This window comes from Brevundimonas phoenicis (assembly GCF_047237745.1).
Lineage (GTDB): Bacteria > Pseudomonadota > Alphaproteobacteria > Caulobacterales > Caulobacteraceae > Brevundimonas.
On sequence record NZ_JBDFLN010000001.1, the window covers coordinates 2,022,338 to 2,079,044 of the forward strand.

54 protein-coding genes (2 of these 54 cut by a window edge) are annotated in these 56,707 nt (G+C 65.9%); 26 read left to right on the forward strand and 28 right to left on the reverse strand.

The genetic code is table 11. The features are described from left to right. A protein-coding gene (locus tag ABC419_RS10010) for a cold-shock protein (protein ID WP_200165182.1) crosses the window boundary here: on the reverse strand, positions 1-21 show its 5' portion. The gene continues 189 nt to the left of window position 1, outside the view; only the first 21 of its 210 coding nucleotides appear in the window; the start codon lies at positions 19-21; the stop codon falls past the left edge of the window. 576 nt (positions 22-597) lie between these two features. Further along, the gene (locus tag ABC419_RS10015) at positions 598-861 is read right to left on the reverse strand and encodes a hypothetical protein (RefSeq protein ID WP_412877585.1); all 264 of its coding nucleotides are present in this window, start codon (positions 859-861) and stop codon (positions 598-600) included. Between the two features lie 336 nt (positions 862-1,197). Between ABC419_RS10015 and ABC419_RS10020 the strand changes: the two genes are divergently transcribed. Beyond that, the gene (locus ABC419_RS10020; RefSeq protein ID WP_412877584.1) at positions 1,198-1,839 is read left to right on the forward strand and encodes a DUF421 domain-containing protein; all 642 of its coding nucleotides are present in this window, start codon (positions 1,198-1,200) and stop codon (positions 1,837-1,839) included. An 89-nt stretch (positions 1,840-1,928) separates the two neighbouring features. Further along, on the forward strand, positions 1,929-2,156 hold the full coding sequence (locus ABC419_RS10025) for a hypothetical protein (RefSeq protein WP_200165184.1): 228 nt from the start codon (positions 1,929-1,931) through the stop codon (positions 2,154-2,156). Positions 2,157-2,207: 51 nt separating this feature from the next. Here the strand turns inward: ABC419_RS10025 and ABC419_RS10030 are convergent, their stop codons facing one another. The 6 genes from ABC419_RS10030 to ABC419_RS10055 form a co-directional block, all read right to left on the reverse strand. Continuing rightward, positions 2,208-2,531, reverse strand: a complete 324-nt coding sequence (locus tag ABC419_RS10030; protein WP_200165185.1) for a hypothetical protein — start codon at positions 2,529-2,531, stop codon at positions 2,208-2,210. Positions 2,532-2,661: 130 nt separating this feature from the next. Then, positions 2,662-2,838: a hypothetical protein gene (locus ABC419_RS10035; RefSeq protein ID WP_200165186.1), complete on the reverse strand. Its 177-nt coding sequence runs from the start codon at positions 2,836-2,838 to the stop codon at positions 2,662-2,664. Between the two features lie 238 nt (positions 2,839-3,076). Next, positions 3,077-3,418 carry a nuclear transport factor 2 family protein gene (locus tag ABC419_RS10040; RefSeq protein ID WP_200165187.1) on the reverse strand — a complete coding sequence of 114 codons (342 nt, stop codon included), beginning with the start codon at positions 3,416-3,418 and terminating at the stop codon, positions 3,077-3,079. Between the two features lie 63 nt (positions 3,419-3,481). Further along, entirely contained in the window at positions 3,482-6,697 is a 3,216-nt protein-coding gene (locus ABC419_RS10045; RefSeq protein WP_200165188.1) for an error-prone DNA polymerase, read from the reverse strand. Beyond that, positions 6,694-8,154 (reverse strand): DUF6504 family protein, encoded by a 1,461-nt coding sequence (locus tag ABC419_RS10050; RefSeq protein ID WP_234288686.1) that lies wholly within the window; start codon positions 8,152-8,154, stop codon positions 6,694-6,696. The genes ABC419_RS10045 and ABC419_RS10050 overlap by 4 nt, the downstream gene beginning before the upstream one ends. Next, the gene (locus ABC419_RS10055; RefSeq protein ID WP_459562592.1) at positions 8,129-8,947 is read right to left on the reverse strand and encodes an ImuA family protein; all 819 of its coding nucleotides are present in this window, start codon (positions 8,945-8,947) and stop codon (positions 8,129-8,131) included. Before ABC419_RS10055 ends, ABC419_RS10050 begins: the two co-directional genes overlap by 26 nt. 85 nt (positions 8,948-9,032) lie before the next feature. Between ABC419_RS10055 and ABC419_RS10060 the strand changes: the two genes are divergently transcribed. From ABC419_RS10060 to ABC419_RS10095, 8 genes are all read left to right on the forward strand, one after another. After that, positions 9,033-9,242 carry a hypervirulence associated TUDOR domain-containing protein gene (locus tag ABC419_RS10060; protein WP_200165190.1) on the forward strand — a complete coding sequence of 70 codons (210 nt, stop codon included), beginning with the start codon at positions 9,033-9,035 and terminating at the stop codon, positions 9,240-9,242. 8 nt (positions 9,243-9,250) lie between these two features. Further along, positions 9,251-9,796 carry a DUF488 domain-containing protein gene (locus ABC419_RS10065; protein ID WP_200165191.1) on the forward strand — a complete coding sequence of 182 codons (546 nt, stop codon included), beginning with the start codon at positions 9,251-9,253 and terminating at the stop codon, positions 9,794-9,796. Between the two features lie 68 nt (positions 9,797-9,864). Continuing rightward, positions 9,865-10,041, forward strand: a complete 177-nt coding sequence (locus ABC419_RS10070) for a hypothetical protein (protein ID WP_145915895.1) — start codon at positions 9,865-9,867, stop codon at positions 10,039-10,041. A gap of 2 nt (positions 10,042-10,043) precedes the next feature. Beyond that, positions 10,044-11,894: a DNA ligase D gene (gene ligD, locus ABC419_RS10075; protein WP_200165192.1), complete on the forward strand. Its 1,851-nt coding sequence runs from the start codon at positions 10,044-10,046 to the stop codon at positions 11,892-11,894. Then, a complete protein-coding gene (xth, locus tag ABC419_RS10080; RefSeq protein ID WP_200165193.1) occupies positions 11,891-12,694 on the forward strand; it encodes an exodeoxyribonuclease III in 804 nt (267 codons plus the stop codon). Before ligD ends, xth begins: the two co-directional genes overlap by 4 nt. Positions 12,695-12,702: 8 nt before the next feature. Continuing rightward, a complete protein-coding gene (locus ABC419_RS10085) occupies positions 12,703-13,212 on the forward strand; it encodes a hypothetical protein (protein WP_200165194.1) in 510 nt (169 codons plus the stop codon). Positions 13,213-13,332: 120 nt separating this feature from the next. Beyond that, positions 13,333-13,707: a four-helix bundle copper-binding protein gene (locus tag ABC419_RS16800; protein ID WP_487247047.1), complete on the forward strand. Its 375-nt coding sequence runs from the start codon at positions 13,333-13,335 to the stop codon at positions 13,705-13,707. Between the two features lie 65 nt (positions 13,708-13,772). Next, positions 13,773-14,384: an SOS response-associated peptidase family protein gene (locus ABC419_RS10095; protein ID WP_412877583.1), complete on the forward strand. Its 612-nt coding sequence runs from the start codon at positions 13,773-13,775 to the stop codon at positions 14,382-14,384. A gap of 274 nt (positions 14,385-14,658) precedes the next feature. Here ABC419_RS10095 and ABC419_RS10100 read toward each other — a convergent pair whose 3' ends face one another. Further along, a complete protein-coding gene (locus ABC419_RS10100) occupies positions 14,659-15,408 on the reverse strand; it encodes a class I SAM-dependent methyltransferase (RefSeq protein WP_200165197.1) in 750 nt (249 codons plus the stop codon). After that, complete coding sequence (locus ABC419_RS10105; RefSeq protein ID WP_200165198.1) at positions 15,405-15,686, reverse strand: helix-turn-helix domain-containing protein; 282 nt, start codon at positions 15,684-15,686, stop codon at positions 15,405-15,407. The genes ABC419_RS10100 and ABC419_RS10105 overlap by 4 nt, the downstream gene beginning before the upstream one ends. A gap of 77 nt (positions 15,687-15,763) precedes the next feature. Here ABC419_RS10105 and ABC419_RS10110 point away from each other — a divergent pair, with 77 nt between their 5' ends. From ABC419_RS10110 to ABC419_RS10135, 6 genes are all read left to right on the forward strand, one after another. Continuing rightward, positions 15,764-17,815 carry a TonB-dependent receptor domain-containing protein gene (locus tag ABC419_RS10110; RefSeq protein WP_200165199.1) on the forward strand — a complete coding sequence of 684 codons (2,052 nt, stop codon included), beginning with the start codon at positions 15,764-15,766 and terminating at the stop codon, positions 17,813-17,815. A 74-nt stretch (positions 17,816-17,889) separates the two neighbouring features. Then, positions 17,890-18,267, forward strand: a complete 378-nt coding sequence (locus tag ABC419_RS10115) for a MerC domain-containing protein (RefSeq protein WP_200216570.1) — start codon at positions 17,890-17,892, stop codon at positions 18,265-18,267. A gap of 20 nt (positions 18,268-18,287) precedes the next feature. Then, positions 18,288-20,240, forward strand: a complete 1,953-nt coding sequence (locus tag ABC419_RS10120) for a TonB-dependent receptor domain-containing protein (protein ID WP_200165201.1) — start codon at positions 18,288-18,290, stop codon at positions 20,238-20,240. Positions 20,241-20,243: 3 nt separating this feature from the next. Continuing rightward, a complete protein-coding gene (cobN, locus tag ABC419_RS10125; RefSeq protein ID WP_412877582.1) occupies positions 20,244-24,077 on the forward strand; it encodes a cobaltochelatase subunit CobN in 3,834 nt (1,277 codons plus the stop codon). After that, on the forward strand, positions 24,064-24,540 hold the full coding sequence (locus ABC419_RS10130; protein WP_200165203.1) for a MotA/TolQ/ExbB proton channel family protein: 477 nt from the start codon (positions 24,064-24,066) through the stop codon (positions 24,538-24,540). Before cobN ends, ABC419_RS10130 begins: the two co-directional genes overlap by 14 nt. Further along, positions 24,540-24,842 carry a DUF2149 domain-containing protein gene (locus tag ABC419_RS10135; protein WP_200165204.1) on the forward strand — a complete coding sequence of 101 codons (303 nt, stop codon included), beginning with the start codon at positions 24,540-24,542 and terminating at the stop codon, positions 24,840-24,842. Before ABC419_RS10130 ends, ABC419_RS10135 begins: the two co-directional genes overlap by 1 nt. A gap of 144 nt (positions 24,843-24,986) precedes the next feature. Here ABC419_RS10135 and ABC419_RS10140 read toward each other — a convergent pair whose 3' ends face one another. After that, entirely contained in the window at positions 24,987-26,168 is a 1,182-nt protein-coding gene (locus tag ABC419_RS10140; RefSeq protein WP_200165205.1) for an acetyltransferase domain-containing protein, read from the reverse strand. Positions 26,169-26,384: 216 nt separating this feature from the next. Here ABC419_RS10140 and ABC419_RS10145 point away from each other — a divergent pair, with 216 nt between their 5' ends. After that, positions 26,385-27,581 carry a DUF6880 family protein gene (locus tag ABC419_RS10145; protein WP_200165206.1) on the forward strand — a complete coding sequence of 399 codons (1,197 nt, stop codon included), beginning with the start codon at positions 26,385-26,387 and terminating at the stop codon, positions 27,579-27,581. Between the two features lie 9 nt (positions 27,582-27,590). Here the strand turns inward: ABC419_RS10145 and ABC419_RS10150 are convergent, their stop codons facing one another. Together ABC419_RS10150 and dinB are read right to left on the reverse strand one after the other, a co-directional pair. After that, on the reverse strand, positions 27,591-28,160 hold the full coding sequence (locus tag ABC419_RS10150) for an alpha-ketoglutarate-dependent dioxygenase AlkB (RefSeq protein WP_200165207.1): 570 nt from the start codon (positions 28,158-28,160) through the stop codon (positions 27,591-27,593). Positions 28,161-28,165: 5 nt separating this feature from the next. After that, the gene (gene dinB / locus ABC419_RS10155) at positions 28,166-29,254 is read right to left on the reverse strand and encodes a DNA polymerase IV (RefSeq protein WP_412877581.1); all 1,089 of its coding nucleotides are present in this window, start codon (positions 29,252-29,254) and stop codon (positions 28,166-28,168) included. Between the two features lie 174 nt (positions 29,255-29,428). Here dinB and ABC419_RS10160 point away from each other — a divergent pair, with 174 nt between their 5' ends. The 5 genes from ABC419_RS10160 (at position 29,429) to ABC419_RS10180 (ending at position 38,489) form a co-directional block, all read left to right on the forward strand. Continuing rightward, positions 29,429-30,130, forward strand: coding sequence for a glutathione transferase, Atu5508 family (locus tag ABC419_RS10160; RefSeq protein ID WP_200165209.1), 702 nt, complete (start codon positions 29,429-29,431; stop codon positions 30,128-30,130). A 117-nt stretch (positions 30,131-30,247) separates the two neighbouring features. Beyond that, entirely contained in the window at positions 30,248-32,308 is a 2,061-nt protein-coding gene (locus ABC419_RS10165; RefSeq protein WP_234288688.1) for an AsmA family protein, read from the forward strand. 735 nt (positions 32,309-33,043) lie between these two features. Continuing rightward, the gene (locus ABC419_RS10170; protein WP_200165210.1) at positions 33,044-35,986 is read left to right on the forward strand and encodes a TonB-dependent receptor domain-containing protein; all 2,943 of its coding nucleotides are present in this window, start codon (positions 33,044-33,046) and stop codon (positions 35,984-35,986) included. A gap of 91 nt (positions 35,987-36,077) precedes the next feature. After that, entirely contained in the window at positions 36,078-37,883 is a 1,806-nt protein-coding gene (locus tag ABC419_RS10175; protein ID WP_200165211.1) for a DUF885 domain-containing protein, read from the forward strand. Between the two features lie 132 nt (positions 37,884-38,015). Then, positions 38,016-38,489 carry an Lrp/AsnC ligand binding domain-containing protein gene (locus ABC419_RS10180; protein ID WP_200165212.1) on the forward strand — a complete coding sequence of 158 codons (474 nt, stop codon included), beginning with the start codon at positions 38,016-38,018 and terminating at the stop codon, positions 38,487-38,489. A gap of 171 nt (positions 38,490-38,660) precedes the next feature. Here ABC419_RS10180 and ABC419_RS10185 read toward each other — a convergent pair whose 3' ends face one another. The 6 genes from ABC419_RS10185 to ABC419_RS10210 all read right to left on the reverse strand — a co-directional run bounded on the left by ABC419_RS10185 (position 38,661) and on the right by ABC419_RS10210 (position 45,505). Beyond that, positions 38,661-39,980 (reverse strand): PQQ-dependent sugar dehydrogenase, encoded by a 1,320-nt coding sequence (locus tag ABC419_RS10185; RefSeq protein ID WP_412877580.1) that lies wholly within the window; start codon positions 39,978-39,980, stop codon positions 38,661-38,663. Next, entirely contained in the window at positions 39,977-40,393 is a 417-nt protein-coding gene (locus ABC419_RS10190; protein WP_412877579.1) for a DUF2231 domain-containing protein, read from the reverse strand. The genes ABC419_RS10185 and ABC419_RS10190 overlap by 4 nt, the downstream gene beginning before the upstream one ends. Continuing rightward, the gene (locus tag ABC419_RS10195) at positions 40,390-40,614 is read right to left on the reverse strand and encodes a hypothetical protein (protein ID WP_291783613.1); all 225 of its coding nucleotides are present in this window, start codon (positions 40,612-40,614) and stop codon (positions 40,390-40,392) included. The genes ABC419_RS10190 and ABC419_RS10195 overlap by 4 nt, the downstream gene beginning before the upstream one ends. 239 nt (positions 40,615-40,853) lie before the next feature. After that, positions 40,854-41,975 (reverse strand): osmoprotectant NAGGN system M42 family peptidase, encoded by a 1,122-nt coding sequence (locus ABC419_RS10200; protein ID WP_412877578.1) that lies wholly within the window; start codon positions 41,973-41,975, stop codon positions 40,854-40,856. A 19-nt stretch (positions 41,976-41,994) separates the two neighbouring features. Continuing rightward, on the reverse strand, positions 41,995-43,641 hold the full coding sequence (gene ngg / locus ABC419_RS10205; RefSeq protein ID WP_338575419.1) for an N-acetylglutaminylglutamine synthetase: 1,647 nt from the start codon (positions 43,639-43,641) through the stop codon (positions 41,995-41,997). An 88-nt stretch (positions 43,642-43,729) separates the two neighbouring features. After that, entirely contained in the window at positions 43,730-45,505 is a 1,776-nt protein-coding gene (locus ABC419_RS10210) for an N-acetylglutaminylglutamine amidotransferase (protein WP_338575421.1), read from the reverse strand. Positions 45,506-45,569: 64 nt separating this feature from the next. Between ABC419_RS10210 and ABC419_RS10215 the strand changes: the two genes are divergently transcribed. Next, the gene (locus tag ABC419_RS10215; protein ID WP_200165218.1) at positions 45,570-46,052 is read left to right on the forward strand and encodes a MarR family winged helix-turn-helix transcriptional regulator; all 483 of its coding nucleotides are present in this window, start codon (positions 45,570-45,572) and stop codon (positions 46,050-46,052) included. Positions 46,053-46,302: 250 nt separating this feature from the next. On the opposite strand, the gene ABC419_RS10220 is transcribed toward ABC419_RS10215, so the two are convergent. Both ABC419_RS10220 and ABC419_RS10225 read right to left on the reverse strand, forming a co-directional pair. Continuing rightward, positions 46,303-46,467: a hypothetical protein gene (locus tag ABC419_RS10220; RefSeq protein ID WP_200165219.1), complete on the reverse strand. Its 165-nt coding sequence runs from the start codon at positions 46,465-46,467 to the stop codon at positions 46,303-46,305. A gap of 14 nt (positions 46,468-46,481) precedes the next feature. Then, positions 46,482-46,661: a hypothetical protein gene (locus tag ABC419_RS10225; RefSeq protein ID WP_346522538.1), complete on the reverse strand. Its 180-nt coding sequence runs from the start codon at positions 46,659-46,661 to the stop codon at positions 46,482-46,484. Positions 46,662-46,935: 274 nt separating this feature from the next. Between ABC419_RS10225 and ABC419_RS10230 the strand changes: the two genes are divergently transcribed. Together ABC419_RS10230 and ABC419_RS10235 are read left to right on the forward strand one after the other, a co-directional pair. Then, complete coding sequence (locus tag ABC419_RS10230; RefSeq protein WP_412877577.1) at positions 46,936-47,724, forward strand: Crp/Fnr family transcriptional regulator; 789 nt, start codon at positions 46,936-46,938, stop codon at positions 47,722-47,724. 78 nt (positions 47,725-47,802) lie between these two features. Continuing rightward, a complete protein-coding gene (locus ABC419_RS10235) occupies positions 47,803-48,537 on the forward strand; it encodes a Crp/Fnr family transcriptional regulator (protein ID WP_200165222.1) in 735 nt (244 codons plus the stop codon). Between the two features lie 234 nt (positions 48,538-48,771). On the opposite strand, the gene ABC419_RS10240 is transcribed toward ABC419_RS10235, so the two are convergent. Continuing rightward, on the reverse strand, positions 48,772-49,578 hold the full coding sequence (locus ABC419_RS10240; RefSeq protein WP_412877576.1) for a cyanophycinase: 807 nt from the start codon (positions 49,576-49,578) through the stop codon (positions 48,772-48,774). After that, positions 49,571-52,000, reverse strand: coding sequence for a cyanophycin synthetase (gene cphA / locus ABC419_RS10245; protein ID WP_412877575.1), 2,430 nt, complete (start codon positions 51,998-52,000; stop codon positions 49,571-49,573). The genes ABC419_RS10240 and cphA overlap by 8 nt, the downstream gene beginning before the upstream one ends. Positions 52,001-52,350: 350 nt before the next feature. On the opposite strand from cphA, the gene ABC419_RS10250 reads away from it, so the two are divergent. Next, the gene (locus ABC419_RS10250) at positions 52,351-53,271 is read left to right on the forward strand and encodes an iron-containing redox enzyme family protein (RefSeq protein ID WP_412877574.1); all 921 of its coding nucleotides are present in this window, start codon (positions 52,351-52,353) and stop codon (positions 53,269-53,271) included. Positions 53,272-53,712: 441 nt separating this feature from the next. Here ABC419_RS10250 and ABC419_RS10255 read toward each other — a convergent pair whose 3' ends face one another. From ABC419_RS10255 to ABC419_RS10275, 5 genes are all read right to left on the reverse strand, one after another. Then, positions 53,713-54,108 (reverse strand): hypothetical protein, encoded by a 396-nt coding sequence (locus ABC419_RS10255; protein WP_412877573.1) that lies wholly within the window; start codon positions 54,106-54,108, stop codon positions 53,713-53,715. Positions 54,109-54,182: 74 nt separating this feature from the next. Continuing rightward, positions 54,183-55,631, reverse strand: coding sequence for a L,D-transpeptidase family protein (locus ABC419_RS10260; protein ID WP_412877572.1), 1,449 nt, complete (start codon positions 55,629-55,631; stop codon positions 54,183-54,185). Positions 55,632-55,693: 62 nt separating this feature from the next. Continuing rightward, positions 55,694-55,927, reverse strand: a complete 234-nt coding sequence (locus ABC419_RS10265; protein ID WP_200165228.1) for a hypothetical protein — start codon at positions 55,925-55,927, stop codon at positions 55,694-55,696. Between the two features lie 94 nt (positions 55,928-56,021). Beyond that, positions 56,022-56,408, reverse strand: a complete 387-nt coding sequence (locus tag ABC419_RS10270; RefSeq protein ID WP_412877571.1) for a hypothetical protein — start codon at positions 56,406-56,408, stop codon at positions 56,022-56,024. A 2-nt stretch (positions 56,409-56,410) separates the two neighbouring features. Further along, on the reverse strand, positions 56,411-56,707 hold the 3' end of the coding sequence (locus ABC419_RS10275) for a TIGR02587 family membrane protein (protein WP_412877570.1). It continues 516 nt past the right edge of the window; 297 of the gene's 813 nt are visible here — the last part of the coding sequence; its start codon lies off the right edge, out of view; it ends in the stop codon at positions 56,411-56,413.

A 56,707-nucleotide genomic window follows, 5' to 3' on the forward strand; every position in this document is an offset into this window, starting at 1 on the left:
TTTGATAATGCCAGTAGCCATTTCCATGACCTCCGAGAAAGATTGCCCTGAGGAAAAGGTCCTGAGAGCTGTCGGGTCTAAGGAAACGGAAATCTCGATGCGTCGCAAAGAAATAGGGCGTTACGCAGAGATATCGACATCCAGACGGTGAGCCATAAAGACGGAACAAGCAAGGATAAATATTATTTAGTTCGAGTTGAGCGCTCCACCAGATTTAATATCGAGCAATTACAGGGCGCTTCTGGAGCGCAGACAAGTTTATCACCTGCGGTTTCACAATGGTGCTACGCGTACTGTTCGCCGGCTGCCGTCCACGGAGATCACGGAACAATGGATCATCGGAGGCTGACTGCGGCTGAAAAGCGCCTCGTAATCGCCGCCGCGTTTGGGGGTGTGATCGCACTGGCCGTAATCATCTGGGCCGTTCTGACGATCATTGCAGGCGGTGCTGATTAATTTCTTGTGGGCCTTGCGCTTTTAATACTGGCTCCCATTTAGGCTACGAGCCTCGGCTCATTAGGCCCGTCTGAGTCCCAATGTGGCAGACGGGTTTTCTTATGCCCGTCAGCCAGGCTTGGGCGGCAACTCGGCGGCGCGTTAATTAGGGCGGGCCTTCCGGCCTCCCTTCAATGCGCGAGTGATAAACTCGAGTTCTTTCTCGCCCCGCGCTTCCGCCTCAAGCCTCATGCGAGCCTTATAAGCCTTGATTTCCTTTGCTGCGTGATTTCGAGCCCGCTCCACAGTTATCGTACACGCGCCTAGAGGTTTCACCGGTCGACCGTCCAGCTTTATCAACTCCCGCAGCTTCATCTGAAACTGCCCGAGAGTTATTTCGCGACCCTGGATGGGCGTGTCGGTCATTCGATATCCTCCGAGCGGCGCAGCGACACGATCACCTGTTGGAGTTGGCGGATCTCGCCTTCCTTCTGCTCCGCCTTCTCCAGAGCGGCGTCTCGTTCCTGTCGTACAGATCAGCTGTGAGCTTCCTGACCTGGGCGTCGAGCGCCACCGCTCGGTCATGCGCAGCGGCGAGGTCGGCCTGCCTATCCGGCGACGCCCCTCAAGGACTGCATGGTTACGGTTGAATCTCCCAAATCTACACCGCCCCTTTGCTGAGGGTGCGATTAGGCACACAGCCAACCCTAAACCGCGCGCTGCGTTGTGAAGCTATCGGCTTAACTGCAAGGACGCGGAAAGATGAAAGCAAGCCCCCATCTTGCGGACCTAAGTGCTCTGCCCAAGCTGGCGACTGTCCCGCCCAAAATACGCTTACGAAAGGTAGAAGCTCTCGGCGTCACGCTTATCGCAGCCGTGGTTTTCCTCGGAGCTGTCGGCGTCATCGAGCCGGAGGAAAGCAACGGTCTGGATTTGATCGTGCGGGTCACGATCATATTCGTCGCTCTAACAGCGGGGTTTCGGTTCCTTGGCAAGCGTGAGCTTAGCCAGATGTCGCCGTTCGAGATCGTCACCCTTCTGATGATAGCCGAGATCGTATCGCCGTCCCTGACGGCTGGCGACGAGTCTATCCCAGGAGCCTTGGTCGGGGCCGCTACCCTTCTGTTCCTGACCTTTATCGACTCGGTGATGACCTACCGGCTGAAATGGTTTCAAACCGTCAGCGAGGCGCTGCCTGCGATCGTGATCAATAGGGGCAGGCTCGTCGAAGATGCTTTGCACAAGGATCGCATCAGAACGGACGAAATCCTGTCGGAAATACGCAAGGCCGGGATCGAACGGCTGGATATGATCAAATGGGGCGTGCTGGAGCCCGATGGCCGGCTATCGTTCGTTCGATACGACGGGGAAGACACAGGTGCAGAAGAGCCATTGGTTAGCTAGGCTAGAGTTTGGAACCCCAAGGGGCAGCCTGCTGGAACGGGATCGGCGCCCACCGCTTGGTTAAGGGCAACCCTAGAGAGGATATGACCATGACCGACGTCCCGCCAAACGACCCGAACTCTCGCGGCCCCGCCGATAAAGACAGCCTCCAGGAGCAAGCCAGACGCGAGACCGACGAAGCTGAGCGCCGGGAACGGGAGCCCGATCCCAGCGTCACTACGCCTCAACCGGATGAGAACCCCGACCAGCGCCGAAAGCTGGAGGAGGAAGCGGTGAAAGCTCCACCGGCGACGCCGCCGATCGCTAACCCAGACTGATCAACCGAGGTTCAGTCGGACGGCGGCCCGGGCAGAGCCGCCGTCCAAGCTTCAGTTCCTGCCCTGCACGATGTCGCGGTTTGCGGCCCTGGTCTTGGGGCCCTGCGTATCCATGGCCTCGGTACGGTCGGGCCGGTTCGCGTGATTGGCGCCCTGCTGAACGGCTTCTCCGTCCAAGGCCTCCCCTTCGTCCATATAGTCGGACACCTCGCCCGCGGCGGGCGGGGCTAGCGAACTGTCGGAAGCATCCGGCGCCGCGTAGGAGCGAGGTTCTTCCTTGCGGTCCTGATCTGTCGCCTGGTCGCGCGGAGCCGCCGGATCGGTCGCGGCATTCTGAGCGGTCGCGCTGGGCGATGACGTGTTCTGATGTGGCATGGCTTGCTCCTTCGTTGCCTCTATCGAAGGAAGCGCGCCGCTCTCCGTTCCATACCGCTCAGGCTAGGTGACCTCTTCATTCAATTGGAAACGGCGGCCCCGGATGAGCCGCCGTTCTTCTGTCGAACTCCTACTCCGGACGACTGGTCGCTGGCGCGCGCTCTTGGCTGAAATCCACGTGCGCTGGGTTCGGCGTCAGATCGAGCATCGCGCCGGTCCCCGCACCGATTCCGGCGCCAATGATGCCCCCGGCGAGGACGTTTCCAACCATGGCGACGCCGCCACCGGTGGAAACCTTGTTGGCCACGGTCACAGTCGCCGGCTGATACCCTCTCCAGCGTTGAGGTCGCCACGAACTCCGACTTGCGCGGCATCTTGATCGCGATACCGTCACTCTTCGCGGGACAACCCAAAGCGGACCTTTCGACCCACCGCAATGAGTCGCAGGCCGCAGTGAAAGAGACTCCCGGGTCCGATCCAGGCCCGCACTCGCGATTTGCGGCAAAACGCCTGGGCTTGGTCGCGACAGCGCGCTAAGAGAAACATCAAGCCTCGACGGTTTGCTGATGCTGGATGATAAGCCAACGACCTTCGGAGAGGAGGTAAGTGGACGTGCAGACGCAGCGGTAGGTAGGAGCTTCTGGTCGATCAGCCGCCGCGCGATAGCCAATAACAATAAGGTCGGCGCTCGCTTGGGCGATTGTGTAGTCGCTGGGTGTGACCTCGCGCCAACGCGGTCCGGTGATGCTATCGATGACAGTCTCAGCGTCCAGGATTCCAACCTCGGCGAAGGCCATCAGGCAGCGCGGATGCAGGAGCGCTGCGTAGGCTTCGCGACCGCCGAGCCAGAGGCTTTTCTCAAGCGTCCAGATTTCGTCAAACGTCATGCCGTGCTCTCTTATTCTGAGGAACGCCTCGGATCCGTTGTCGATCCTGCTAACGTCGCGGGACTAGCGAAAATCCCGCGGCTTGATACGAAGACCCCTGCCCTCGCGCGCATCGGAGCCGCTCGATCCGTGATGGAACTCGTCGCCACGTCCGTGCGGCAACGGGAAAGCGTCATCCTTCTCGCCGATCCGGCCCAGCCGGTCCGACAGGTCGAAGAGTTTCGCGGCAACGAGGTGAACGACGTCGCCTTCGCGTTGGACGCACCCCTGCACAGCGATCATGCTCGAGCCGAGTATCACGCGGCGGTGCTTCTCGTAGATGTCGGGCCAGACGACCAGATTGGCCACTCCAGTCTCATCCTCGATGGTGATGAACATGACGCCCTTCGCGGACCCCGGCTTCTGGCGCACCAGCACCAGACCCGCGATCTTGGTGAGGCGGCCGTCGCGCGTCCCCTGAGCCTGGGCGCAGGTGACGATGGCTTCGCCGGCCAGTTCGTCGCGCAGGAAGGCGACCGGATGGCGACGAAGCGAAAGACCGACATGCTGATAGTCCTCGACGACCTCCCTGCCCGCGGTCATCGCTTTCAGCGCCACCGCCTCCTCGTTGATCTCGGGCGGCGGCCGTCCATCGTCGCCGGCCGCCGCCGCGAACAAGGGCAAGGGCTCGTCGCGCAGCGCCTGGATCGCCCATAGCGCCTCGCGCCGCGCCAGACCGAAGGCCGCGCGGAAACCATCCGCCTCCGCCAGCCGCACCAACGCGGACACCTCGGCGTCCGAGCGCCGCCATACATCGTCGATGTCGGCGTAAGGGCGATCCCTGCCCGCCACGAGCGCCGCCCCGTCCGAATTGGCCAGCCCTGTGACCATGCGCAGGCCGAGCCGGACAGCGAAGGCGCCCGGGCGGTCCGTGGACTCAAGCGTGCAGTCCCAGCGCGAAGCGTTGATGCAGACGGGTCGCACCTCGACGCCATGCTCACGCGCGTCGCGAACGACCTGGGCCGGGGCGTAGAAGCCCATCGGCTGCGCGTTGAGAAGCGCCGCGCAAAAGACATCGGGGTGCCAGCATTTAAGCCATGACGAGGCGTAGGCGATGAGTGCGAACGATGCGGCATGGCTTTCCGGAAATCCGTAGGAGCCGAAGCCTTCGAGCTGGCTGAACGTCCTGGTGGCGAACTCCTCGGTATAGCCGCGCGCCACCATGCCCTGGATCAACTTGCCTCCGAAGGCCGATACGCCGCCGGTGTGCTTGAACGTCGCCATTGCGCGGCGCAGTTGGTCCGCCTCGCCGGGGGTGAAGCCGGCGCATTCGATGGCGACGCGCATCGCCTGTTCCTGAAACAGGGGCACGCCCAGCGTCTTGCCCAGCACCCGCTCCAGTTCGGGCGTCGGATAGTCGACGGGTTCGCGTCCCTCGCGCCGCCGCAGGTAGGGATGGACCATGTCGCCCTGGATCGGACCGGGCCGGACGATCGCCACCTCGATGACGAGGTCATAGAAGGTGCGCGGCTTCATGCGGGGCAGCATCGCCATCTGCGCCCGGCTCTCAATCTGGAAGACCCCGAGAGTATCGGCCTTCCGGATCATAGCATAGGTGCGCGGGTCCTCCGCCGGGATGATCGCGAGATCGAGGTCGACGCCCTTGTGCTCGCGAAGGAGATCGAACCCCCGGCGCATGCACGAGAGCATCCCCAGCGCCAGCACGTCGACCTTCATGAACTTCAGCGCGTCGATATCGTCCTTGTCCCATTCGATCACCTGTCGGTCTTCCATCGCGGCGGGTTCAATCGGGACCAGTTCGTCCAGGCGGTCCTCTGTCAGGACGAAGCCGCCGGGATGCTGCGACAGGTGGCGCGGCGCGCCGATCAGTTCGCGCGCGAGTTCGAGCGTCAGCCGCAATCGGCGGTCGGCCATATTGAGATTGAGTTCGCTCGCAAGCTTCTCGTCCGCCCCCTCGGTCGCCCAATGGCCGAGTTGCTTCGACAGGAGGCCGATCATGTCCTCGGGCAGGCCTAGCGCCTTGCCGACGTCGCGTAGCGCGCCCTTAGCGCGATAACGGATCACGGTCGAACAGAGGGCGGCGCGGTGACGGCCGTAAGTTTCATAAACCCACTGGATCACCTCCTCGCGCCGCTCATGCTCGAAGTCGACGTCGATGTCCGGGGGCTCCTTGCGTTCCTGGCTGACGAAGCGCTCGAACAGCAGGTCGTTACGGCCCGGATCGATCGAGGTGACGCCCAACACGAAGCAGACGGCGGAGTTGGCCGCCGATCCGCGCCCCTGGCAGAGGATGCCGAGCTTGCGCGCCTGCCGGACGATGGCGTCCACCGTCAGGAAATAGGGTGCATAGTCGAGGCTGGCGATCAGGGTCAGCTCATGACGAAGGGTCGCGGCGACCTCGTCCGGGAGGCCCTCGGGATAGCGCTCGGCTGCGCCTTCCCAGGTCCGTTTCTCCAAGGTCGCCTGCGCCGACAGACCGTGCTCGACCACCTCATGCGGATATTGATAGGCCAGTTCATCCAGGCTGAAGCGGCACCGCTCCGCGACCTCAACGCTGCGGGCGACGGCTTCCGGCCACAGGCGGAACAGCCGGGCCATTTCCTCGGGCGGTTTCAGATAGCGGTCGGCGTGGCGATTGCGGACGAAACCGGCGTCGTCGATCATCACGCCCTCGCGGATGCAGGTCACGACGTCCTGCAGGACGCGGCGATAGGGATGGTGAAACAGGACATCGTTGGTCGCCACGGTCGGCACGCGGGCCGCCGACGCCAGATTGGAGAGGCCGTGCAGGCGAAGATGGTCTCGCGGCCGCCGACGCAAGGTCAGGGCGCAATAGGCGCGGTCGCCGAAGAGATCGGCGAGCCTTCGCAGCCGCCGCGCCGTCAGGTCGTCGGCCTCGTCTGGAACCAGGACGGCGATCAGACCCTCGTTCCATGCGGCGACGTCGTCCCAATGGAGTTCGCATTTCGCCTTGCCCGCACGGCCCTTGCCGAGGCTGAGCAAGCGACACAGCCGAGCGTATGCGGGCCGGTCGGTGGGATAGACCAGAAGCTCGGTCCCGTCGGCGAGTACTAGCCGGGAACCGACGATCAGGCGGACGCCGGTCGCCTTGGCCGCTTCGTGGGCGCGCACAATTCCCGCAAGCGAGTTGCGGTCGGTGATCGCCAGCGCCTCGATCCCCAGCACGGCGGCCTGGCTGAAAAGCTCATCGGCCGAGGAGGCCCCGCGCAGAAAGGAGAAATGCGAGGCGCATTGCAGTTCGGCATAGCGCGCGCTCATCCGAACAGCCCGTGCAAAAACCAGCGGTGCGAGCCCGTATGCGGGTCCTCGCCGTCGCCGGCCCGGTAGAGCCAGAAGCGCTCGCCCGCTTCATCCTCGACCTGGAAATAATCACGCACCGCCTCCAGTTCGGCGTCGCGCGTCCACCATTCGCCGAAGATTCGTTCCGGACCGTCCGCGCGCATCACCCGTCGCCGCTGGCCGCGCCAGGTGAATGCGGCGGGCGGATGGTCGGGCAGCAGCGCCATCGCTTCGACCAGCTCGGGCGGGTCGAGCAGCCGCGAGGGCCGCGGCCAGTCGACAGGCCAGGTGCGCCCATCCGCCGGAGCCAGAGGGGCAAGGCGGCTCAGGCAGCGCTCGGGCACATCGCTCTCGCGCGGGGCGAGGCGATAAAGGCGGTTCGCACCGATGCGGTTGGCGAGGGTGTCTATTAGCTCGGAAACATCGGCGGGCGCGGTTTCGACCAGGCTCGATGCGCCGGCCCGATAGTGCAGCGGTTCGGCGACGGCGGCCGTCAGCGTCATGCGCTCGATCCCGAACCCCGGCGCTACGGTTTCGATCTTGTCGCAGAGGAGCCGGGTCAGGCGCCGGACGTCGCGCACCGGCTTGGCGGTCCCTACGCGGACCGCCTCAATGCGATTGTCGACGCGGTGAAACAGCAGGTCGAGCTTGCGCGCCCCGAGCCGCTTTTCCTCCAGCGCCTCGCAAAGCTGAGCGACCAGCTTGCCGGTGTAGCGCGCCAGCGTCTCCGGCGCGCCGATCGGCTCTGCGAAATCACGCACGACCCTCACCAGCTCCGCAGCCGTCATCATTTCGAACGGCTCTTCGACGCGGCCATAGGCCTGATCGAGCCGCCGCCCGAGCTCGGGTCCGAACCGAAGGGTGAGCGGTGCGCGCGGCGCGGCCGCAAGTTCGCCGATACGGTCGAAGCCGAGCCGGCGCAGGCCCTCAACCGTGACGGGCGTCAGGCGCAGCGCGGCGACCGGCAAAGGGCTCAGGCGGTCTGCGATCTCGTCTTCGGCGACGATCCTGTCCTCGCCGCCGAACCGCGCGAGCGCATGGGCTGCGCCATAGGACGGTGCAACGGCGGTCCGCGCGTGGATGCCCGCCGAGGCGAGCCGCTCGGTCAAGTCGTCGAGCAAGGCCGCCTCACCGCCTTTCAGGTGAGAGGCTCCAGCAATGTCGATCATCAGGCCGTCGGGCGGATCGGGCGCGACGATCGGCGCATAGCGTCGCAGCGCCCATAGCGCGAGCCGGTCCAGCGCGAGGTCGTCGGCCTCCCGGTCGGCGTCCATCACGGTCAACTCTGCGACCAGGGCCTGGGCCTTTGCTACCGCCATGCCAGGATGGAGTCCGAGTCCCTGAGCGGCCGCATCGGCCGCCAGCACCATGCGTTTGCGGCCGTCGCGACCGACGAGCACGAGCGGCGCGTCAGGCGGCGGCGCGGATGCGCCCATCGACCGGCGCAACCGATCGGTCGGCCAAGTCGGCAGGGAGAGCGAGACGACCCTTCTCATCACAGGCTTCCAGGACAAAATCCGCGCATTCGCCGGCGCGGGACCGGATCAACTCGACCAGCCAGCGGGGGCGGCCGACACCCGGTACAGGCAGGGGTTTCGAAGGCAGGGCTGAGACTCGCCAGCGCGTGACGGCCGCGGTCGGCTGACCGAAATCGCTGGCGTCTGACTGTCTGCGCCAGCGGCGCACCGCCAAACCCGGCACGCCCGACGCTTCCGCCGCAAGCTGCAAACGCCGCGAGGCGGTCATCGGCAGTTTGGACAGCTCAGCGACGACGCCGGCGACGCCGCCGTGACGCAGGCCTTCTTCGAAACAGGCGAGCATGGCCTTGTCGTCGCCGATCTCGGCGTAGATCACCCTGTCAGGATGAAGCCCTGCTTGGGCCAGCGCCGGCGCGAAGAGGTCGCGCTGGCTTACGCACCACAGAACCGGCCCATCCAGACGCGCCATGATCCCCGCGGCGAACAGCGCCGCCGCCGCGCCGTTAAGCGCGCCTGCCCCGCCGCCAGCGACCTCGTGCAGCGCGCCCAGCGAGAGCCCGCCGCCAGGCAGCCGGCGATCCACCGCCTCGATCCCGAACGGCAACACCCCGCGGTCCCGCTTCTCGCTCGTCTCGATCCGACGAATGCGAGTGCGTAGCGCATCGAGAAGGGGTTTCGAGGGCGATGACATAGACTCCAAATTCTGCCGCGAGCTAAAATGTTCCCCTTCTGTTCTACTCGCGAGCGTCAAGAGTCAACACGGATCGCAAGGGGGGCCGCCGAAAATGGGGGGAACGAAATCGGCAAAGCCTGATTGTCCTTTTAGGAGATCAGGAATGGCCAAGACTTTCGACGTTGGCGATCACGTCAGCTGGAACTCCGAGGCGGGGCGCGTGTCGGGCCGGATTATCAAAATTCATACCCGCGACTTTGATTACAAAGGCCACACGCATCGCGCGTCGGAAGCCGACCCCCAATACGAGATCAGGAGCGACAAGACGGATCACATCGCCGCCCATAAGGGCAGCGCTCTGGATCATGTGTGACACGACGCGTGACGCTGCCGTTCTACACGATCGGACACTCCAACCGGAGTTCTGAGGATTTCGTCGCCCTGCTGCAGGAGGCGCACGTCGAACGGGTGGTGGACGTCAGGAAGATTCCGATGTCCCGAACCCATCCCCAGTTCAACAAGACAACGCTTCCGGACGTCTTGGCGGATTTTCAGATTTCTTACGAACATAGCGCCGCCCTGGGCGGTCGACGCGGGCAGGTGAAAGACGTGCCCGCGGACGTGAACGCCTACTGGGCAAACAAGAGCTTCCACAACTATGCCGACTACGCCCTCTCACACGAGTTTCGTGACGGGCTCGAACGACTGATCGAGGCCGGCCGCCAGTGGCGCTGCGCAATCATGTGCTCCGAAGCGGTCTGGTGGCGATGTCACCGCAGGCTCATCGCCGACAATCTACTCGCGCGCGGCGAGCCGGTTCTACACATCATGGGACGCGGTCGTCTGGAACCGGCTCGGCTGACAGGCGGGGCCGTAATTGGTTTGGACGAGACCGTCACCTATCCCGCTCCGATGAGCATGGACTAGGCCTGCCAATCAGCAGACGGCACCTTTCGCTCCGATGGCGCGTTGCGACTCCCGAGAGGAGACTTTCTATGTCCAAACGCGAGTTAATCGATACGGGCTCTGACAAGCGCTACGTCCGGCGCGATGAGAAGGGTCAGTTCAAGGAGTCCGACGACGTGGGCCGCTCGCTCGCCGCTGACCGTCGGCAGAAGGCGAAGCACGAGAGCAAGCCCGGCCAAGGCGACCGCGGCGATCGTCGGTCCTGACCGTGGCCCGCGCCGCCCGGCGCGCCGCCCCGGCGTCCACTACCTCCCTCCCCGCCTTCCGTCCGGTCCAGCTCGCGACGCTGGTTGACGCCGTGCCAAGCGGCAACCGCTGGCTGCACGAGATGAAGTATGACGGTTATCGGCTGGAGATCGCGATCGGGGGCGGACGCGCCCGGGCCTTCACCCGCTCCGGCCTGGACTGGTCGGAGAAGTTCGCCGGGATCGTAGAGGCGGCCGCTGGCCTAAAGGTCGAGTCCGCGTTGCTCGATGGCGAGGCTGTCGTGTTCGACGCCGAAGGCCGCTCCGACTTCCAGACGCTTCAGGGCGCATTGAAAGGCGATCCCGCCAGGATCGACTATGTCGCCTTCGACCTCCTCGAATTAAACGGTGAGGATCTGACGGGACTGCCACTGCTCGAGCGCAAGGCTCTTCTGCGCGACCTAATGCCCAAGAAGCCGAAGCGACTCCGCTACTCCGACCATATTCGTGGGAGCGGTGAAAAGCTGTTGAACAGCTTCTGCACAGCCGGTCTGGAGGGCGTGGTGTCGAAGCTGGCCGACGGCCGCTATGTCGGCGCGCGATCGTCCGGGTGGGTTAAGACCAAATGCATCCAGCGCCAGGAGTTCGCCGTGGTCGGATGGACGCCTTCGGACAAATCCCGCGCTTTCCGTTCCCTGATCCTCGCCGTCAACGAGGACGGCGCTCTGCGCTATGCCGGCAAGGTCGGGACAGGCTTCGATACGAAGGAGCTCCAGCGGCTCATCTCCATCATGGGTCCGCTCGAACAAGACACGCCGACGGTCAAGGCGCCGCGCGCCGAGGTCCGCGGCGCCCATTGGCTACGCCCCAAGCTCGTCGCAGAGATCGCCTTCACCGAAATGACGAACGAAGGCACCCTGCGCCATCCAAGCTATCTCGGCCTGCGAGACGACAAGAGGCCTGAGGCCGTGGTGATCGAGAAGGCGGCGCCGGTCAGGCTGGCGGAAGCGCCGGTGGCCATACAGATCAGCAACGCCGAGCGGATCATCTATCCCGAGAGCCAGATCACCAAGGGCCAACTCGCAGACTATTACACAGCCGTCTCGCCGATCATGCTGCCCTGGATCGCGTCCCGTCCGATCAGCCTCGTCCGATGCCCGCAAGGCCGGGCCAAGAAATGCTTCTTCCAAAAGCATGACGCCGGCAGCTTCGGGGAGGCGGTCCGTCATGTGGCGATCGAGGAGAAGGACGGCGAGGAGGAACCTTATCTGTATATCGACACGGCCGAAGGGCTGATGACCTGCGTGCAGATGGGCACGATCGAATTCCACGGCTGGGGCGCGCGCATCGAGGACGTCGAGAAGGCGGACCGCCTGGTCTTCGACCTTGACCCGGACGTGGGTCTTGATTTCGAGGCCGTGCGCTCCGCCGCCTTCCGTTTCAGAGACATTCTGAAGGCGATCGGGCTGGAGACCTTCCCCATGGTGACGGGCGGCAAGGGCGTTCACGTCATCGCGCCGCTGACGCCGCGGGCCGAATGGCCCGAAGTGAAGGATTTTGCTCGACGGCTTGCCATCGCAGTCGCTCAGACTGAGCCGACCAAGTTCACAGCCGCCCTGCCGAAGGCCCAGCGGAAAGGACGCATCTTCGTCGACTATCTGCGCAATCAGCGCGGCGCGACCGCCGTCATGCCCTACAGCGCCCGCGCTCGCGAAGGTGCGCCTGTGGCCGCGCCGATCACCTGGAAGGAGATGGAGACGATCGAAGGTCCGGCTCGCTTCCATGTCGGCGACCAGGTCGAACTGCTTAAGCGCGCCGGTCTGAAGACGCTGTCGTCCTGGGGACGCGCTGATCAGGCGCTGCCCGACCTGTGAAGATCGCAACCTACAACGTGAATGGGGTCAACGGCCGCCTCCCTGTCCTTGTTCGGTGGCTGGAATTGGCTCAACCGGACATCGTCTGCTTGCAGGAACTGAAAGCCCCCCAGGAAAAATTCCCCGAAAGCGCCATCCGCGATCTTGGTTATGACGTGATTTGGCACGGTCAGAGCCGATGGAACGGCGTCGCGCTGTTGAGCCGGGTTGGTGAGATTCACGAGACCCGACGCGGCTTGCCAGGCGACCCCGACGACGTACAGAGCCGATACATTGAGGCGGCCGTGAACGGCGTGCTTATCGCCGGCCTCTACCTGCCGAACGGCAACCCCCGGCCGGGTCCGAAGTTCGATTTCAAGCTGCGCTGGTTCGATCGTCTGCACGCCCACCTGACGAGTCTGGTTGGTCTTGACGCGCCCGTCATCGTCGCTGGCGATTTCAACGTCATGCCGACGGATAAGGACGTCTATGCCCCCGAGCGCTGGCGCGACGACGCCCTCTTCGCCCCTGAGGTGAAGGCCGCCTACCACCGGTTGCTTGACCAAGGATGGACGGACGCCGTCCGCCGCCTGCACCCCGACGAGGTCATCTACACCTTCTGGAAATACTGGCGCGGCGCGTTCGAACGGAACGCGGGGCTGAGGATCGACCATCTCCTCTTGAACCCGCCAGCCGCCGCGCGGCTTGTTGCCGCTCAAGTCGATGACCGCCCGCGTGGCTGGGAGAAGACGAGCGATCATGCGCCGGTGTGGATTGAGATTCGCGAGCCGAAAGGCCGGCTTCGGACGCCGCGGGTCTAGGAGAGCGAATGATGGAGACCGAACAGTTCATTCTTCTTGAGAACGACTGGTTGCCGAACAACGAACGGCTGCCGGTCCTCCTCTATCGCGGAGTCGTCAATGCCGAGGGGAAGAAGGCCGCGGAACGCTTCGAACAGATGTTCGCCGATCATGGCTGGCCGCCCCAATGGCGCGACACAATCTTCGACTACGACCACTACCATTCAACGGCCCACGAAGCGCTCGGCGTGGCGACAGGCTATGGCACGCTGCTGCTCGGCGGGCCCGGCGGCCGCGAGGTCGAGGTCCGCGCCGGCGACGCGCTCATTCTCCCTGTGGGCGTCGGCCATCGCCGGGTCGCGGTCAGCGACGATTTCATGGTCGTTGGGGCGTATCCGAGGGATCACGATTGGGACATATGCCGAGAGGCGCCCAATGACGAGACGCGCCGGCGAATGCGGACGCTCGCGATCCCTGATGAAGATCCAGTCGTCGGGCGCAGCGGACCGCTTCGCGAGCGTTGGCGGGCGAACAGGTGAGGTCTCCACGAAGGCGGCCTCGGACTTCAACTTTCAAGTCGGATCGTATCTTCGACCTCGGGAGTTCGACAGTGCGGGGCGCTTCAGAAAAGAGAGGCCCAGGCCATGTCCATTCATAAGATGATCCAGCTTCACCCGGATGTTGGCGACGATTTCAATGAACCGCTCGCCGACGCCGCCCGCCACACGATGTTCTGCAGCCTGATGTGCACGTCGTGCGCCGACGCCTGTTCTGCCGAGACGATGGATATGCGGCAGTGCATCCGGTCCTGCCTGGATTGCGCAGACGTTTGCGATGCGACCGCCCGACTTGCGGTCCGCCGCACGGGTCAGAATATCGAAGCTCTACGCGCCATGCTCGAGACCTGTGCGAACTTCTGTGATCTTTGTGCAGAGGAGTGCGAGCGTCACGACCACGACCATTGCCGTCTTTGCGCAGAGATGTGTCGCGAGTGCGCGAATGACTGTCGCAAAGCGGTCCCGACGGTCCAATAGGATTGTTTCAGGGAGTCATTCCCGATGTGTAACGAGTACGCCCGCGAGATCGCATTGGCCAAGTTTTGCAGAAACTCGCGAAAGCCAAACAGATGCCGTTCGAGTGGCAGGATGGGCGGATTCCTAACGACCTCGGCCCGAAGCCCAGCCTGAAAATTCGTGACCTAGGTTTGGTGGTTCGCCTCAATCGGGGCCGTCTCGTCGGATCGATGTCGCCCTGGGCCTGGTCTGCAACGAACGGCAAGCCGGTCTTCAATTTTAGGAGCGAAGGTCGGGACTTCGCAGGCAGCGATCGGGTGCTGATCCTTGCGACAGGATTCTACGAGCACAGCACGCCGCGAAAGCCCGGCGTCAAGCTGATGGACCGCTTCTTTTTCACGATGCGAGATCAACCCTGGCATTGGATTGCCGGCATTGTGAAAGACGGCTGCTTCTCGATACTCACGACCGAGCCCGGACCAGATATCGCGCCATTCCACAAACGCAGCGTCGTCCCGCTGGCTCCGACCGATGGGGTGGAGTGGCTGACGCTTTCCAAGGATGAGGCGGACATATTTGCGCCTCTCCCGGAAAACAAGCCCGAAGTGCGTGTGATCCGAAGAGACGGCATTCAACTGGCAGCCGATCCGGCCAAGCCCGTGCCTGCTGACGAAGGTGGATTACTCCAGGGGCTGTGACGGTCGTTTCGGCAGAGTTTTGGTCTGGACCATCTTTTCGGCCTAATGCGCAGCGCAAACGCAGAAACGCAAAAATCTCGCAAGCCATTGAGATTACGGGGTTTTTGGCGCCTATATCGGTATAACCAGAGCGGCTATACGAACGGTGGTTGCGGGAGCCGGATCTGGACGAGACCTCACACCTGCGATCCGCTTCATGACGTGACTACGCCAGCGACATTCAACGCCCACATCGCTTCAGAAGCAGTCATTGCGTCAGAGCGAGAAGGCGACTCTAGTTCAGCTCGCAAGCCACCACATAATCGGCGCCGCATCGTAAGCCGTTGCGCTCGGCACAGAGCGCGAGTCCTTCTTCGCGAAGAGTTTCAACCCGCGAGGCAAGGCTCCGGGCCAGCCCTTGATCTGCGACCCGGGGCAAGCGCCGCACAGCCATATCCAGTTGACCGTTCACCCATTTGGCCTTGTAGCGATTGGGAAAGCGACGAGCCGAGAGCACCCTGAAGCCGGCGCTGACGAGCGCGTTCAACGTCCACTCCGCCGGATACTCCCGATAGGGCGTCTCGTCCGCCAGGAGCAGGACCGCGTCGCGGAGTCTGCCGATCTCACGCACCATCCGGGCCTCGTCCGTATCGGCCGGTCCGACGATGTAGGGATCCAGGCCGACGACATAGAGGCGACGCCCGGTCATGGGCCTCAACCGGCGCAGAAGGGTTTGCTGGAAATAGGGCGCGAAGCCCTCGACGGCGCCGATGAGATAATCGGCCAGCACCGTGTCGAAGACCTCGCCTTCCAGCAAGGTCGCGTCGGTCCAGTTGCCGAGCAGCAACCGGTCGTGCGGACGAAGACGCTCCCCGACCGAGTCGCGCACCTGATCGGCATGACCGGCCGCAGCCGTCACCCCCGTCCAGGCCTCCGTGGCCAGACCCGCGCTCCACAGACTGGAGTTGACCCCTGTCCCGGCGTCCAGAAAACGACCCCACGGAATGTCGCCCTGCAGCGCCTCGACGTGATCGAACAGGCTCATTGCGCCTCGGCCCGGGCAGCGCGAAACGTCGCTCGGCGGACCAGCCGCACTTCGAGATCATGGCCCATGGCGTCGGCCAGGCGCACCGCCGCCTTCAGGGTCATGCGCTCCCGATCCCTCAGCCACAGGCAGACCTGTCCCCGCGGGACGCCGAGCCTTCTCGCCAGATCGGACTGACTAAGACCGTTGGCCCGACACGTCTCGAAGACCCGCCCGATCATTCGCCAGACCTCGACCTGCACCCGCTCGGCCTCCGCCGCAGCCCCCTCGCCGCTCATTTCAATCTCCCTCATGCTCGCTTGATGAATGTTACGATATAACATAATAGCGACTCTCTTCATGAACGGGGAGCGTCATGCACTCAAGATCGATCCTGCTCGCGGCGGCGAGTTTCTCAGCCATTTCGACATCGGCCTGGGCCGACGCCCTGCCCCAGTCCGGTCCCGCCGCGACGCGCCTGGAAGACGTCGTGGTGACCGCCGACGCCCTGGGCCGGTCGAGCAGGGAGGTGGTGTCCAATGTGGCGGTGCTGCGCGGAGACGAACTGGTCCAGCGCCGGCAATCGACTCTGGGTGAGACGCTGACCGGCCTGCCCGGGATCAACTCGGACACCTTCGGCGGCGGGGCCAGCCGTCCGGTGATCCGGGGCCAGACCGCGCCGCGCGTGAAAGTCCTGACCGACGGCTCGGCCCTGATGGACGCCTCGGAAGTCTCGCCCGACCACGCCGTGTCAGGCGAGCCCCTGCTGCTGGAGGGCGTCGAGATCCTGCGCGGCCCGTCCGCCCTGCTCTACGGCGGCGGCGCTATCGGCGGGGCGGTCAATCTGATCGACAAGAAGATCCCGACGCGCATCCCTGAGAACGGCGGCGAAGGCGTGGCCGAGTTCCGCCTCGGCACGGCGGACAATGAAGAAGCCGGCGTGGTCGGCCTCACCGCCGGCGCGGGATCGTTCGCCATCCGCGTCGAGGCCGCCGGACGCCGCACCGACGACTATGAGGTTCCCGACTTCGACGAAGCCACGCTGGACGGGTCGTTCAACCGGAGCTCGACCGCGACCCTGGGCCTGTCCTGGATCGGGTCGCGCGGCTATCTGGGGGCCGCCTATACGGAGCAGCGCAGCGAATACGGCCTGCCGGGGCATACGCACGAGTATGAATCCTGCCATCCGCACGGCTCCAGCCTGCACTGCGGCGGTCACGACCACGGCGACGACCATGACCACGATCATGATCACGACCACGATCATGACCATGTCCCGATCGTCGACCTGATCAGCAAGCGGGTGGACGTGCGCGGCGAGATCGAGAATCCGTTCACCGGGATCGAACGCATCCGCTTCCGCGGCGGCTTCACCGACTATCGCCACGACGAGATCGACGACGGCGAGATCGCCACCACCTTCACCAATGAAGGCTATGACGCCCGCGTCGAGGTGCAGCACGCCGCCATCGGCGGGGTGCGCGGCGTGGTCGGCGCCCAGACCTCGCGCAGCGATTTCGCCGCCGTCGGCGCCGAATCCTTCATTCCCGAAAGCCGCACCGAGAACCACGCCCTGTTCCTGGTCGAGGAATACGTCGCCGGCGACTGGCGCTTCGAAGGCGCCCTGCGCCAGGAGTGGCAGGACGCCAGCGCCCTGGGACGCACCGATACGAGCCACTCGCCCTTCTCCATTTCCGGCGGCGCCAGCTGGACCTTTACGCCCGGCTATGTCGCCAGCGTGACCCTGGCCCGATCCCAGCGCGCGCCGACGGCGCAGGAGCTGTATGCGCGCGGCGTCCATCTGGCGACCAACACCTATGAGATCGGCGACGCCGATCTGGACGTCGAGACGGCCAATTCGATCGAGCTGGGCCTGAAGAAGATCGAGGGCGCCACGACCTTCGCCGCCAGCCTCTATCACTACGACTATGACGGCTACATCTTCGCCGACACCCTCGACCAGTTCGAGGACTTCCGCCTGATCCGCTACACCCAGGCCGACGCCCGCTTCACCGGGATCGAAGGCCAGGTCACCCACGCGTTCAGGCCGGGCCTGTCGGCCACGGCCTTCGGCGACTACGTCCGCGCCGAGCTGAAGGGCGACGGCGGCGACCTGCCGCGCATTCCGGCCGGCCGTCTGGGCGTCCGCGGCGACTTCTACCAGGGCGCCTGGTCGGGCAATCTGGAGTACGTCCACGTCTTCGAGCAGGACCGCATCGCCGCCTTCGAGCGCAAGACGCCCGGCTACGACATGGTCAACGCCACCCTGGCCTATGGCGTCCCGACGATCGCCGACATCAGCGGGCAGATCTTCGTGCGCGGGACCAATCTGCTGGACGAGAAGGCGCTGAACCACGCCTCCTTCATCAGCCATCTGGCGCCCCTGCGCGGCCGCAATCTCGTCCTGGGTTTCCGCGCCCGATTCTGATCCTTCCCCTCCTCCCCCCGCCTGGCCGCGGCGTCCCATGACGTCGCGGCCGACTTTCCTCTGAATGGATCGCCATGAACGCTCGTGTCCAGACCTGGGGCGACGCCGCCGCCGTCGGCCTGTCCTGCCTGTGCATGATCCACTGCCTCGCCCTGCCCCTGGTCGCAGGACTGCTGCCGGTTCTCGGCCTGTTCGCGGAAGCCCCTTGGGTGCACTGGGCCTTCGCCCTGACCGCCGCGCCCATCGCCGCCTGGACACTGACGCGCCCGACGCCGGACGGTCGTCGCGCCTGGCCGCTGATCAGCCTGGGCGCGCTCGGCGTCGCCCTGCTGTTCCTGGCCGCCGCCGAATGGCCGACACACGAGGCCGAGACGCCGATCACCGTCGCCGGCGGCCTGCTGCTCAGCGCCGCTCACCTGATGAACTGGCGGCGCAGGCCGCACGCCCACTGACGTCCTGGACATCTCACACCATGAAATCCGCTATTCCGCAGGCCTCTGCGACGGCGTTCGCCGCCGCCCTCGGCGCTGCTTTTCCCGCCATCGCCGAAGAGGCCGCGCCGCAACGCCTGCCTGACGTGGTCGTCACCGCCACATCCACCCAGCGGACGACGACCGACGCGCCCGCCAGCGTCACCGTCATCGACCGCGAAGAGCTTCTTCGGCGGCCGGTTCAAGACCTGACCGACGTCCTGCGCGACGTGCCGGGCGTGACGCTCAACGGCGCCGGACTGACCCGGCGCGGCGTCTCCATCCGCGGCATGCCCAGCGAACACACCCTTTTCCTCCTCGACGGGCGTCGGGTGAACGCCGCCGCCAACGCCGTCCAGCACGCCGACTTCGACCTGGGCTGGATGCCGGCCGAAGCCATCGAACGCGTCGAGGTCGTGCGCGGGCCGATGTCGTCGCTCTACGGCTCCGAGGCCCTCGGCGGCGTGGTCAACGTCATCACCCGCAGCGCGTCCGACGAGTGGCGAGGCAGCCTGACCGCCATGGGCGGATTACGCGAGGATGGCCGAGGGGGCGAAACCTACCAGGTCGGCGCCTATGCGGGCGGCCCACTGGCGCAGGACCGTCTCGGCCTCAGCCTGTTCGCGGAATCCAAGGCGCGGGCCAATACGCCCCAGGCGACGAACCGTCGCCTTTCCGACCTCGAAGATCGCGAGACCGTCACCGGCTCGGCGACCTTGAGCTGGACGCCGGATGCGGCGCAGCGGATCGACCTGACCATTCTGGGCGGGCGCGACGACCGCTATCGCGACACGGCGACCACAGGCGCATCGCCCGTCTACTATCGCTTCGCCGACACGGTGCAGCGGCGCCAGTACGCCCTGTCGCATCGCGGTTTCTGGAGCTGGGGCGAAACAGCCGTCCGCGCCTACCGTTCGACGCTGGATCGCGAAAATGCGGTGACGGCTGGACAGACCCCCTCGCGCCCTGTGGGGATGCAGGAGGACATCCTTGACGGCCGGGCCACCATCGACCGCTGGGCGAGCCATCGCCTGAGCGTGGGCGGCGAATGGCGGCGCGAGCGGCTGGAGGATGCGGCCGCCTCCCGGTCCGGCCGGCTGGAAGGCGAACGCTACGCCCTGTTCGTGCAGGACGAATGGACCCTGACGTCCTCGCTATCGCTGACCGCCGGCGCGCGGTTCGATCACCACGAGCAGTACGGGTGGCAGACCAGCCCGCGCCTCTACGCCGTCTGGTCGCCGCTCGAGGGGCTGACGCTCAAGGCCGGGGGCGGCCGGGGCTTCAAGTCGCCCAGCCTGAAACAACTGTCGCCTGAGTTCGAGACCATAGCGGCCGCAGGCCGTTTCCGGGTCTACGGCAACCCCGACCTGAAGCCCGAGATCGGAACCTCCTACGAGGCCTCGGCCGAATACCGCCGGGGCGGCTGGATGGGCCGCGTCGGCGTTTTCGACAACGACATCGAGGACCTGATCGAAACTCGCTGCACTGCATTCTGCGGCGTGCGCGGCCGTGAAATCCGTCTGTATCAGAACATCGCCGAGGCTCGAATTCGCGGCGTAGAACTGGCCGGCGCCGCGCCCCTGCCGGGCGGCTTCAGCCTGAGAGCCGACTACACCTACCTGGACAGCGAAAACCGGGAGACGGGCTCTCCCTTGTCCGAGCGGCCCGAGCACAGCGGCCACGCCACCCTGCGCTGGCAACCTGAGGAAACCCGCTTCGTCCAGCTTCGCGGCGAGTACGTCGGCGAGCAATGGATGGTCTCCAACTCCGTACAGCAGCCGGTTCCCGACTACGCCGTGGTGTCGCTGGAAGGCGGCTACCAGCTTCAGCCGAACCTGTGGGTGCGCGCCGGGGTTCAGAACCTGACCGACGTGCGTCTGGCCGAGGAATCCGGCTTCTTCTCCTTCGCCGAGCCCGGCCGCTTCTACCACCTCGGCTTTACGGCGAGCTTCTGAGCCGTGGCGTTCCTCCTCCGCCTCCTCCTAATCGTCGCTGTCTGCCTGACCCCGGCCCTCCGGGCCGCCGCCCAGGACGCGCCGGGCCCACGCGTGCAGGTGATCGGCAGCGATTTCATCCTGCCCGCCAAGTTCGTGCGCTTGCAGGCCATGGCTGGGGCGGAGGACGTCGCCTTGCGTGGAGCATCCCTCTCCACGCTTGACGATCAACCGGACTGGGCGCAGGCCGACTTCATTCTTCTGGACACGCCGCGTCCCTCCGATGTCGAAGCGGTGCAGGCCGTGATCGGCGACAGGCTCGAGATCGGCGACCGGCCCTGGGTCCGCATCGGCGGCGGCCCGCCGGCCTTCGGCAACCTGTCGCCCGAGGCGGCGCGGCGCATCGCCGGCTACTATGCGGCGGGCGGACAGGAGAATTTCACCCTCCTATTCCGATATCTGAAGCTCCACGCCATGGGCGGCGACGCCGCCGCGCTTCCGCCGCCGCGCCCGCTGGAGCAGGTCGGCTATCATCACCCGAGCCTGGAGGCGCACGACGCCGAAGCTCTCGACGCCTGGCTTGCCGGGCGGCCGGCGCGCGCCCGCGCGGCGATCGTGATGTCGAGTTCACAGGTCGCGGATGGCGACAACGCCGTGATCGACGCCCTGATCGCCGCGCTCGACGCCAGGGGCCTGGAGGGCGTCGGCGTGTGGTTCGACCAACGTCGTCCGCAGGGCCTGACCGAGGCGCTCGCGCCGCTCGCCCCCGATCTGCTCCTCAACACCCAGCATATCGTCGCCGGCGACCCGATCCGCGACCAACTCACCGCGCTCGACATCCCCGCCCTGATGACCTTCTCCTACCGGGAAGGCGGCGTCGAGGCTTGGCGCGCGGCCGATACCGGCCTGCCCAGCCGGTCCGCCGCCGCCCTGATGGCTCCCGCCGAGGCCTGGGGCATGAGCGATCCCATGGTGATTTCGGCTTTCGAGAACGGCGCTCTCGCCCCGATTCCCGAACAGGTCGAAGCCGTCGCCGCCCGCGCCGCCCGCCTCGTCGCCCTTCGCCGCAGGCCCAACGCCGACAAGCGGCTGGCCCTGATGTTCTGGAACCATCCCGGCGGCGAGGCGAACGTCTCGGCCTCGAACCTGAATGTTCCGCGCAGCCTGGAGGCGTTGAGCCTGGATCTGAACGCGGCGGGCTATGCGATTCCGCCGCTTTCCGAAGCCGGCTGGATCGACGCGGCGCGCGCCATGCTGGGCGCCTTCTACCGGCATGAGGAACTGGACGGTCTGCGGGAGCGGGAATTGGCCGTGACCCTGCCCGTCGCCCGCTATCGCGCTTGGCTTGACGCCCTGCCCGCCGTCCGGCGTGACGCCGTCCAGGCCCGCTGGGGCGACCCGGCGCGGCATTGGTCGGTGCGGACCATCGACGGCGAGACGGTTTTCGTCATCCCCGCCTTCCGCGACGGCGCCCTGACCGTCTTGCCCCAACCGCCCCGGGCGGCCCGCGTGGGCGAGGCCTATCACGACACCGCCGCACCGCCCGACCATCTGTACCTGGCCGCCTATCTGTGGGTGCGCGACGTCCTGGACGCCGACGCCCTCATCCATCTGGGCACGCATGGGACGCAAGAGTTCCTGCCCGGCAAAGACCGGGGACTGTCGGCGCACGATGACGCCTTCGTCGTGCTGGGCGGCCTGCCGGTCGTCTATCCCTACATCCAGGACAATATCGGCGAGGCCATGCAAGCGAAGCGGCGCGGCCGCGCCGTCACCGTCAGCCATCAAACTCCGCCCTTTTCTCCCGCAGGTCTGAACGACGAACTCAAAACCCTCCACGACCTGATCCATCAGCACCAGCAGTTGGAAGAGGGCGCGGTGCAGGACGCTGTGCGGGAGCAGATTCTCGACCTCGCGGCGCAACGAAGCGTGGACGCCGACATGGGCTGGACGCGATCGACCGCGCGCATCGACTTCGCGGCCTTCCTGAACCAGTTGCACGACTATCTGCATCAGGTCGGCGGCGCGCCCACGCCGCTCGGGCTGCACGTGTTCGGTCGTCCGGCCTCGCCGGATCACCGGCTGACCACCGTCATGCAGCAACTGGGCGCGCCCTACTTCGAGGCGCTTGGCCGGGACGAGCAGGAGGTGCTCGCCAAGGACCAGGTCGCCCTGCACGCCGATCCGGCCTTCCAGACGCTGCAACGTCACCTTCGCGACGGCCTTCCTTCCAGTTCCGTCGCCGATCCCCTTTTGCGCGCCCAGATCGAACGCGCTGAAATCCTCGACCGGCGCCTGGCGGAAACCGGAGAGACAGACGCCCTGCTCAGAGCCCTGTCCGGCCGTTTCGTCCTGCCCGGCGAAGGCGGTGATCCGGTGCGTAACCCCGAAGCCGTCGGCGGCCGAAATCTCTACGCCTTCGCGCCGGACAAAATTCCCGCCCAGGCCGCTTATGACGCCGCTGCCGGGGCCCTGGACAGCCTGCGTCAGGCCTATGCCGAAGAGCACGACGGGCGCCCGCTGACCAAGATGGCCGTCAGCCTGTGGTCGTCCGAATCCGTCCGCACCCTCGTCCTTCCTGAGGGACAGATTCTGCGCGCCCTGGGATTACGGCCCCGCTGGGACGCGGGAGGACGCATCGTCGCGCTCGACATCATACCGGCCGGCGAACTGGGGCGGCCGCGCATCGACGTGGTGGTGCACGCCACCGGCGTCTATCGCGATCAGTTCGACGGCTTCCTGCGCCTGCTGGCCGACGCTGTCGAACGCATCGCCGAACAGAATGAGCCCGGCGATCCCGTCGCGGAGAACAGCCGCGCCGCCGCCGCTCGCCTGGTCGCCGAAGGCCTTTCGACCGATGAGGCCGAGACCCTGGGCCGCGCCCGCATCTTCAGCAATGCGCCCGGCGACTACGGCAGCGGCGTGCCCGACGCCGTGCGCGACGCGGACAGCTGGAATGACGCCGAGGATCTGGCCGATCCCTTCCTGGACCGCCTGGGCTATGTCTATGGCGCGGGACGCTGGGGCCGGAAAGCGCAGCGCGGCGTCTTCGCCGCCCAGCTCGCCGGGGTCCAGGCCGCCGCCCTGTCGCGATCCAGCAACCTGCATGGCGTCCTGTCGACCGACCACCCTTTCGAATACCTGGGCGGCCTGTCGCTGGCGATCCGTCGGGCCGGCGGCGAGGCGCCCTCGCTCTACATCACCGACGCGCGGGCCGGGTCGCCGAGGACGGTCGCCGCTCGCGACTTTCTGGCTGCGGAAATGCGCAGCCGCTACACCAACCGCACCTGGATCCAGGCCATGCAGGCCGAAGGTTATGCCGGGACGCTGGCTGTCGTGGATCTGGCCGACAATCTGTTCGGCTGGCAAGCCACCGCGCCCGGCATGGTCCGACAGGATCAGTGGCAGGCGCTTCACGATGTCTATGTCCGCGACGAGCGCGGCCTGGGCGTGCGGGAATGGTTCGAAGCCCACAACCCCACGGCCGAGCGACAGATGATCCAGCGCCTGCGCGACGCCGTCGCCAAGGGCTACTGGTCTCCTGACGCGGCGACGCGGCAAGCGCTTGAGGCGCGCCTGGCGCAGATCGACAGTCCTTCGCCCCCCGGAGCGACGACGCATCCCGGCTTCGGCCAGGGAGCGGCTCGCTCAGCGGCCGCCTCGGCCCCGCAGCCTGCCCCGGCGCGCACGCCTTCCGACCTCGTGCGGGGCCAGGTCCTTGAGCCGATCCCGCCGCCCGCCCCTGCCCCGTCCCTTCCCCCGCCGTGGGGCGGCCTGCTGTTTCTCCTCGCCTTCCTGGCGGGCGGCGTCAGCCGTCTCGTCTCCCTCCCTCGAAAGGTCCCTCATGCCCCAGCTTGAAGCCGGCCTCTATCAGGTCTCCAGCCTGTTCCTCGCGCCGGCGCTGATCCTCATCCTGGCCGCCATGGCCTATGCCCTGTTCGCCCTCGGCGCCTTCCTGGTGGAGGCCGGTCAGCGCCGACGCGCCGACTGGCGCAGTCCCCTATGGCGCCGCTGGCGAGCGACCGATGCCGCCAGCGACGATCTGGAACTGATGATCCTCAAGGACCTCGAGGGCCTGCGCATCGTCTCGCGCAGCGCCCCCATGCTGGGCCTTGTCGCCACCATGATCCCCATGGGCCCCGCCCTGCTTGCGCTGGGACGTGGCGACGCCTCGGGCGTAGGCGAGAACATGGTGGTGGCCTTTTCGGGCGTGACCCTGGCCCTGATCGCCGCCAGCATCGCCCACTATGTGCTGACCGTGCGCCGGCGCTGGCTGCTTCAGGACCTGCGCGCCATCGAACGCGCGCGGGAGGCCGGCTGATGCGCTTCCTCGACGAAGAAGACGACGATCCCATCACCGCCGTTGTCAATCTGATCGACCTGTTCGTGGTGATCATCGCCGTCCTGCTCGTGGTTCTGGTTCAGAACCCGCTCAACCCCTTCAACGCACGCGACCTGATGGTGATCGAGAACCCCGGCAAGGCCGACATGCGCATCACCGTGAAGGAGGGCGACGAACTGACCCGCTACGAATCCCAGGGCCGGATCGGCGAAGGCCAGGGCGTCAAGGCGGGCTCAGCCTATCGCCTCCCCGACGGCAGGATGATCTATGTGCCGGAATAGAAGATCGGATCATAAATCCCAGTCCAAAGCCGCCGCTCCATAGGAAAGGCTTCCAGTGCTTGATCTGAACCGCAGCCAAGGGAGGAAAGGGGTATGAATACGCAAGTATCGCCCGGAGCTTTGCCGCGGCAGCGGTCTTTGGGCTCAGAGATACTTCATCCACCATTGCGAGCTGCGGCGCTTGACCCCGCCGAACCAGCGGCAGGCGAACCAGCTGGGAACCGCCACGGCTAAAGCCAGAAGCCAGATCCAGCCGACGCCCGACAGGCTTAAGACCTCGCCCTGATTGGGACCGAACAGCGCCAGCGCGCCCAGATTGAGCAGGTGCAGGCCGTAGAGGTGGATCAGGTAGAAGAACAACGGCGCGCCGCCGAAGACGGCGAGGTGACCGACCAATCTCTGCGGCGCCCGCTCCAGCCCCGCCAGCAACAGACAACCCGCGCCGAGCGTCACAAGAAGGAAGTCAGCCGATGGCGGATACTTGGTCAGATTCAGCACGCTCATCACGGTATGCAGAAGGTCAGACTGCGCAGTCCATGGATGATCGCCATAGAGGTTGATCGTTCTCAGGAGGGCGAACAGCCCCAGCATGACGAGACCCAGCACGACCAGACGACGGCGACGCTGTGCGCCGTTCGCGACGAACCAGGGCCCGATCGCGTAGCCCAGGGCGATGACGCCGATCCAGGGCAACAGCGGATAGGAGGTCCGCGCCTGTCCGCCCCAGGGAAGATCGATATAGCCGCGATCATGGAGCACGGCCCAGACCGCATGGCCGGGCGAGCCGTCGACCACAGTGATCGGGTCCAGCAGATTATGCCCCAGCACGATGATCAGGCCGAGAGCGACAAGCACGCCGCGCGGGAGGTGAACAAGAGCCGCCAGGACGATCATCGACAGGCCGATGACCCAGATGACCTGCAAGAAGATGGTTGTCGGCGTCAGGGAGAAGGTCCAGGCGAAACTGACCAGGGTCAGCTCCAGCACGATCAGGAACAGGCCGCGTTTGAACAGGAAGGCCGAGGCCGCCGGTGCGCCGCCCTTCTTCGAGGCGTAGAGCCAGGCGCTGAGACCGGTCAGGGCCACGAAGACCGGCGCGCACAGGTGCGCCGTCAGTCGGGTGAAGAAGAGCGCCGGAGAGGTCGCCGTCACATCCATCGGGTCCGAGACCTGGGCGTGGATGAAGAAGAACTCTCGCGCATGGTCGACCAGCATCAGCAAGATCACCAGACCGCGCAGGGCGTCTATGGATTCTATGCGCCCCCAGGCGGCGACGGGGCGGCCAGCCGCAGGATGCGCGGCGGCGGGATCGGTTGACATCGACATGCGCGGGCACTAGCCGATATGTAATAACATTACAAACGAAGTCGCTGTGTCCTGCTTTCGAATTGCGCCAATCCGTGTCTTTTGGCGGCGGCTGCGTAAGGCGCGCCTCCCGTCCGACACACAGCGACTGCTGGGTAGCAGGGTGGTGACGAAATCGTCCTTGGCGCCCGTGCTATAGCTGCCCCTCGGACGACCCCACTCATCCCAAAGGACCTCATGGCGCGACAACCCAGGATCTCGACCAGGCTTTCCGCAGCCAACCTCGTCCATCTCGGGGCGCCCCGCCTGGCGGACCTGCTGATCGAGGCCGGCGCCGGGAACGCCAATCTCAAGCGCCGTCTTCGTCTGGAACTGGCGGCCGAGGCCGGCCCCGACCTCCTCGCCCTTGAGATCGGCAAGCGCATCACCGCCGTCTCCGTCGCCCGCACACGTGTGTCCTGGCGCAAGCGCGGCGAACTGATCGACGACCTGAACACGCACCGTGACATGATCTTGGAGCGCCTGGCGCCCGAGGTCCCCGGCGAGGCGCTCGCCGTCCTCATTCGCTGGTTCGACCTCTATCCTGGCTTGGCCGCCCGCGTGAAGGACACCAAGGGGGAACTGCCCGCCGCCTTCGAGGCCGCCGCTCCAGATCTCTTCACCCTCGCCGAAACCGCAGGAGACGAGGCGTTGCGCGACCTGATCGACGCTCTGCGCCGACGTCCGCAGGATTACGCGCGCTGGATCTCCGTCGCCGGCGAGGCCCTCGGCCCGCTCACGGCGCGCCGACTTCTGGACGGCCTGGACGTATCGACCCGCAAAACTCCGGCCGGCCGCAACCTGCTGCGTCGCCTCGCGGATCGGGCCGGCGACCTCGATCTATGGCTGTCCCTCGTCACGCCTGAACAGGCCGGATCGCCCGACGTCGCCGCCGACATCGCCCGCCGGCTCATGGAGGTCGGCCGCACTGCAGAAGCCCGCGCCGCCCTGGAAGCCGCCCTTAGCCCCTCCCCGCTTAACCGTCGCTGGACCTATGGGCGCGACCCGACCGACGGCGCGCCCCGACTGACCCCGGCCTGGGAGGCCGCATCCATCGAGGTGATGGACGCCGAGGGCCATCGCCAGGAAGCCCAGGACCTTCGCTGGCGCCTGTTCGAGCGCGACCTGTCGGCGCCCGTCCTTCGCGACTACCTCTCGCGCCTGGCGGACTTCGACGATGTCGAAGCGCTCGACCAGGCCTTCGTTCACGCCTCGACCCACCCGGACTTCGAAGCGGCCATGCGCCTGCTGATGGACTGGCCCGCCCATCGCGAGGCGGCCGCCCTCGTCCTGGCGCGCCCCCGCGAAGCCCGGCAGGTGCGCCCCGCATCGGCGGACTGGGCCTCGCGCCTGGCCCAGCGCTACCCTGAAGCCGCCGAAATCCTGACGGGTTAGGCCCGCCTGTCAGGCCAAGGTCCTGAAGGTGACGGAGTAGCGCAGCGCCGTCATCGGCGAGATGGAATGCTCCCAGTCGCTCCGCGCCTCGCCGGAAAGGCGATAGACGGAGCCCGGCCCCAGCGCCGCTCCGGCGCGACGCCACTTCGACCCCGCCTTGCGACGAAGGCGCATGACGCAGGGCGCAAGGAAGGAGACGCCCAGGATCTTCCCATAGACGGGACGGTCGCGGTGCCAGCCGATCCCGGCGCCGGGCGCATATTCATTGACGAGGGCCTGCACGAACGCCCCCTCATCAAGACTGAGCGGTCCAGCCAGGCGATCCAGAAGCGCTTTAAGGAAATCCGGCCAAGGTTCGGCCGTCTCCAGTCGACGTCGCTCAAGGTCGTAGCGGCGTCCAAAAGCTGCGATCCGTCTGAAGCCCTGATAGCCCATATGCTCATATGGCCTGAAGCTCAGCTTCTGCAGGTGAGCGACCACCGCCGCCTGTTCGGCCGCCGTGAGGACGTCCGGCCAATAGTCGAAACCCGCTGGCGCGGCCGGCCGCGGGACGTGGCCGAACAGATCGGTCTGGAGCATGGCCGTCACAGCGCCAGTTCGCCCGCCGGCGTCCATGACGGGTTTCCAGGTGAAGCCTTCTCCAGATTGGACAGGGTCACGCCAACAAGCCGCACGCCCCTGGTCGGCGGATAGAGGGAGCGCACCAGCAGGCGGGCGATCTCACGCAACCGCGCCTTCGAGGCGACCGGCTCCTTGAAGGACCGACTGCGGGTCGACTGTTGGAAGTTCGACCATTTGACCTTCACCGTCACGGTCCGGCCCAGCGCCCCCGCCTTTTCGCACCAGGCCCAGACCTCGTCGGCCATCCGATCCACGCCCGCCTCGATCGCCGCGGGATCGACCAGGTCGCTGGCGAAGGTGGTCTCCGAGCCGCTGGACCTGCGCTCGCGGTCCGGATTGACGGGGCGCGGATCCTCCCCGCGCGCCACGCCGTAGTACCAGGCGCCGGATTTGCCGAAATGATGCTGAAGGAAGGCCAAGGACTGACGCTTGAGGTCCGCGCCGGTCTCGATACCCAGGCGGTTCATCTTCTCAGCCGTCACCGGCCCGACGCCGTGGAAACGCTTCACCGGCAGGACCTCGACAAAGGCTTCTCCTCGCCCGGGCGGGACCACGAACTGGCCGTTCGGCTTGCGCTGGTCCGAGGCCAACTTGGCCAGGAGCTTATTGTAGGAAATCCCGGCCGAGGCCGTCAGACCGGTCTCCTCGAGGATGCGCGCGCGTATCTCCTCCGCGGTCGCCGACGCCGTCGGCAAGCCCCGGATATTTGCGGTGACGTCGAGGTAAGCCTCGTCGAGGGACAGGGGTTCGATCAGGTTCGTATAGTCGGCGAAGATGGCGTGAATCTGCGCCGAGACGGCGCGATAGACCTCGAACCGGGGCGGCGTGAAGATCAGTTCCGGGCACTTCCGCAAGGCTGTGCTCGACGGCATGGCCGACCGCACGCCGAACTTGCGCGCCTCATAGCTGGCGGCGGCGACCACGCCGCGCGAAGCGGCGTGGCCTACGGCGACGGGACGACTGCGCAAGGCGGGATCGTCCCTCTGCTCCACCGAGGCGAAGAAAGCGTCCATGTCCACGTGGATGATCTTGCGGGTGGGGGCAACGTCCATGGACAACGCCTAGCAAGACTCGAACAAAATGAGAACATTCTTCCGGCAGCATGACGGCTCCAGCCTGAAATGCGCCGTATCGGAAGCGGAACGCGAAAGGGTCGGACCTGTTCTGCAAATTCGCTTGCCCCACCCCCGCTGGCGTTCGCGATTAGCTAAGCGCTGGAGAGCTCCATGAAGGACTTCACCCTCTACTATTGGCCGGTTCCCTTCCGGGGCCAATTCGTTCGCGCCCTTCTCGCCCATGCTGGCAGGACCTGGGCGGAGACGAACGAAGCGGCGATCAGCGCGCTCATGCAGGAGCCGCCAAGGGAGATGCCCGTGCCTTTCATGGGGCCGCCCGTACTGGTCGATCACGCTTCCGGAGCGGCGATCTCCCAGATGCCCGCGATCCTTCTGTATCTGGGAGAGACGCTTGAACTGCTGCCTTCCACGCCAGAGCTGCGCGCCTTGACGATGAAGGTGGTCAATGACGCCAACGACCTCATCGATGAGATCACTCTGGACGGCGGCCGACAGATGTGGACCGAGGCGCGCTGGTCGGGCTTCGCGCCCCGCCTGGAAAAATGGATGGCGTTGTGGGAGGCCCTGGGCCGACGCCATGGCCTGACGGCGCATTCCGGCTTCTTGCTGGGTGGAGAAAGACCGGGCGTGGCCGACATCGTCACCGCGACCCTCTGGTCCGCCCTGACCGAGCGCTTCCGCCCTATCGAATTAATGCTTGAAGAAACCGCCCCCATCACCGCGGGCCTTGCACGGCGCCTCTCAAGGACGCCAGCCCTGGCCCGCTTGGCGGAGTGGTCGCGCCGCGAATACGGCGACGCCTATTGCGGCGGCGACATCGAGCAATCCCTGCGTAGAGTTCTGAACGTCTGAGGCGCTCGAACGCGAGAGCCTCGGGGAAACCGGTGGGCGCCTGGACCCGCGCAGGCCGACCCGGCACGTGGCGCCCTTTGCCGGTTGAGGCGTTAATCAGCCTCACCGGAGGCGATCTTGATCGACAGGCCTGGAGCGAAATCAGCGATCGACAGCTTGCGCCAGAGAGGGGAAGCGGCCCTGCGGCGCGCAGGTGACGGCCGCGACGCCATTTGCGCCTATGTGGTCGCTCGGGACCCCGTATGGCTCGCCGTTCGTCGTCCCGGCCGGCCGGAGTTCATCGCGGCGGCGATCACCTTGGGCCTCGTCGCCGCCTTTCTCCTGTTCCTCGTTCTGTTCGACTGGAACTGGGTGCGCGGCCCTATCGGTCGCGCCGCCTCAGCCTCGACCGGCCGGGAGGTGGCTCTGAAAGGGGACCTGGATGTCAGGCTGTTCAGTTGGACGCCCTCGGCGACGGTGCGCGGTCTCAGCGTCGGCGGGCCCACATGGTCTCCCGGGCGCAATACCGCCGAGATCGAACGTCTCGACGTCTCGATACGATTGCGACGGCTGTTTCTGGGCCAGATCGAAGTGGCTTCGCTGACCCTCACCCGCCCGCGGGTCCACCTGGTCGTCGACAGCCAGGGCCGGCGCAGCTGGGACCTGGAGCCGAACCGACCCGATGACGGGCGGGGCGCCAGGCTGCCCGTCATACAGCGCCTGGTCATTCACGACGGTCGGCTGACGTTGAACGAGCAGCGACGCGGCATGACGCTCGACGCCGTGGTCACGGCGCGTGAGGCACGCTCGCCCCAGGATGGAGAGAGCGGCTTCGTGCTCGACGGCAAGGGGACCATGAACGGCGAGCCCCTGACGCTTCGCGTGACGGGGGGTCCCTTCATCAACATTCGCCGCGACCGGCCCTACGCCTTTACGGCTGAATTGGCCGGAGCGAGCTCCAGGCTGAGCGCCGCTGGAGCCGTCACCCGGCCCTTCGACCTGGGTCGTTTCAACGCCAGGCTCGAGCTGCAGGGTCGTGATCTGGCCGACCTCTACCTTCTGACCGGGATTACGACCCCCAACACGCCGCCTTATCGGCTGAGAGGAAGCCTGGCTCGCGACGGAGCCCGGTTCCGCTTCGCGGACTTCAGCGGGCAGGTCGGTTCGTCGGACCTGTCGGGGACCCTGGAGGTGAACAGGGTCGAAGGGCGCCGCCGCGTCGATGCCGAGCTCGTGTCCCGCGCCCTGGACATCGACGACCTGGCGGCCGTGTTGGGCGCGCGCCCGCAGGTCACGACTGCGGGCACGGTCGCGACCTCGGGCCAGCCCGGCAAACTGCTGCCCGACGCGCCCTTGCGAACAGAACGTCTGCGCGTGATGGACGGAACCCTCGCCTATCGCGCCGCTTCGGTGAAAGCCAACGCCTTCGACATTCGGCAGGTCCGGCTCGGCGCGGATCTGAAGGACGGCGTTTTAAAGCTCGATCCGGTCTCCTTCGCTTTCAACCGCGGCGAACTGAACGGAACCGCGCGGATCGACGCCACGAAGGACACGCCTTACAGCGCCGTCGACTTCCGTCTCAGCGGCTATCCGCTGGAGTCCATCATACCCGCACGGGACGGTGCGCCGACGGTGACGGGCCGCGCCCTGGGCCGGGCGAAGCTGGAAGGGCCCAGCGCGTCCATTCATGAACTGGCGGCCCGTTCGGAGGGAAGCCTCAGCCTCGTCGTTCCTCAAGGGCGGATGCGTTCGGCCTTCGCCGAACTGCTGGGGATCAACGTCGGCGCCGGCCTGCGCAAGCTGCTTTCGGGCGATCAGTCCGCTTCGGCCATCCGCTGCGCCGTCGCCGATTTCAAGGTCTCAGACGGCGTCGCTACAGCCCGCACCCTGGTGATCGACACGGATGTGGTCCTGGCCCAGGGATCGGGAACCGTCGACCTGGGGGCCGAGAAGCTGAATCTAAAGATCGACGGCGAAACCAAGAAGCCTCGTCTTCTGCGGGTCTGGGCGCCGATCACCATCACCGGCCCCCTCGCCTCTCCGGATCTCGGCGTGGACCTGTCGGCCGTCGCTACACAGGGCGGCGTCGTCGGCGCCCTGGCCACGCTCGTCAGCCCCATCGCAGCGCTGCTCGGGTTTATCGATCCCGGCCTGGCGGAAGACGCGGACTGCGGCTCCCTAATCGCCAGCGCGCGATAACCCTATGGTCCGGAAACGCCCTCGCGCGATCCGGCCGCGTGGGGCGGCGGGCGGGAGGCGCTGCACACGCCCAGGGCCGTCAGAGGCCGTAACAGGTTCAAGCGCCTAGCTTTGCCGCTATCCCGCGCTCAGGCGGACCTGCATCCGCTCTTGAAGGGGATTGTCACTGCCGCACGACATTCAAATTATAGGCGCTTTCTCCGGCTTCGTTGCGAACGACTTCCTGATGAAGACGCCAACCAACATAGGAAAAAACCACCCACGCATGACGAATACCGTTTTGCATATTGGATTATTGTTTCATTTTTTTCACAAAATGATTCTTTCTATTTCTCATTGAGCCTTCGGCGCCCATTTCGAAGATGGCGCAGTTTTTCGACGTCGGCGTGAATTTCATTCCGCTCCACGAACAATAACCGAAGCTCCTGCTCCCGCCTCAGTGGTAGCGATTCAGGAGTCGGCTAAGCGCCGACAGACGCTTGCAGGGGCCGCGGCCCCCGATCTTGGGAGGGATTGAGGCTTGCGGACCACGACAGGGGTGAAGGCTGCCTTCAGGCGGGCGCGCGCGGTCTGCGCCGCTGCTGACGGGAGCGTCGATCCAGCTGACGACGCAGGCCAGGCGGTGCTCACGAACGCTACGCTCGATCCGTCCCGTCGCGGCGCGTCAGGCTGGAGAACCATCGCCGCGATGGGACTCAGGGCGCAAATTCAAATCAAAAAACGAGGGGTGATCCGATGAGACTGTCTGCGTATCTGAAGACCGGGACGATAATCGCCGGTCTGGCCGTCACAGCCGCCGCCCAGCCTGGCTGGGCTCAATCCGAAGCGCCGGCCGCCGAGCCGGAAGCCAGCGCCGTCGCCGATATCGTGGTGACCGGCTCGCGTATCCGACGCCCGAACGTCGAGGCCTCGACTCCGGTCAACGTCGTCGACGCCCAGGAGATCGAGAACATCGGCGTCACCAACCTGATCGACGCCATGGCGCGCCAGCCGCAGGTCGGCCTCGGCGCATCGGCCTCCAGCACCACCAATACGGTGGCCGGACAGGGCCTGGCGACGCTGAACCTGCGCAACCTGGGCGCCAGCCGCACCCTGGTGCTGGTGAACGGACGACGCCATGTGGCGGGGTCGAGCGGCACCAGCGCGGTGGACGTCAACACCATCTCCAAGACCACGATCGCGCGCGTCGATACGGTGACGGGCGGGTCGTCGGCTGTCTATGGCGCCGACGCCGTGGCCGGGGTGGTCAACTTCATCACCAAGCAGGACTTCGACGGCATCGCCGCCCAGGCCCAGTACGGCTCGGCCGACGGCCCGAACACCTACTACGGCTCGGTGGCCGTCGGACGGAACTTCAACGACGGTCGCACCAACATCATGGCCGCCGCCACCTACGACAAGACAGAGGGACTGTACCGGCACGAGCGCGACTACGCCATGAGCGGTCTGGCCTATATCCCGAACCCGGACAAGAAGAGCCCGGACGACGGCCTTCCATCCTTCATTACCGCGCGGGACGTCTACACCAACATCACCAACGACTCCTTCACCCCGGTGATCGTCACGCCGATCGGCTCGAACGCGGCCTACAGCCTGACCTTCACTGAGGACGGCCGGCTGGTTCCCTTCGATCGCGGCCAGATCGTCGTCGACGGCGCCGGGCGGCCGCAGAAGGTCTCCATAGGCGGCGACGGCTTCAAGTTCCGCGAAGACGCCCTGCGCACTCCAGTCGAGCGCTATGGCGGCGAGCTGCAGCTGCGCCATCAGTTCCAGCCTTCCGGCGACTTCATCAGCGAACTGAACCTGTTCGCCGAGGGCAAGTATTTCCACACCGAGGCAAACAGCCAGCGCGAGAACGGCACTTTCGCAGGCGACGTCGCGGGCACGGCCACCGGCAACGCCTATCGCATCCAGGCGGATAACGCCTTCCTGCCGTCGGATCTGCGCGCGATGTTGACGGCCGCGGGGGTGGAGGAATTCGACATCACCCGCAACGACCGGGATTTCGGCATCCGCACCTATGAGAGCGTCTATGACACCACCCGCTTCGTGGCCGGGTTCGACGGCGCCTTCAGCAACGGCTGGCGGTTCGAGACCTATATCAACTACGGCCAGACCGAGTCCCAGTTCACCAACTTCGATCGTCTGCAGCGGGAGTTCTATGAATCGATCGACGCCGTCGAAATGAACGGGCAGATCGTCTGTCGCAGCGTAGATGCGCGGGCCAGGGGCTGTCAGCCGCTGAACCTGTTCGGAGCGGGCATCGCCTCTCAGGAAGCGATCGACTACTCCTACATCTACACTGTCCGGGACGACGTGACCCGTCAGTGGAACGCGGTGGCCAGCGTCAACGGCGAACTGTTCTCCTATCCGTCGCTGTTCAGCGGAACCAGCCTGCCGGTCGCCTTCGCGGCGGGCGTCGAGTGGCGCAAGGAATACGCCCGCTCCGTACCGGACCTGCGCTCGCAACAGGGGCTGATCTTCCAGAACGCCCAGCAGATCACCGAAGGCCGCTATGAATCCAAGGAGATCTTCGGCGAAATCAATGTGCCGCTACTGGCCGATGTCCCGTTCGTGCAATACTTGGATCTGACGGCGGCCTATCGCTATCAGGACTACACCACCACGGGCGGAGACAGCAGCTACGGCGTCGGCCTGGAATGGACGGTCGACCGCAACATCCGCTTCCGCGGCAACTTCGCCAAGGCGGTGCGAGCGCCCAATATCAACGAACTGTTCGGCGGCGGCAGCGAGGGCTACAGCCAGATCGAGGACCCGTGCGACGCCACGCGCGTGAACCTGGGCAACTTCTCGTCCAACCGCCGGGCGAACTGCGCGGCCCTGGGCCTGTCGCCCGACTTCGTCCAGTCCACCGCCACGCGGCCGGTGGTCAGCCAGGGCAATCCCGACCTGGCGCCCGAAGAGGGCGAGACCCTGACCCTGGGCGTCGTCCTGACGCCGACCTTCCTGCCGGGTCTGGCGGTCACCGTCGACCACTACGACATCAAGATGAGCGACGTGATCGCCTCGCTCGGATGGCGGAACATCATCAACAACTGCGTCGACAGCCCTGACCTGAATAATCCCTTCTGCACCAGCGTATCGCGCGGCTCGGACGGCAACATCACCCGCGTGCTGAACCAGGTGCTGAACGTGGCCGAATACACCAACTCAGGTTGGGACGTGACGGCCTCCTACCGGACGGATCTGGCCAAGCTGGGTCTGCCGGATTACGGCTCCCTGTCCTTCAACGCGGCCGCCGGCTTCCTGGAGGACCTGACCTATGACCCGGTTCCGGGCGACGCCAGCGTGCGCGACGAGCAGGCGGGCGAACTGCCCAATCCCAAGCGCCGGATGAACTTCCGCGTGACCTGGGACTATGACCGCGTGTCGGTGTCCTACGCCAACCAGTATCTGAGTAGCATGGTCCGCAGCAATCAGGACCAGCCGGGAACCTATGAGCCCTACAAGGCCCCGTCGTGGCTCACCCACGACATCCGCGCCGAGTATCGCTTCGACAGGTTCTCCGTCTTCGCCGGCGTGAACAACTTCACCAATGAGGAGCCGCCGCAGACGCCCTTCACCTGGACGGGTACGTCGCTCAATACCGGCTTCAACGCCAGCATCTACAATAATCTGGGCCGCTACGCCTACATCGGCATGAACGCCAAATTCTAATCGAACAGGTTTGAGGCCGCCCTGCGAGGGGCGGCCTCTTTCATGACGGGCGTCCGGTCGGCGCCCAGAAAATCCAGGGGGAGAAGAAAAGATGAAGACCGTGATCGCTCACAGCGCCATCGCCGTCGCACTCGGCGTTCTGGCGATTGGCGCCGGCGTAGCGCCGACGCCGGCCCTCGCGCAGACCCAGGCCGGCGCCGCGCCTGCCGCCGCGCGCCAGGCTCCGCCGCCGCTGACAGATCTTGATCGGCAGTTCCGCGCCATCGCCGATGAAGAATGGGCGTGGCGTCAGCGTGAATTGCCCTCGCGCCTCTCCAAGCCGATGAATTTGCCGGATGTGAGTGCTGCGACCCAGGAGCGCCGTCTCGCCTACTGGGTGGATGTGCAGCGACGTCTGAATGCGATTTCCCCGGATCAGCTATCGCCGTCCGAGCGCACCAACTACGCCGTCTACAAGAACCAGATCGACAACTTCGTCGATGACGGACGCTTCCGCCTTTACGAGATGCCCTTCAACGCGGACAGCTCGTTCTGGTCGAGCATCGCCGGCATGGCCAACGGAACCTTTGGCTCCGTAGCTGACTACGAACGCTACCTCTCACAGCTGGGCGATACGCCGCGATACTTCGACCAGCAGATCGCCAATATGCGCGCCGGCGTCGCGCGCGGCTTCGTCCAGCCGCGAGAAGCCCTTTCAGGACGCGATGTTTCGATCACGGCTGTGACGGATCCGACCGACCCGCTCAAGAACCCCTTCTATGCGCCCTTTATCGACATGACGGGCATCTCGGACCCTGACAAGCAAAGGTTGCGGAGGGCCGCGATCGAGGTCATCCAGCAGAAAGTCGTGCCTGCGCACCGAACTCTGCTGACCTTCTATCGGAACGAATACCTGCCAGCGGCCCGCGACACCCTGGGGGCCAACCAACTGCCGGATGGAGAGGCCTTCTATCAGAGCCAGATCCGCCAATACACGAGCATCAACCTGACGCCGGACGAGATCCACCGGATCGGCCAGGCCGAGGTCGCCCGTATTCGCGCGGAGATGGAAACCGTGATGCGCAGCACCGGCTGGACCGACACGTTCAACGAGTTCACCCGCTTCCTGAAGACCGACCCTCAATTCGTCTACGACAAGCCCGAGCACCTGCTGTGGCACGGCGCCTGGGTGGTCAAGAAGGTCGACGGAAAGATGAGCCAGTTTTTCGGCCTTCAACCGCGTGACACCTTCAGCGTCTCGGCGGTCCCGGCCAATATCGCCCCCTTCTACACTGCCGGGCGCGGCAACTGCTCGCTCAACACCTACGATCTGCCGTCGCGCCCGCGCTACAATATCCCGGCCCTGACGGTGCACGAGTGCAACCCGGGCCATGCCTGGCACGGAAAGATGCGCAAGGAGTTTCCGGGCATTCCCGAATGGCGTCTGCAGGCCAATATTTCGGCCTTCGGCGAAGGTTGGGGGCTCTACACCGAAAAGCTTGGCGTGGAGTTGGGCGTGTACGAGGACGCCTATGAAGACTTCGGCCGCCTGAATTATGAAATGTGGCGCGCCGCTCGCCTGGTGATCGATACGGGTCTTCACTCCAAGGGATGGACCCGCGCCCAGGCTATCGCCTTCCTGAGCGATAATACGGCTCTGTCAGACCACGAAATCCAGACGGAGATCGATCGCTACATCACCTGGCCGGGCCAGGCCCTGGCCTACAAGTTGGGCGAGATCGAGATCGTTCGCCTGCGACGCAAGGCGGAAACGGAGCTGGGCGCCGATTTCGATATCAGGGCCTTCCACGACAAGCTGATCAGTCTGCTCGTCGCCACGATCCCGGCGATGACGGCCGAGATGGAAGATTTCATCAGCCAGAGCAAGGCGACCGCGGACGCGGCGCGCGCCGAGTAGGCCATCCGGCCGATCCACGGCTGGCGGTTTTCTCCCAGATCGCCGGCCCCCGCCGCCTGTTGATCCGTTTGCGGATCAGCAGGCGGTTTGTCATCGTTCGGAGTAGTCAGGATGCGTAAGGGGGAGCCGCGCATGAGCGCGGCGGGATACAAGCTGGACGACGCCGACCGCCGCATCCTGCAGGTGCTCCAGCAGGATGGACGGATCACCAATCAGGATCTGGCCGCCGCCTGCAACATGTCGGCGTCATCCTGTTTCGAGCGGGTGCGCCGCCTGCGCGAGCGCGGCGTCATCGCCGGCTATAGGGCCTTGATCGACCCGAAGTTCGTTGAGCGCGAGCTGCTGATCTTCACCGAAGTGCTGCTGGACCGCACGACCTCGGACATCTTCGACCAGTTCGCCGAGCGCATCCGCCGCTCGCCCGAGGTGCTGGAGTGCCACATGGTGGCGGGGGGCTTCGATTATCTGGTCAAGGTGAGAATGAGGGACATGGCCGCCTACCGCGCCTTCCTGGCCGGCGCGCTGACCGTCATGCCAGGGGTGCGCGAGACCCGGACCTATGCGGTGATGGAAGAGGTCAAGGACACCTCGGTCCTCGCGCTGTAGCCAATCGACGTCATGGCGCCTCGCAGATTTCCGCGCCAGCTGGATGGCGGAAGACCGACGCGACGCGTAACGGCAGACGATCCGCAACTCGCGGGAGACACGCCTCGAGCGCTGGCCAAGGCGCTGAAGCTGCTCGAATCCGAAGAGGCCCGACTGGAGCGTCGAGTCGATCTATCGCCTGGGAGCAGCGCCTGCGGGAGCGACGCGCCAAACCGTGTTGGATAAGTCGTCGGCCACCAGCAGAATCCGGCGCTGAGGATCGAACCAGACACCCACGGGACGGCCGCGAGCTTCGCCCTTGTCCGTCAGAAAACCGGTCAGGAAGTCGACGGGCGGGCCGGCCGGCCGGCCGCCGGAGAACGGAACCCAGGCCACCTTGTAGCCTGCCAGATCCTGACGATTCCAGCTCCCATGCTGTCCGATGAAGGCCCCTTCGGCGAAGGCGCCGCCAAAGCCGCCGTCGCGGGCGAACGAGAGACCGAGGGCCGCCACATGGGCTCCCAGGGCGTAATCCGGCTTCACGGCCGTGGCCACCAGTTCCGGCTTCTGGGGCCGCACTCGCGGGTCGAGATTCTGTCCCCAGTAGCTGTATGGCCAGCCGTAGAAGGCGCCGTCGCGGACCGAGGTCAGATAGTCCGGAACGAGCTGGGGTCCGATTTCATCTCTTTCATTCACTACGGCCCAGAGGGCGGCGCTCGACGGCTCGATCGCCAGGGCGGTGGGATTGCGGATGCCGCGGGCGATGGTCCGACGCGCGCCCGTGGCCCGATCGACGGCCCAGACGACCGCCCGCTCCTCCTCCACGGCCATACCCCGCTCGCCCGCATTGCTGTTGGAGCCGATGCCGACGTAGAGGGTCGATCCATCGGCGCTGGCGGTCAGGGCCTTGGTCCAGTGATGATTGAGGGCGGACGGCAGGCGAGTCACCTCTTCAGCGGAGGCCGAGATCCGGGTCTGTCCTTCGACATAGGGGAAGCTGACCAGGGCGTCCTGCTCGGCCACATAGATGCGGCCGTCGACATAGGCCAGGCCATAGGGCGCGTTGAGACCGTCGATGAAGACCGAGCGGACTTCGGCGCGACCGTCGTTATCGGCGTCGCGCAACAGCGTGACACGGTCCCCGCCCTCGACCTTCGTGTTGCCCTGCTTCTTGATGACCCCAGCGATGACGTCCTTCGGCCTCAAGGCCGGCGCGCCGCCGCCCCGCCCCTCGGCCACGAGGATGTCGCCGTTGGGCAGGACCAGCATCTGACGCGGAATACGCAGATCCGTAGCGAGGGCCGTCACCACGAAGCCTTCGGGGGCGCGCGGCGTCTCATCTCCCCATCCTACAGGCCGGGCGATACGCATCGGCGGCAGCAGGGTTTCCCTGATCTCCGGCAAGTCAGGCGCCGGCCCGACTTCGTTGATCCCTTTTTCGCTTCGACCGCAGGCGGCCAAAGCAACGGCGCCGGCCAGGGCCCCGTACAGAAGGAGGTTGGTGCGGATCATCGGCCAGCCTCCTCGTCCAGCATCCCGGAATAGCGCAGCCAGCCCGCAATCAGGGCCAGAACGCAGCACAGGCCGGACAGGGTGACGCCGAGCGCGCCCACGGAGCTCCATCCGTCCTGACTATGCTTGAATGCGTTCGCAAGCCCGACAAGGCACAAGGCCCCGAGGACGCCGCTGTACAGAAGACGCAAGACCCCGCGGCGTCCCCAGGCCAGGTCGATCAGGCTCCATACGAAAGCCGCCCCGCCGAAGATCAGACCGCCGACGATCGCCCAGGAAGAGAAGTTGCTCCACTGCATCTGCGCGGTCCGGAGATAGGCCGCATCCGTCGCGGTCCCGAGGCTGAACAGAGCCACCGGAACGCTCAGGATCAGCCCCTGCACGGCCCGGACCGGACCGGTCCACGCGGTCACGGCCGGCTCTCGACCAGTTCGACGCGACGGACCGCGCGGGCGCCGCGCGCCTTCATCCGCCGTCTCAGCTGCTCGCGGATGCTCCAGCCTTCCAAATGCATCAGGTCGCTGATCGTATAGCCTTCCCGGGAAAGCGCTTCGCGCACGTCGCTGACCTTAAGGCAGGCGTGGTCTCGCTCGGCGATTTCAAAAGCGCGTTCGATGACATGGGTCTGGTTCATGGCTCCTCCTTCGCCTGACCCAATCGGCCCTAGGCCATGCGGTTCCGAGCCCGAACGATATGACGCAGGCTGGCGATGGTCCTGCAGGAGATTCCGCCCGCTTTCGAGGGCCAGACGCCCGGCGTGACGGCTCGCGCTCCGCTGCCGCCCAACGAGAACAGGATTTCAATGTGCGTGGGACATGGCGTCTGGGTGAGAAGGACCTCGGTCTTCCCTCCGCCCCGACGGCCAAGGCGGCGTCAACTCGTCGAAATGTTCGGCTGATGCGTGAATCCCCTGACGCCTGTCAGCGCGCGCGCGTCGCGTCTGATTTCCACCTCGCTCTGAGCATAGAGGGTCAGGAGGCGAGCCAGATCGACCAGAGCGCTCTGATGGATGCGTTCGTAGCCATGGCTGGCGTCCACGCCGAACGTCACCAGGGCCGTGCGGATGTCGGCGCCGGATTCCAATGCAGAGGCGGAATCCGAACGGTAGTAACGGAACACGTCTTTCTGGTGCGGGATGTCGTGATCCCGCGCCAGTTGGACCAGCTTTCGAGAAAGGTGCCAGTCGAAGGGACCCGTCTGATCCGCCATGGCGATGGTGACGCCGAACTCGGACGAGTTCTGACCCGGCGCAGTGGTTCCGTTGTCCACCGTGACCATCGCCGCCACGTCCGGCACGAGCACGGCGGAGGCGCCCAGGCCCACCTCTTCGGCGATGGTGAACAGCCACCAGGTATCGACCGTGGGCGTGCGTTCTTCGCGCAGCATGCATTCCAGAGCGGCCAGCATGACCGCGACGCCGGCCTTGTCGTCCAGATGACGTGAAACAATGAAGCCGCTGTCGGTGAACTCGGGCTGGGCGTCGATGGCGACAATGTCGCCGACATCCACGCCCAGAGCCAGGGTGTCGGCCCGCCCGTGGGTCACGGCGTCGATCCGCAGTTCGACCTGACGCCAATGGACGGGTTGATCGTCCACCTCTTCGTTGAAGGCGTGCCCGGAGGCCTTCAGGGGAAGGATCGTTCCGCGATAGCCTCCACCTTCCGCGAAGACGGTGCAGCGGGCCCCCTCGGCGAAGCGTGACGACCAGTGGCCGATCGGCACAAGCTCCAGCCTGCCGTTGTCCTTCACCGCCTTCACCTGGGCGCCGAGCGTATCGACGTGCGCCACGATGGCCCGGGCCGGGGCGGCTTCGAGACCCGGCAGGCGCGCCCGGATCGCGCCGCGTCGGGTCAGTTCATAATCCAGGCCCAGACGCTCCAGTTCCCGGCACAGGGCCCAGACGGCTTCGTCCGTGTAGCCCGTCGGACTGGGCAGGCTCAGGAGTTCCCCCAGGCGGGCGTTCAGGTAGTCCAGGTCGATCTTCGGGGAGGTCAAGGTCGCTCCTGACATAGTCTCAGGCGTCGGGGCGCGCCGACAGCGGGAACAGCAGATCGATGAACCGTTCTGCCGTGGGGCGGGGTTCGTGATTGGCCAGGCCAGGGCGCTCATTGGCCTCGATGAAGGCGTAATCCGGCTGATCCGGCGCACGCACCATGAGGTCGATCCCCGTCACCGGGATGTCGATGGCCCGCGCCGCCGCCACGGCCGCTTCGACCAGAACCGGATGCACCTCGTCCGTCACGTCATGGATGGTGCCGCCGAGATGCAGGTTGGCCGCCTTGCGCACGAGGATCTCCTCGCCCTCCCCTGCGACGTCATCCAGGCCATAACCGGCCTCCGCCAGGGTGCGCTCCGTTTCCGCATCGATGGGAATGCTGGATTCGCCCCCGGTGGCGGCGGCGCGCCGACGGCTCTGATGCTCGATGAGGACCCGCAAGGTCGAGCGTCCGTCGCCGATGACGCGCGGCGGACGCCGCACGGCGCAGGCCACGACCTCATAGTCGATCACGACCAGGCGCAGATCCTCGCCTTCCACCTGCTCCTCGACAAGGACGTCCGGACAGATGCGCCGGGCGCGCAGCAGGGCCGCCTGGACGTCGGCCATGGTCTTCAAACCCACGGCCACGCCCTTGCCCTGTTCCCCTCGCGCAGGCTTGACCACGAGCTGACCATAGGTCTCCAGCGCTTCGTCGATCGCGCCGAGATTCTGCGGATCGATGCGGCGCGGCACGCGCACTCCGGCGGCTTCCACGATCCTGCGGGTCACCCTCTTGTCGTCGCAGATGCTGAGAGCCACGGCCGAGGTCAGCTCCGAAAGGCTTTCGCGGCAGCGGACGGAGCGTCCGCCCCAGGAAAGGCGGAACAGCCCTCCTTCCGAGTCGATGATATCGGTCTGGATGCCCCGTCGCCGCGCTTCATCCACGATGATCCGGGCATAGGGATTGAGCGCATGATCATCCGAGGGCCCGACGAACAAGGCTTCGTTGATCGGGTTCTTGCGCTTCACGCCGAAGAAATGGACGCGCCGGAAACCCAGCTTCTCATAGAGGGCGATCGCCTGGGCGTTATCGTGCATGACCGACAGGTCCATGTGGGCCAGGCCGTGCGTCCTGAAGTGCTCCGCCAGACGGCGGACCAGAGCCTCGCCGATCCCCGGCTGTGTCGCCTGGGGATCGACCGCCAGGCACCAGAGGGATGCGCCGTTCTCCGGATCCTCGAAGGCGCGAGCGTGGTTCACACCCGTCACCGTGCCGATCACCGCTCCGGTCGTCAGGTCCTCCGCGACGAAATAGGAGAGGGTCCGGTCGTCGCGATGCGACCAGAGGAAATCCGGCGGCGCCTGCACCATGCGACGCTTGGCGTAGATATCATTGACCGTCTGGGCGTCCGCTTCCGACATCAGACGGCGAACGGTGAAGCCCCGCGGCTGACGGCGGCTGGACCGATAGGTCGCCAGGTCCAGCCGATAGGTATGGGACGGATCGAGGAACAGCTCCTGCGGCGCCGAGGCCAGCAGGACGTGGGGATTGCGGACGTAGAAGGCGATGTCGCGGCGATCCGGCCCCTCCGCGCGCAGAGCCTCGACCAGAGGCGCGGCGGTCTCGAAGGTCTGGGCGAACAGAAGGCGGCCCCAGCCGCAGTCAAGGACGGCATCGCGCACGGACTCACGTCCCGAGGGCACGGGCGGTTTGAGGCCTTCATGACGCATGCGTTTCAGCCGGTGCGCCTTGGGACGCGCGAGACGAAGATCAGACGCCATGTTGCTGCATCCACATCTCGAGGACGGCGACCTGCCACAGCTCCGAACCACGCAAAGGGGTGATATGGCCTGTCGGGTCGTTGAACAGCCGATCCAGGTAGGCCCTGTCGAACAGCCCGCGGTCGCGCGCCGCCTGATTGGTCAGGGTCTCACGCACCATGTCGAGATAGGGACCCTGGATGTATTTGAGCGCGGGCACCGGGAAGTAGCCCTTCTTGCGATCGATCACCTCTGATGGGACGACAAGGCGCGCCGCCGCCTTGAGCACGCCTTTGCCGCCCTGGGCCAGCTTGTGTTCCGGCGGGATACGTCCGGCCAGTTCGACCAGTTCATGGTCCAGGAAGGGCACGCGCGCCTCCAGTCCCCAGGCCATGGTCATGTTATCAACCCGCTTCACCGGATCATCGACCAGCATCACCTGGCTATCCAGCCGCAGCGCCTTGTCGACAGAGGTCTCCGCCCCGGCTTGCGCGAAATGCGCCTCGACCAGAGCCCGGCTGACATCGACATCCGTCATATAGGCGCCGTTCAACTGGGTTTTCAGGGTTTCGTGGCTGCGGTCGAAGAAGGCGCCGGCGTAGGCCTCGACAGGGTCGGCGGCCCCGACCATCGGAGGATACCAATGGTAACCGCCGAACACCTCGTCGGCCCCTTGCCCGGACTGGACGACCTTGATGTGTTTCGAGACTTCCTGGCTCAGCAGGTAGAAGCCGACATTGTCATAGCTGACCATCGGCTCGGACATGGCGCCGATCGTGCCGGGCAGAGCCTCCATCAGCCGCTGGTGCGGCACGAAGATCTGATGATGCTTCGTCCCATAGTGTCTGGCGATCAGGTCGGAATAGACGAACTCGTCTCCCTTCTCGCCGTTGGCCTCCTCGAAGCCGACCGAAAAGGTCATCAGGTCCTTCTGACCCAGTTCGGCCAACAGGCCGACGATCAGGCTGGAATCCACTCCACCCGACAGCAGCACGCCGACGGGCACATCGGCGACCATGCGGCGCTTCACCGCTATGCGCAGGCCGTCCAGCACCTGATCGCGCCAGTCCTCGGCGGTCAGGGCTGCGTCCCCGGCGTGGCGCGCCATGTCCGGGCGCCAGTAGACCCGTTCGCGCGACGCGCCGTCCGGCTCGATCACACGTATCGTCGCCGGCGGAAACTTCTTCACCCCCTTCAGAATGGTGTGGGGCGGCGGCACCACCGCATGAAAGGTCATATAATGGTGCAGACCCACCGGATCGATTGTCCTGTCGACGTCGCCCGCCGCCAGAAGCGCCGGGAGGGTCGATGCGAAACGCAGCCGCCTGCCTCGTTCGGCCAGATACAGCGGCTTGATGCCGAAACGGTCGCGCGCGATTACGATCCGACCGCTGTCGCGTTCGTGCAGGACGAAGGCGAACATCCCCTTGAACCGCTCGACGCAGGCCTCGCCCCAGGCCTTCCAGGCCTTGATGATCACCTCCGTGTCGCCGTGCGAGAAGAAGCGGAAACCCAGGCCCTGAAGCTCCTCGCGCAATTCCGGATAGTTGTAGATGCAGCCGTTGAAGGCCAGAGTGACGCCCAGATCGGCGTCCACCATCGGTTGCTGCGCCTTCTCCGACAGGTCGATGATCATGAGGCGCCGATGTCCCAATCCCACTGGCCCACGCATCACTATGCCGGATCCGTCCGGTCCCCGGGGCGAGAGGGCGTCCGTCATCCGCTGTACCGCGCCGGCGTCGGCGGGGCGCCCGTCGAAGTTGATCTCGCCGCTAAGACCGCACATGGGTCCTCCTTGAAGTGTGGATGCAGCGCGTACAAATGGTTAGTTCACGAATGAGTTCAACCCAATGAGCGAAATTCCCCTGCCGTCAGCCGCCGACGCCACGGCGTCATTGGTGCGCTCGGTCCGCCGCATCGCCCAGGCGATCGACGTCCGCTCGCGCGAGATCGCCCGGCTGACAGGCCTGACGCTGCCGCAGCTTCTGGTGCTGCAATCCATCCGTCGTCTCGGCGAGGTCAGCACCCGCGCCATTTCCCAGGACGTCTCCATGTCGCCGCCGACCGTGGTGGCGGTGCTCGACCGACTGGAGGCGCGCGGCCTCATCGTCCGGTACAGATCGACCACGGATCGTCGCATCGTCCACGCGCGCCTGACCGAGCCGGGGCACCAGGCCCTGGCCGAGGCGCCGGACCTACTTCATTCGGATGTGCTGGCGAGGCTCGCGCTGCTGTCGCCGAACAAGCGACGCCAGATCGCCGGCGCCGTCGCCGCCCTCGCCGATCTCATGGCGCCTTCCGACTTGGGTACGGAAGCACATCGAAACGCCTAAACAGATCGACGCGGCGTTTCCCTCATCAGGCCTTCCCGGCGCCCGCGACAGCGGCGTCGCCTATGCCCGAACGCATGCTCAAGGCTAGGCCAGGTCCAACGGGATACGCCCAGCCGCAACAGCAGCTTGCTCCAGGCCCTTTTCCCGCAAGCGCTCCATCCGGTTGATCTGCCGGCGAACGCTCTCCCTTCGGCGAGCAGCCGCTCCGGGGGCGCAGCGTTCTTCCGCGCCTCGCCGATAGATGGCGATGTCACGGATGGTCCCTGCGAAACATGATCTGATCGAGCACGAGAAACAGACCCGCCGCCAGGGCCGCCCAGGCCCGGCCCAGCGGCGAGGCATCTCCGATCTGAAAGCTGGAGCCTGCCGTCATGAGCCCGAGCCCGATCAGGACCAGGCCTGCGAAGCCCTGCATTAAATGCGCGCCTCTCATCGCGGCGTTTCCCTTGCAGGCGCCTCGCCCCCCTGGCCGTCGTCCTGAAAATAAGGCGCGGCCTCCGGAAGCAGACCGTTGTCGACGGGCGCTTCCGAAAGGGGCTTCGACCAGGATAGCCAAACCAGGCCGAACCCCACAGCCGTCAAGGCGAGGCCCGCCGCGAGGATGATCATAATGCGCCTCCCGCCGCGACCCTGGCGGGCGTACTGCGCTTCAATCGGACGCTGCTCGTGAACAGCGGTGGCGGATTTTTCATGTGGGCTTGGCGGCATGGTCAGACTCCTGATGCTCAGCCGCTCCACAATCATTCGTACGAACTGAGGTTGCCCTAAGGACGCCTTCAGACAAGCGGAACCCGGCGCCGACGGCTCCTAAAGCCTGCGGCTTAACCCATGTGAACGTGAGCTCTTCGGCGGCATGCCATGCTCCCGACGTGGAGGAATTCCCATGTCGCGTTTGTCTTCGTTCTCGCCTAGCCGTGCCTTCATCACCGCCCCCGCCCGCGAACTGGGGGTCGCCGACCATCCGGTCTTTCAAGCGCTGCCGCTTGAAGCTCGAAAGCGAATAGAGGCGACAGGCCGTCTGCAACGGACTCAGAGCTTCGGCCGGGCACTCGCCGAGCACGAACTGCATTTCGTCTTGAACGGCGCGGTGGGCCTGTTCCCGGGGGCCGGCGACATCTGCGTTTCGCTCGTACCCGCCGGGGCGGTTCAAGGATGGGACCGCGCCCTATGGCCGACCTCCCCCGGTCCAGTGGCCGTCCCCCTGGTGGAAACCCTGCTGTTCAGCACCCCCGCGGCCTCGATCCTCGACACGCTCGGTCGGGATTGGCTGACACGACTGGTCATGCTGCAGGCGCAGCAGCGTCTGCGTGGACTGGAGGCCGAGGCCTGCTGCAACGCCTCCCATGCGGTCCTGGATCGGCTCGCCAAATGGATTGTACGACTGCACGAGGGATCCGCCGGCGCGCCGCTGCATATCACACAGGCCCAGTTCGGCCAGATGTTGGGCGTCCAGCGCACCAGCGTCAATGTCGCAGCGGCCCGGCTCCAGGCTCTGGGTCTGGTTCGTTTCGGCAGAGGGCGGGCCCGCATCCTGGATTTGGAAGGTCTCCGGGCCGCCTCTTGCTGCGTCGCCCCCGCTGCGAGCCTCGCCGACCGGGCCGCGCCTGTGCGCGCTCCTGAAAGCAAGAGCTTCCTTCAGGCGCCGGAGTCGCCCCTCAGGAGAATTGCCTGACGGGAAGGAGCGGCTCCCGCTCGGGAGCCGCAACGACTACGAACCGCTGGCGTTGGCCTGTATTCGCAAGAGGACGCCATGCTCCACCTTCCTCCCACGCGTCGGCTCGAACTCAAGCTCGCCAGACGCGACTGTCTGACCGCTCAGGAATCCGCAGCCTTGGCCGGACTCGTGGAAGAGCCGGTGCTCAAACCGGCCGGCGCGCAGCTCGTCGGCCCAGGCGAACGGCCGGAGATCAGCACCCTTCTCCTTTCCGGCTTCGCCGCCCGGTACAGCGAGCTGGCCGACGGACGGCGCCAGTACACCCAGGTCAACTGCCCAGGCGATTTCGTCGACTTGCACAGCCTCGTCATGCGGCAGATGGATCATGGCGTCCTGTGTCTTTCACCCTGCGTCGTGTCGGCCGTTCCACATGACCGACTGAGGCGCATCACCGAGGATCAGCCGCACCTGACGCGGCTCCTCTGGCTGGAGACGGTCGTGGACGCCGCCATGCATCGCGAATGGTTGCTGGCGGTCGGCCAGCAGACGGCTCTGGAGCGACTAGCCCTGTTTCTTTGCGAGATGCAGGCTCGGCTGGGCGCAGTCGGCCTCGTCGACGACGGCGTCTTCGACCTGCCGATCCGACAGCAGGATCTGGCGGATTTTCTGGGCATGTCCGCGGTGCATCTCAACCGCACCTTGCAGATTTTGCGCGACACGGGCTGGATTAGCTGGAAAGGCGCCCAGGTTCGCGTCATCGATCGCCAACGCCTCATCGAGGCGGCCGAGTTCGACGACGCCTACCTTCGCCTTGACTGTTCTCCGGTCTGACCGCCGCAATGTCGTCCTCCGCACGCAGGCAACGCCCTCGCCGCGTGCGCGCTGGCCTTAAGGATCAAGAAAAGGAACAGTGCTCATGCGGCGAAACAAGGCGGCCTGGATCATCACAGGCGTATTCATTCTTATCGTAGTGCTTGCCGTATTCCTGACGCCGCGCGGGCGCGACATGAACGCGGCGCCCGGGACGCTCGTCGATCAACCGGACCCAGCCGCCCAATCAGGGAGCTAGTCGGCCGTGTCGCGCGCAGCCGCCGCAGGCCTTCGCGCGTCCAGGTCGAAGCCGTCGCCATGAGCCAGCACATGCATGCGGATGTCGAACAGCGACAGGGCGTCGTCAGCCTGGCCTTCCGCAATATTGGAATGAGTGGCGGCTTCGCCGTCGACCACATAGACTGCTCCGGCGCCCAAAACAGTCATCCGGCGTCCTTCGACCACGAGGGCGGTGTCCTCGTCTACGCCAAGGCCCAGCAGTCTCGGATTATGCGCCACGGCGCCGAGCAGACGTCCATAACGCCCACGCTCGGCGAAATGCTGGTCGATGATGGCGTCCCGCAGCAATCCCAGTCCCGGCGCCATATGCAGCTCGCCGATGCGATAGGATTCTTCGGCCGGTCCCTTCACAGGCATGGTCTCGCTCATGACGGAGGCGCCGGCCGAGGTGCCGGCGATCAGGCCGCCCCTCTCATACAGACGCCGAACGCTCCGTTCGATCGGAGTGTCTCCAATCTGGCTGGATAAGCGGAGCTGGTCGCCGCCGGTGAAGAAGACTCCCGCGGCGTTCTCGAAGGGGGAGAGCTTGTCGGCGTCCCAGCTTTCGGCGCGCTCGTCGACGTAGATTTCGACCAGATCGTCGACGCCCAATCCGCTGAAGGCCTTGCGATAGGCGTCGAAATAGCCATCCGGCTCATGGGAGGCGACGGTGCAGACGACCAGTCGGCCTCCCTTCAGTCGACGCGCCACCTCCTTGAGGATGAGGCGCTCGCCCATCTTGTCCTCGTGCCCGCCGATGATGATAAGCGCACCGTCAGCCATGAGCCGGTTCCAACAGGACTTCCGAGGGGCGATCTGCGGCCTCCGGGGGCCGCATCGCCTGCACCAGTCTTCCCAGCGCTCGCAGGCCTTCAGGATTATGAGCGTAGTCCAGGATCACCCTGAAGCCATGGCCGTCATGAACGTTCAGGCGGCCGGGGTTCTGCTCGAAGCTGGACGCAAAGCTGCGCAGCGACGATCCGATCCGATCCGCCTTGACGCCCAAGCCATGGCAAACGGCGACGGCCGCAAGGGCGTTGGCGACATTGAAGGCGGCGCGCCCCTCGAGGGTCGCCGGGATTTCGGCCGCGCAACACACCAGGTCCGTCCCGCCCCTGTCGTGGAGCTCGATGTCGTCGGTCGCAGCGTCATAAAGAACCGCAGCACCGCCTTCTGCGATATGCTTCAACACGAAGCCTGGCGTCTCGGCCCCGCCCCGCATGCTGAACCAGCACAGCCGACCGCCCGCGTGCCTGGCCATACGAATGGTCAGGGGGTCGTCAGCGTTGAGCACGCTCAGGCCCCGACGCGCCACGCTTTCGACCACCACAGACTTGATGCGGGCGAGATCTTCGAGCGTCTCGACCCCCTTAAGTCCCAGATGGTCGGGCTGAACATTCAGCACGCAACCGACGTCGCACCGGTCGAAGGCGAGACCTTCGCGAAGGATGCCCCCGCGGGCGCACTCCATCACAGCCGCCTCGACAGTCGGGTCGCGCAGCACCATGCGCGCGCTTCGCGGTCCGCTGGCGTCTCCCTTCCAGACCCGTTCGCCCCCTATGTAGACCCCGCTGGTGTTGGTGAGGCCCGTAGTCAGGCCTTGGACCGTCAGCACATGGGCGACCATCCGCCCCACCGTTGACTTGCCGTTCGTCCCGGTGACGGCCGCAATCGGCACGCGTGCGCGCGCCCCCGGCGGAAACATCATGTCGATGATCGGTCCCGCAACATCGCGCGGCGCGCCTTCCGACGGCGCCAGGTGCATGCGCAGCCCAGGGGCTGCATTAACCTCGACCACGCCTCCACCGGTTTCCCGTACGGACCGGCGAATATCCGGCGCCAGCATATCGACGCCAGCGACGTCCAGCCCCAGAGCCAAGGCGGCCCGTCGGGCGATAGCCGCATTTTCGGGGTGGATTTCGTCCGTGCGATCAATCGCCGACCCGCCTCTTGAGAGATTGGCCGCCGGATGCAGGCGGACCTTCTGACCGGCCGCCGGACGGTCCCGCATGGAAAGCCCCTGACGAAGGAGGCTGGCGAGGACGGCCTGGTCGTCGAGTCGAACCCGGGTCATGAACTTCTCGTGGCCGTCGCCGCGTCTGGGATCGCTGTTCAGCGCTTCGACCAGTTCGGCTACCGTGCTGAGCCCGTCGCCGACGACAAAGGGCGGCTGACGTTCCGACACCGCCACGACGCGCCCTCCAACCACCAGTATGCGATGGTCCCGGCCCTCCAGATGCCGTTCCACGATGACGCGCCGGCTGTGAGCGACAGCCCCGTAAAAGGCCCGGACGACCTCCTCCGGCTCCGACAGGGCGGTCGACACTCCGCGTCCATGATTGGCGTCCAAAGGCTTGACCGCCACAAGTCCGCCGAGGCGTCGCGCTGCGGCCTTGGCGGCCTCAGCGGATGAGACGATTTCGCCTTCGGCCACCGGACAACCGATGGCCGCCAGAAGGGCCTTCGCCTGGGCCTTGTCCCCGGCCAGCTCGGCCGCAATCAATCCCGTCCGGTCTGTCACGCTGGCGCGCAACATGCGTTGACGCGCCCCCCAACCCAGCCGGATCAGGCTCTGCCCATTCATCCGTTCGAGCGGGACGCCTCGGCGACGCGCGGCGTCCACCAACGCCTGGGTCGAGGGTCCCAGGGCGTGGCGCCGCATGAGGCCCGTCAGGGCCTCGACGGCCGCTTCCGCGGAGCGGATCTTTTCGACGCCTGGCGCAGTATCGTCGCTGCAGATCCGGTCCAGGCCTTCGACGCCGCTGAGTTCGATGGGCAGAAGACCGTCGCAAAGCTGCAGCGCGAGGCGGCCCGCCAAGAGGGCCGCTTCCTCCACGCCATACGCATAAAGGATGTCATAGACGCCGGGCCGACCGCGCACCGAGCGCGTCTTGCCGCGACTGACCGGCGCGCCGGCGAGGGTCTGCAACTCAAGCGCCACGTGTTCGACGACATGTCCAAACCAGGTCCCTGCCTCAAGGCGCCGCACGAACCCGCCGGGCTCCCCGTAGCAGCAGCCGTGGTTGCGGAGACCTGGTAGCAGGGTCAGCAGCAACGATCTGAAGTCCCCCAGACGATCCGTGGGCCAATTCTCCAAACGCCCGAGATCGAGCTGGATCCTGGCCATGGGCGTGGCGCTGTAGAGATGAGGTCCGCGATAGAGGGCGCGCTCCAGAACTCGCGCGGGACGGTCCGAAGACGTCATGCCGCCATCTCCATCCGAGCTGCGGGGGCGGTTACGCCTGCGACCAGGCAGCGGATCACCATGGCCGCCGCTATAGGGCGCGTCGGCGCCGTCCCCTGAAGCGCCGGCCGCGTCTCGCCTCGCGCAGATATCGTCCAAGTCCACGTCGATCCAGAGCCCTGGATCATCCAGTCAAAACCTTTGTGTTCCACTGCCTTACTCCGTTAGGGCTTGCTTGAACCCGCCCTCCCGGCGGCAGTTCCTGTGTCTTAAACCGGTCTCGCGCGTCCCCTGATCACGGCAATTTCCGCCTGCGGGAACCGCCCGATGAAACGCCGCGTATGGAGAGCCCAAGCACTCAGGAGCCGATCATGACCCGCTCGGGCCTCGCCTCGACCTTCCGCCCCTTCGACGCCCTCGAGCCGGCCGCGCTTCACCGCCGCCTGGCCGAATGGAATCATCGCCGCCTCAACCCCGCCCTGCCCCACGACGACTGGGAGAGGGAGCTTCGAGCGGACGCCGAAATGCGTCTTCTGGAGGGCGCGGCCATGGAACGCGCCCGCCAAGCGGCCCAGCCTTGGCTGGCCGACATGCCCACAGAGCCCGCCGACTTCGTCGGCTGGTTCGAGGCGCTTCAAGGGCGAGGTCCCGGTGAGAACGACCCGCTCTTCCCCTGGCTCGCCGAAACGGCGACGCTTGAGGACATGCGCTGGTTCCTGCTTCAGGAGGTGGCCGGCGAGGCGGGATTCGACGACCTGGTCGCCATGGCCCAGGTGAAGATGCCGATCAGACCGAAGCTGGAGCTTGCGCGCAACTACTGGGATGAGATGGGTCGGGGACGCGAGGGCGGCATGCACGGGCCCATGCTGGACCGGCTGGCCCAGGCGCTTGATCTCCGGCCCGCTATTGAGCGCACCGTCTGGCCATCGCTCGCGCTGGGCAACACGCTCGTGGCCTTCTCGACGACTCGACGCTACGCCTATCACGCCCTGGGCGCCCTGGGGGCGGTCGAGCTGACCGCACCCTGGCGGGCCGCTCACGTCGCCGAGGGCCTGAAGCGGCTGGGGATCGGGGCCGAGCGGAAGTACTTCGCCCTGCACGCCACCCTCGATGTGGAGCACTCCAAAGCCTGGAATGGGGAGATTCTGCGCCCCCTGGCGGCGGAGAGGCCCGACTGTCTTCGCGCCCTGGCTGAAGGCGCCGTCATGCGCCTGCAGGCCGGCGCGAAATGCTTCGAAGCCTATCGCGCGACGCTCTGGGGCCCGGACGCTGCGCTGAGGAGAGCCTCATGAGTTCTCGGGCGTCGCGCGACAGCAGAGGAAAGGCGCGGCCTCCGGGCGGGGATGCCGCGGCGATCGATCCGACCGTGACGCCCCCTGCGCGGACAGACGGCCGATCCGACGGCATCTCCTCCCCGGAAATCAAGGTCTACAAGGCCGGCGAGAACGCGAAAAGCGATGACCGTTCCACGGCGGCGGCGACGCGAACCACCTGATCTGGCTCACCTCCGGCCGGGAACTTCATCGGCCGCGACGGAAGAGACCTCGCGGGCGCCGCGCAGAAGGTCCTGGCCGGCGATGAAGACGCCCGACAAAGCCACGGCCCCCGCCGCGAGCCAGGCCGCTGTCCAGGCAAGCCGATGGGGCCGCCTTCGCGTGCGGCGCGGAAACGGGATGACCACGCCCCTGATGTCCTGGGGGCGGGATGCGCCGCAACCTGAACGGCGGAATGGTCTAGCCCTCCCTACGGGACCCGCCCTGAGCGGGTGAGCTGTCCTCGCCGGCATGATGTTCGATGCGGCCGCGCTCGACCTCCGTGCGGGCAAAGACTTCTTCCTGACCGTCGATCAGGAGCTCGGCGACCTCGCCGTCCCCGACGGCCCCGTCCGCGCTGGTGTAGACGCCGTAGTCGTCGAATCTCACGCTCCCGACTCCCACGGCCGAGCCCGCGAAACGATCATGTCGACTAGCCATGGCCGCCGTCGCGCGATCGCCGTCCGACATGGCGCCCCCGCCCTTCCCGGCCGTTTTGTTCCAACGTGGCGCCGCCGCGTCTGCGCTGGCGTCGTCCTCGGCGATCTCAGCCGCCGTTTCGTTCCCGCGCCCATATCGTTCCTGGAGTCCCGCCATGGTCTTTCTCCTGCTGCACCTGACCGATACGCATCCAACAGCCACGGGTGGCGAAGGTCCGCTTCCCGACATGCTCACAGACCATCCCAGCCATAGGGGTCGGGCCCAAGGATCAGCCCGCCGCCCGGCCGAGGCTCCGCCGTCAGATAGAGCAGATAGACAGGCACCGGCTCGACCAGATCCACCCGTTGCTCGGCCGAACCGTCAGCCAGATCCGCGAGGTTTCGGCCTGCAATCCATCGTCCGAAGGCTTGAGCGTCCTCCAACCGGACGCAGCCGGCGCTGAAAGCGCGCTGGGGGGCGCTGAAGAGACCGCGCGACGGCGTGTCGTGAAGATAGATGCCCAGATCGTTGGGCAACATGAACTTGACCGCCCCCATCATATTGCGGTCGCCCGGCAGCTGCCGCACGCGCACGCGTCGTTCGCCGGCCGCAACGGCCTTCCAATCGACCTCATCGGCGCGCAGGCGTCGTGCCTTCGGAGACCAGTCTGACAGGGCTTCGAAACCGCCCGCCTTCAACGCCGCGTCACCCCGGATGAGCGCCACCGGCGCGACCCGGCTCTGAACCAGATCCTGCGGGAGATTCCAGTAAGGGCTGAGCACGAGGTAACGCACGGCGCCGGCGAGCATCGGGGTGGGCGTGTCCTTGCGTCCGACGACCACGCGCATGGTCAGAACCGTCTCGCCGTTCTCCTTCGCCGTCAGAACTGCCGAAGCGATATTCACCTGCACGCGGCGGCGCGGTTCTGTTATCGGCAAGGCGCGGAGTCGAGCCATATTGGTCAGGATCAGCCTCTCATACTCCTCAGGATCGCGATTGAGCGCCCTGACCGTCGGCCCGTTCAGGATTCCGGTTGGGTCCAGGCCGTGCCATCGCTGAAAATCCTCCAGGCGCGAGGCCAATACGGGGTCAAGCATGGCGGATGCCCCGCCTGGCGCGAGGCCCAGCCGCGTCCGGAGGGCAGGCATGCGCTTATCGGTTGCGCCTGGGCGAACAGCCGGGCCCTCGCGCAACTGCAGTCGAGGGAGGTTGCGCCAGCGCCCTCGCCATTGTTCGAGCGTGTCTGCCAGACGTTCGTATTCTGGCGCCAGTCTGACGACATGTTCGGGCCCCTCTCGCCTGACCGCGCTCAGAGTTTCAGAGGGCGTAAGGGGTTTGAGCGATGCGGCGGGGTCGACCACCTGAACCATGGCTCCTGGGGAGCGAACATCGGAGGCGAAGCGGAAAAACGCTTCGGCGAGCGCTTCCTCCGCCTTCAGCGCGGCGCGCTGGTTCGGCCGCGCCGCCATTTCACTCAAGCGACTCTCAAGCGCAGGGGTCAGATACAGCTCGGACCGGAGCCCGTGCCTTTCCGCCGCCGCCATCAACTTCAGGACGGTTTCCGCTTCAGACGTGAGTCGTCCATCGCGGATCCACGTCCGCTCGTAAAGCTGCAGAGGCTCAGAGCTGGTCGACGGCCTCGGCGGCGACGCTTCGGGGCTGGACAGAGCCAACAACAGGCAGCCGCCGACGACGGCCAAGACCGTTCGTCGGCGATCACCCTGCCCCGCTCCTGGTTTAGTCGGTCGCGTCTTGCGAGGGCTCAGCCCCGTTCGCCGGCCCATTGCGAGGCCGAACCGTCCTGCATGGCGTTCTGCGACCCCATGGTGGAGCTCTGATTATAGGGCGTCGCCGTGTCCTGATTGGACATCTGGTCGGAGGATCGCGTCTGCATGCTGGGGTCAGGCTGATTATTCTGTGCGCCGGTGGTCTGGGCCACCGCTACGCCGCCAAGGATCAGGACGCCTAAGGCGCCGGCTGCGAGCATCTTCTTCATGTCGTTTCTCCGTCGATTGCACCCCGCTCGACAACGGGAGGTCAGACGGGCTGTTCCAGACAAGACAGCTCTGACCGGTCGTGGTCTCAAGCCGTTACGGCTCCGACCAGCCCAGCACGCGCAAAGCCGGATCCGGCTTGTTCGCCTGCGAGAAGACCAGGCTGGCCTTCTTCTCTCCCCGTCCGGGAACATAGTCGAGCGAGGCGCCGGAGCGTTCGCCGCCGACCTGACCCTCGATATCCACGGCGGCGGCGGCCAGGTCGCCCTGGTTGGCGACCACGACGTCGACCACCCATCCGCCGGATGAAGGTCGAACCGCCTCGCTTCTGATCGTCAGCGCCGCCGGCGAGGGAACCAAGAAGGCCGCTCGCGCCAGCACGCCCGCCGCAAAGAGGGTGATGAGGAGCCCAATCAGGGCGCAGGCGCACTGCAGCCGCGACACGTCCTTCTTCCCTGCTTTCTGCTTCTCCTTGTCCGTCACGACTACACCAGAAGCCGCGCGGCCGCGGCCCCGATCGCCGCCGGAAAGGCCAGGATCACGACATTGGCCATGAGCGCCTGGAGCCCATGACCGTCCGCCCCGCCGAACACCCACAGCATGGCGAGGCTGGCCAGCAGGCACAGGGCGTAGCCCGGCAGGGTGAAGTCGAAGAAGGCCCGAACCGGCGTTTCCGCCTCTTCCTGCCCCGCGAAACCCGCCTCGAAGACGATCAGGTGCAGCAAGATCACCGACAGGACCAGGACGCCCAGCGCGCCCATCGGCGTGGTCATATAGGCGAT

What these genes read in the sequence shown, in the direction of transcription:
- ABC419_RS10015 (WP_412877585.1), bottom strand. Translation starts at nt 861, where the DNA reads ATGACCGACACGCCCATCCAGGGTCGCGAAATAACTCTCGGGCAGTTT.
- ABC419_RS10020 (WP_412877584.1), top strand. Translation starts at nt 1,198, where the DNA reads ATGAAAGCAAGCCCCCATCTTGCGGACCTAAGTGCTCTGCCCAAGCTG.
- ABC419_RS10025 (WP_200165184.1), top strand. Translation starts at nt 1,929, where the DNA reads ATGACCGACGTCCCGCCAAACGACCCGAACTCTCGCGGCCCCGCCGAT.
- ABC419_RS10030 (WP_200165185.1), bottom strand. Translation starts at nt 2,531, where the DNA reads ATGCCACATCAGAACACGTCATCGCCCAGCGCGACCGCTCAGAATGCC.
- ABC419_RS10040 (WP_200165187.1), bottom strand. Translation starts at nt 3,418, where the DNA reads ATGACGTTTGACGAAATCTGGACGCTTGAGAAAAGCCTCTGGCTCGGC.
- ABC419_RS10045 (WP_200165188.1), bottom strand. Translation starts at nt 6,697, where the DNA reads ATGAGCGCGCGCTATGCCGAACTGCAATGCGCCTCGCATTTCTCCTTT.
- ABC419_RS10050 (WP_234288686.1), bottom strand. Translation starts at nt 8,154, where the DNA reads ATGGGCGCATCCGCGCCGCCGCCTGACGCGCCGCTCGTGCTCGTCGGT.
- ABC419_RS10060 (WP_200165190.1), top strand. Translation starts at nt 9,033, where the DNA reads ATGGCCAAGACTTTCGACGTTGGCGATCACGTCAGCTGGAACTCCGAG.
- ABC419_RS10070 (WP_145915895.1), top strand. Translation starts at nt 9,865, where the DNA reads ATGTCCAAACGCGAGTTAATCGATACGGGCTCTGACAAGCGCTACGTC.
- ABC419_RS10085 (WP_200165194.1), top strand. Translation starts at nt 12,703, where the DNA reads ATGATGGAGACCGAACAGTTCATTCTTCTTGAGAACGACTGGTTGCCG.
- ABC419_RS16800 (WP_487247047.1), top strand. Translation starts at nt 13,333, where the DNA reads ATGATCCAGCTTCACCCGGATGTTGGCGACGATTTCAATGAACCGCTC.
- ABC419_RS10100 (WP_200165197.1), bottom strand. Translation starts at nt 15,408, where the DNA reads ATGAGCCTGTTCGATCACGTCGAGGCGCTGCAGGGCGACATTCCGTGG.
- ABC419_RS10105 (WP_200165198.1), bottom strand. Translation starts at nt 15,686, where the DNA reads ATGAGCGGCGAGGGGGCTGCGGCGGAGGCCGAGCGGGTGCAGGTCGAG.
- ABC419_RS10110 (WP_200165199.1), top strand. Translation starts at nt 15,764, where the DNA reads ATGCACTCAAGATCGATCCTGCTCGCGGCGGCGAGTTTCTCAGCCATT.
- ABC419_RS10115 (WP_200216570.1), top strand. Translation starts at nt 17,890, where the DNA reads ATGAACGCTCGTGTCCAGACCTGGGGCGACGCCGCCGCCGTCGGCCTG.
- ABC419_RS10120 (WP_200165201.1), top strand. Translation starts at nt 18,288, where the DNA reads ATGAAATCCGCTATTCCGCAGGCCTCTGCGACGGCGTTCGCCGCCGCC.
- ABC419_RS10130 (WP_200165203.1), top strand. Translation starts at nt 24,064, where the DNA reads ATGCCCCAGCTTGAAGCCGGCCTCTATCAGGTCTCCAGCCTGTTCCTC.
- ABC419_RS10135 (WP_200165204.1), top strand. Translation starts at nt 24,540, where the DNA reads ATGCGCTTCCTCGACGAAGAAGACGACGATCCCATCACCGCCGTTGTC.
- ABC419_RS10140 (WP_200165205.1), bottom strand. Translation starts at nt 26,168, where the DNA reads ATGTCGATGTCAACCGATCCCGCCGCCGCGCATCCTGCGGCTGGCCGC.
- ABC419_RS10145 (WP_200165206.1), top strand. Translation starts at nt 26,385, where the DNA reads ATGGCGCGACAACCCAGGATCTCGACCAGGCTTTCCGCAGCCAACCTC.
- ABC419_RS10150 (WP_200165207.1), bottom strand. Translation starts at nt 28,160, where the DNA reads ATGCTCCAGACCGATCTGTTCGGCCACGTCCCGCGGCCGGCCGCGCCA.
- dinB (WP_412877581.1), bottom strand. Translation starts at nt 29,254, where the DNA reads ATGGACGTTGCCCCCACCCGCAAGATCATCCACGTGGACATGGACGCT.
- ABC419_RS10160 (WP_200165209.1), top strand. Translation starts at nt 29,429, where the DNA reads ATGAAGGACTTCACCCTCTACTATTGGCCGGTTCCCTTCCGGGGCCAA.
- ABC419_RS10170 (WP_200165210.1), top strand. Translation starts at nt 33,044, where the DNA reads ATGAGACTGTCTGCGTATCTGAAGACCGGGACGATAATCGCCGGTCTG.
- ABC419_RS10175 (WP_200165211.1), top strand. Translation starts at nt 36,078, where the DNA reads ATGAAGACCGTGATCGCTCACAGCGCCATCGCCGTCGCACTCGGCGTT.
- ABC419_RS10180 (WP_200165212.1), top strand. Translation starts at nt 38,016, where the DNA reads ATGAGCGCGGCGGGATACAAGCTGGACGACGCCGACCGCCGCATCCTG.
- ABC419_RS10185 (WP_412877580.1), bottom strand. Translation starts at nt 39,980, where the DNA reads ATGATCCGCACCAACCTCCTTCTGTACGGGGCCCTGGCCGGCGCCGTT.
- ABC419_RS10195 (WP_291783613.1), bottom strand. Translation starts at nt 40,614, where the DNA reads ATGAACCAGACCCATGTCATCGAACGCGCTTTTGAAATCGCCGAGCGA.
- ABC419_RS10210 (WP_338575421.1), bottom strand. Translation starts at nt 45,505, where the DNA reads ATGTGCGGTCTTAGCGGCGAGATCAACTTCGACGGGCGCCCCGCCGAC.
- ABC419_RS10215 (WP_200165218.1), top strand. Translation starts at nt 45,570, where the DNA reads ATGAGCGAAATTCCCCTGCCGTCAGCCGCCGACGCCACGGCGTCATTG.
- ABC419_RS10220 (WP_200165219.1), bottom strand. Translation starts at nt 46,467, where the DNA reads ATGCAGGGCTTCGCAGGCCTGGTCCTGATCGGGCTCGGGCTCATGACG.
- ABC419_RS10225 (WP_346522538.1), bottom strand. Translation starts at nt 46,661, where the DNA reads ATGATCATCCTCGCGGCGGGCCTCGCCTTGACGGCTGTGGGGTTCGGC.
- ABC419_RS10230 (WP_412877577.1), top strand. Translation starts at nt 46,936, where the DNA reads ATGTCGCGTTTGTCTTCGTTCTCGCCTAGCCGTGCCTTCATCACCGCC.
- ABC419_RS10235 (WP_200165222.1), top strand. Translation starts at nt 47,803, where the DNA reads ATGCTCCACCTTCCTCCCACGCGTCGGCTCGAACTCAAGCTCGCCAGA.
- ABC419_RS10240 (WP_412877576.1), bottom strand. Translation starts at nt 49,578, where the DNA reads ATGGCTGACGGTGCGCTTATCATCATCGGCGGGCACGAGGACAAGATG.
- cphA (WP_412877575.1), bottom strand. Translation starts at nt 52,000, where the DNA reads ATGACGTCTTCGGACCGTCCCGCGCGAGTTCTGGAGCGCGCCCTCTAT.
- ABC419_RS10250 (WP_412877574.1), top strand. Translation starts at nt 52,351, where the DNA reads ATGACCCGCTCGGGCCTCGCCTCGACCTTCCGCCCCTTCGACGCCCTC.
- ABC419_RS10255 (WP_412877573.1), bottom strand. Translation starts at nt 54,108, where the DNA reads ATGGCGGGACTCCAGGAACGATATGGGCGCGGGAACGAAACGGCGGCT.
- ABC419_RS10265 (WP_200165228.1), bottom strand. Translation starts at nt 55,927, where the DNA reads ATGAAGAAGATGCTCGCAGCCGGCGCCTTAGGCGTCCTGATCCTTGGC.